Here is a 56,222-nt window from a genome sequence, read left to right as displayed (position 1 = left end):
TCGGCCCGTTGGGTGTGCCAGCGGGTTGTGCGGCAACTGCTGATAGTGCTCGCGCCAGGCGGCGCCTTCCGGTAACAGCCAGACGCGCTGGTGCAGACGAGCCAGCGTGACCGGATCGCTCAGCAGCTCCAGACGTTTGCCCTTCACCAGCTTCTCCGGCCCCAGCTCCAGCGCTTCGTTCACCCGCTCCTCGCGGTTGCGATCGAGGGTAGCGCGCAGATGGTGACGCGCCGTCGCCAACGCCGTCGCCAGCGCGTTGAAGGACGGGTTGACCACCGCATGCATAAAGCCGTTGGTCAGCGCGCGGTTGCGGTTGAGATGCAGGTACTCTTCCGTCGCCAGCAGCTCACGCGGCGGGTTGTACTCTTCCGGGATCAGGAACAGCTTGGCGCGTTTGCTCTTCATGCCCAGCGTCGCGCGGCTCGACAGCACCGACACGAACGGCGACAGGATCAGCGAGAACACGATCGGCGCCAACCACCACAGGAAGCGAAGATCCAGCCACGCCATGCCGCCGGCCCACACCAGGCCCAGCAACATCTGCGAGCCATGGCGGCGGAACGCTTCGCCCCAAGGCGTATCGTCATCGTCACGCTGCGGCGAATTCCACACCACTTCCCAACCGAGGAAGGCGCTCACCACGAACACGGTATGGAACAGCATGCGCACCGGCGCCAGCAGCACCGAGAACAGCATTTCCATCAGCATCGAAATGAACAGACGGAACGCCCCGCCGTACTCTTTCGCGCCCTTGGCCCAGATCAGCACGATGCTGAGCAGCTTCGGCAGGAACAACAGCACCAGCGTGGTGGAGAACAGCGCTATCGCCAGCTCGGGCCGCCACTGCGGCCAGACCGGGAACAGCTGCCGCGGCTGCAGGAAGTATTGCGGCTCCATCAGGGTGTGCACCACCTGCAATGCGGTGGAGAGCGCCAGGAACATGAACCACAGCGGCGCCGACAGGTAGGACATGACGCCGGTCAGGAACACCGCGCGGTGCACCGGGTGCATGCCTTTCACCAGGAACAGGCGGAAGTTCATCAGGTTGCCGTGGCACCAGCGACGGTCGCGTTTCAGCTCGTCCAGCAGGTTTGGCGGCAGCTCTTCGTAACTGCCCGGCAGATCGTAAGCGATCCACACGCCCCAGCCGGCGCGGCGCATCAGCGCCGCTTCAACGAAGTCGTGCGACAAGATTGAACCGGCGAAGGAACCCTCGCCCGGCAGCGGCGCCAGCGCACAGTGCTCGATAAACGGCTTCACGCGGATGATGGCGTTATGGCCCCAGTAGTGCGACTCGCCCAGCTGCCAGAAATGCAGGCCGGCGGTAAACAGCGGCCCGTAAACGCGGGTAGCGAACTGCTGCACGCGCGCATACAGGGTATCCATACCGGACGCCTTCGGCGCGGACTGGATGATGCCGGCGTTCGGGTTGGCTTCCATCAAACGCACCAGCCCGGTGAGGCATTCGCCGCTCATCACGCTGTCGGCGTCCAGGATCACCATGTAGCTGTACTCACCGCCCCAACGACGGCAGAAGTCGTCGATGTTGCCGCTCTTGCGTTTTACGCGACGACGGCGGCGGCGATAGAAGATGCGGCCGTGGCCGTCGACATCGCGGCACAGCTCCATCCACGCCTTTTGCTCCGCCACGCAGATGTCCGGATCGTAGCTGTCGCTCAGCACGTAGATATCGAAGTGTTCCAGCTGACCGGTGGCGGCAACGGACTCATAGGTCGCACGCAGGCCGGCGAACACGCGTTCGACGTCTTCGTTACAGATCGGCATGATCAGCGCGGTGCGGTGTGCCGGGTTGATCGGCTCATCGCCCTTGATGGTGGAGGAAATACTGTATTTGTCTTTACCGATCAGCAGCTGCAGGAAGCCCATCAGCGCGGTCCAGAAACCGGCCGAGACCCAGCAGAACAGTACGGCGAACAGGATCAGAATGCCGGTTTGCAGCACATAAGGCAGCAGCTGCAGCACCGACTGCATCAGATCCTGATCCAGCATGGCGATAGGATCGATCAGCGCCCAGCCCTGATAAGGCAAGATGGTTTTCATATACCAGGTGGCGATGCCGGTCTGCACCAGCATCAGCACCAGCAGCACATAGCGGCGCATGGAACCGACAACGCGCCAGCGGTTCTCGGCCTCGGCCTCGTCTTTGGTGGCGTGCCGATTGTGCGGCGAACGCCCCAGCAGAGAATCCCAGAAGCGCGCCACCGGGTTGGTACGCCAGGCTTCCGGGAACATGGTGGTTCGTTTGATCGGCGGCGTCGCCTTCAGAATGGCGCGCCCTTCGGCGTCGGTGTCGAAATCGTCATCGCTGACCGCATCCGGCCAGGCGCTTTCGATGCGCGGTTTGACCGAGGCCAACGCCACGTCATCCGCCGACAGGCTGTTGACGTTGGCGTCGGCGGCGCCCATCTGCCGATGGAGCGCCTCCAGTGCCTGAGCGTCATCCGCCGTGTGAGGGTTGAGCGCCTCCGACCGCTCGGCGGTCAGAGGCAGCGCCGCAAGATAATCCTGGGCGGGTTGAGTAGGCTTATTCATTGGCAGGTAGCTGATAGCTCCAGGTTTCCGACAGAGTCTTATCGCCATTGACCAGCGCTGCGCGCATTTCTACCGGCTTCTTGTCGTCTTTTACTTTCAGACGTACCGTCAGGCGCCAGCCTTTGGTCACTGGGTTATAGCGGACGTTGTTTTCTACCATTTCACCGTTGTCGCCGATGCTGATCTGAGAAGCGACCGGGGTGTTGGCGTCCAGCCCTTTCAGCACCGGGCCGACGAAGTCGACCAGGAAGGCCACGCTGCCGTCAGGCTCGCGAATCAGGTTGGACTGCTTCACGTCACCGGTCGAACGCATGGTCCGCGCCACATAGGCGATGTCTTGCGAATGCAGTTTATCTTCGTCGCGGGTGAAGTTCAGACGGTAGCTCAGCGTCAGCGGCTTTTTGGCTTCCGGCAGCGTATCCGGCGTCCAGAACGCCACGATATTGTCGTTGGTTTCATCCGCCGTCGGGATCTCCACCAGTTCGACCTTGCCTTTACCCCAGTCGCCCTTCGGTTCGATCCAGGCGCTCGGGCGCAGATCGTAACGATCGTCCAGATCTTCGTAATCCTTGAAGTTGCGGCCGCGCTGCAGCAGACCGAAGCCTTTCGGGTTCTCGACGGTATAGGTGCTGACGGACAGGTGTTTAGGATTGTTCAGCGGGCGCCAGATCCACTCGCCGTTGCCGGCATGGATAGACAGACCGTTGGAGTCGTGCAACGCCGGGCGATAGTTCAGCGTCGGCGACGGCTGGTTCGGCCCGAACAGGTACATGCTGGTCAGCGGCGCCAGGCCAAGTTTGCCCACCTTGTCGCGCAGGAACACTTTAGACTCGACGTCCACGGTGGTGTCGCGGCCCGGGATCACCGTGAAACGGTAAGCGCCGGTGGCGCGCGGGGAATCCAGCAACGCGTAGATCACCAGGTGTTTGTCGCCCTGCTTCGGACGCTCAACCCAGAATTCGCGGAAACGCGGGAACTCTTCGCCAGATGGCAAAGCGGTATCGATAGCCAGGCCGCGAGCGGAAAGCCCGTAAACCTGCCCTTTACCCACCACGCGGAAATAGCTCGCGCCCAGCAGGCTCATGATCTCATCGTTTTTGTCGGCGCTGTTGATCGGGTAGATCACCTTGAAGCCGGCAAAGCCGAGGTTTTTCACCGATTCAGGGTCGTGTTTGACCGAACCGAAGTTGAAGTAATCCGGGCTGTACTTGATCTGTTTTACGCTGGTGGAAGTGACTTCATTGATTTTCACCGGCGTGTCGAAGTACATCCCCTGATGATAAAACTCAAGCTTGAAAGGGGTTTTCAGCTTGCTCCAATAGGCTTTATCGTGATTGAACTGAATCTGCTGATAGTCTGCGAACTTCATCTCGCGGAACTGAGAAGGAAGGTTGCTCTTCGGGGCTTCGAAACCTTTCGCGGCCAGATCCTGCGCCTGCTTGGCCACATCATCAATAGAAAAGGCCCATGCCGGCGAACTGAACAGCGTGAACAATACGGTAGCACCTAACCAACGAACGCTCGCGGCGCGTGGTTGTCCGGATAATATATTAACTAGCACATCCCCCCCTATTCGTGTGCTCAAATCATTTAAATCCATATTAATGGATTACTCAGCTTTCCGACAACATGATAAATGGATGGTTCATGTTTACGGCTCATTGTTTAAGCAGCTGATGGAACACCAGCGTAGCAAGCCGCGCAACAAGACGCTATGGAAAAATGCGGGGGGCTATAGTAGGGTTTCGGATAACAATTTAACGTTTGACGACTTATTAAGCGTGTTAATGAGCACCCGATTAAATCACCAGCGGTAATCTATGACTAAAGGCAGCAAACAGCGCGAGTTTTTCCTCGATTCGATCCGAGCCTATTTGATGTTGCTTGGGATTCCGTTTCACCTCTCCCTGATTTATTCCAGCCATGCCTGGGCGGTGAACAGCGCGTCCCCCTCCTTCTCGCTCACGGTGCTGAACGACTTCATCCACGCTTTCCGCATGCAGGTGTTCTTCGTGATATCCGGCTACTTCTCCTACATGCTTTACGAGCGCTACGAGCGCCACCAGTGGCTGAAGGTCAGGCTGGAGCGGGTGGCGATCCCGCTGTTAAGCTCCATCCCGCTAATTACGGTGCCGCAGTTTTTCATGCTGAAATATTTCACCGATAAATTAAACGGCTGGGATGAATTTTCTCTCTATCAGAAAATAAATGTAACAGTTTGGGAATTGGTTTCTCATCTGTGGTTCTTATTGACGCTGTCGTTGTTAACCTGTGCCTGCTTTTATCTGTTCCGTAAAATCAAGCGTCAAACTCGTGAGCATATTCCGGCGTTAATAAACAGACTGCGTGGATTAGGAAACATCTCACTGTTTTTCTTTATTTATGCGGTATGCTATTCGGCCGCGCACCGTATTATTTTAATTGTCGCGCCGCAGCTATTATCCAACGGCCTGTTCAATTTCGTGGTGATGGAGACGATGTTCTACCTGCCGTTCTTCATCCTCGGCGCTTATGCGTTTAAGTACGTGTGGCTTAAGGAGATTTTTCTGCGTCGCTCGCCGCTGGCGCTGCTCGGCTCGCTGCTGCTGTTTATCGCATATATGCTGAATCAAAAGCTGTTGGCGCACAGCAGCTATATGTTCGAGCTGGAAGTGGTGATCAAAACCCTAATGGGGATCCTGATGACCAACGTGGTGTTCTCTTTCGGACATAACCTGCTGAATTATCACTCGCCGCGCATCACCTATCTGGTCAATGCCTCACTGTTTATATATCTGGTGCACCACCCGTTGACCCTGATATATGGCGCTTTCGTGACGCCTTATATCGGCAACAACCTGTTGGGATTCTTGCTGGGCCTGCTGTTTGTGCTCTCGCTGGCCTTCGCTTTATATGAACTGCACAAGCGTATTCCGGTGCTGCGCTTCTTGTTCTCCGGTAAGCCGCAATAACCTTGCGCCCCTGCAAACCCGATCGTTTGCAGGGGTTTCCTGTCATCTTGCCGTCGTGCAAAAAGCCTATACTGGTGGTTTGCATGCAAAGCACACATTGCTCAGCCTGGCGCCGTCCGTTAGGGCAAAGTGATACGGCTGAATACATACCCTAATCGTTATAACTGCGATGCATAAGTAGAAATCCGGATCCCTGCCTTACGGTAGTGATTGGGCTCAACACCCCCGAAGGGCTGCGCGATCGTTTAATTCATTCGATGGCGTTAGCTGCATCTCCCTTCCGTCACGACAGAGAGGATTTTGAATGACTGATAAGAAGACCCCGGCTCAGGAAGCCGAAGTGGAAAACGCCACCCTGCTGAAGATCCTCGGCAGGCTGCTGTCCGCGCTGGACGCCTCAATCAGCGGCAAAGAACGCAGCATTTTGGTCACTGAACTCTCCAACTTCAATCTCGACGGCATTTCCGAAACGGAAAGCAAGTTGGCCAGCGAGCTGATCAAACGGGCGCTGGAATCGCTCGACCACTAACCCTACCGCGCCTGCAAACCATTAAGCCTGCCTGCGCGGGCTTAATGGTTTTTCCCTCAGCCACGATCGGCCATTGTTGCCAAAGCCGAAATACAGCAGCCTGATAATGTTGGATAAAAGGCAGGATTCTCTCTCTTCTCCTCACTTTCTTCGGTTAATCACACCAAAGGGCAATAATTGATCGGTTGTTTTCGCAATCAGCCTTGGCGTTTTACCCACTAAACACGCTATCATCGACACACGCGCAGTGCCCCCTATCCCCCAGCCTCAGGAGAACGATATTTTGGATGCCAGCACCATTAACAGTTTGTTCGTCATCGGTGCCGTGCTGGTGGGGGCAAGCATTCTGCTCAGCTCATTTTCTTCCCGGCTCGGCATTCCGATCCTGGTGATCTTCCTGGCGATCGGCATGTTGGCCGGCGTCGACGGCCCCGGCGGCATCGTCTTCAGCAATTATCCGGTCGCTTACCTGGTCAGTAACCTCGCGTTGGCGGTGATCCTGCTCGACGGCGGCATGCGCACCCGGGTCAGCTCTTTCCGCGTCGCCCTGTGGCCGGCGCTGTCTCTTGCCACCATTGGCGTGGTGATCACCGCCGGCCTGACCGGCATGGCCGCCGCCTGGCTGTTCAATCTCGATCTGCTGCAGGGGCTGTTGATCGGCGCCATTATCGGTTCCACCGACGCCGCCGCGGTCTTCTCGCTGCTGGGCGGCAAAGGCCTGAACGAGCGCGTCAGCGCCACGCTGGAGATCGAGTCCGGCAGCAACGATCCGATGGCGGTGTTTCTCACCATCACGCTGATTGCGATGATCGCCGCCGGGGAAACCGCGCTGAGCTGGACCTTCCCGCTGCATCTGATGCAGCAGTTCGGCATGGGCATCGTCTTCGGTCTGGGCGGCGGCTGGCTGCTGCTGACGCTGATCAACCACATCAAACTGGCGGACGGCCTCTATCCGCTGCTGGCGGTGAGCGGCGGCATTCTTATTTTCGCGCTGACCACCGCGCTGGACGGCAGCGGCATTCTGGCGGTGTACCTGTGCGGCCTGCTGCTGGGCAATCGGCCGATCCGCAACCGTCACGGCATCGTACAAACCTTCGACGGCTTGGCCTGGCTCAGCCAGATCGGCATGTTCCTGGTGCTCGGTCTGCTGCTCAACCCGCACGAGCTGCTGCCGATCGCCATCCCTGCCCTGCTGCTATCGCTGTGGATGATCCTGTTCGCCCGCCCGCTGTCGGTGTTCATCGGCCTGCTGCCGTTCCGCAGCTTTACCCTGCGCGAACGCGGCTTTATTTCCTGGGTCGGCCTGCGCGGCGCGGTGCCGGTGATCCTGGCGGTGTTCCCGATGATGGCCGGCCTGCCCAACGCCCAGCTGTTCTTCAACGTGGCGTTCTTCGTGGTGCTGGTCTCCCTGCTGCTGCAAGGCACCACGCTGTCGTTTGCCGCCAAAAAAGCCAAGGTGATCGTGCCGCCGGCACTGACGCCTATCTCCCGCGTTGGGTTGGATGTGCACCCGGAGAACCAGTGGGAACAGTTCGTTTATCAGCTTTCGGCGGAAAACTGGTGCGTCGGCGCGGCGCTGCGTGAGCTGAGAATGCCGCCCAACACCCGCATTGCCGCCCTGTTCCGCGGCAAAGAGCTGCTGCACCCTAGCGGCAGTACCCGCCTGCGGGAGAACGATATTCTGTGCGTCATCGGTCATGAGCACGACCTGCCGATCCTCGGCAAGCTGTTCAGCCAGGCGCCGGCCGTGACGCTCGACGAGCGCTTCTTCGGTGACTTTATCCTGCAATCCGACGCCCGTTTAAGCGACATCTCGCAGCTTTATGGCCTCAATCTGCAGGACGACGTGGACGAGCAGCAGACGCTTGGCCAGTTCGTCATTCAGCTGATTGGCGGCGAACCGGTGATCGGCGACCAGGTGGAATGGGACGGCCTGACCTGGACCATCGCCGAAATGGACGGCAATCAAGTCAGCAAGATAGGCGTGCGGATTGTAACCGACTGACGCTGCCGCACCGGCTGCGTTACCAGACGAGGGAACTTCTGGCCTTAAGAACGTTCTTAATCACTATCATGATGCATGAAGTACGGCGTCGCTGAATTATATCCGGTTGATATAAAAACAATTTAACAGCGGCGCCAACAGGGATTAGGGATGTGAACGGCAAGACTCGATTTCTTTCGGTGATGATGATCATGGCACTGGGCGTAGCGGCGCTCGATCTCAGCATCGCCGGTTTGGTCCATAGACTTTTAATTGGATAATTTCAACGTGACGCAGCGGGAACAAGAAAAAGACATTCTGGGGAAAATACTGGTGACGGTGTCCGCGCTTTGCCTGATTCTGGTGGCGGCGTTCCTCATCTGGGGATTCGTGCTGGATTGATACCGCCCGACGCTCAGAGATAAAAAAAACCGCCGCGGCGGTTTTTTTTATGGGTCAGGCGATCAGATCTTGCAACCTTCGCAGTCCGCTTCGTCTTCGAGGAACTCAGGGACCTCTTTTACCTTCTGCGCCGCTTTTTCTTCGGCTTTCGCCAGTTCGGCATCGATATCAAAATCGAAAATATCATCACTCATCGCTTGGTCCTCACTCTGCTTCACGTTCAAACGCTGAGTATAATCGACAAGCCGCCGGCCGGAAACCTTTCAGTTTGCCGCCGCCAGCTGCGGTGGCTCATCCTGCGGCTTTTTTCCGTAGGCCATGTCATACACGTCGTAGAAGTCGATTTCGCCCTTGTTGCCGATGATCACCCGCATCTTCTGTTTCAGCGCGGCGCCGATAGACGGCTCATCCAGCAGCTGCTGCACCGCATAAGGCGACAGCGCGCGGGTAAAGTACCATTCGCCGTTGTAGCAAACCCGCAGATCCAGCACCCCGATGTCCTCGAAGCGGTATACCGGCCGGATCTCTATCAGCAGCATGGCGAACATGAACAGCACGAAAGCGGTGAAGCCCAGGAAGGCATATATCCCCATGTACGGCACCTGGTACATCACGGCGATCACCGCGAAATAACCGGCGAACATGGCAAGGCACAGATAGCGGTGAGTGCGGGCAAATTCGCTGTTGAAGCGCGGCTTGCCGTCACGCCCTTCGCGCCGATTGATCTGTTCAATCTCTTTAACCAAGATGCTTTTAATCGCGTCCATCGTTACAACCTTATGCTGGAAACAGCATTGCCATCAAATCTCACCGCTAAAAGTAACACAAGTACAGTTTCGCCGGGTAGATCAGTTAGCCAACTTAATGGCGGCAACTGTTATAGTTCGGATTCAGCGCGGCTGGGCGGCCTTGCCTTGCGCAAACATGAACATGCGCTGGGCCACATCGTCGGCCTGTTTGATTTTCTGCTTTTGCGGTTCGTTGCTGCGTTGAATGGCGCGGGCGTAAGCGATTTCATGAGCCTGATCGATCATCGCGATGATCCGGTCACGTTCGGTCTTCTCCATATTGCCCAACATGGTGGTGATAATCGCCTGATAAGCGTTGGACGCGGCGCTCAGCGCTTTCTCTCTCGCCTCGAGGGCGGCGACGCGTTGCAAGAGTTCCTGCAGTTGCTCGGAGTGAGACATATCGACCTCCTGTTGCCGGGCAGCAAGCCTGCCTGATTACAGTTTAGCAAAGGATCGAAAGAGAAAGAGGAAGGAAAGCCAGCGGTTACGGTAAAGCACACCCGAAAATCCCAACGAGGAGCCGATAGTGCAAATCAACCCGGGTGCGCTTTACGGTAAGCGCGGTGAGATGAAGGGAAGAAAGCTGGCGCGCTATGCAGGACTCGAACCCGCGTCTATCAATTTTCAAGCCAAAACAAGCCATTATAAAACCAATCACTCTGCCAACTGAGTTAATAGCGCGTTCCTTCGCTTCGGGGCGCCATTATCCATAACAACATTATGGACACAAGCTTTTTTAGCATAATGCCCTGAATTTACAGATAAGTCTTAGGTTATCGATAGCATTATGGCATTACGGCAGCTCAATAATCCGATAATCGCCGGCGATGAGCGGCTTGCACAAAATCTTGTAGCCATCGCTGTCAAAGTGGCTGGCCGCGCTCTGCAACCGCTGCGCCTGCGCCAGGCTGCTGACCGAGCCCAGATAAAACCAATTGTGAATCACATGGTACTGCCGCAGCGTCTCACCCTGCTCTTCCAACGCCACGCGCCCGGCGAACGGCCAACAGGCGATGCGTAGCTGTTCCAGCGCCGCGCCGAGCCGCCGCGCATGTTCCTGCGCCGGCTCCACGCCGCAGCAGGCGCCGGCGCACTTGCGCAGGCTGTAGCGGAAGCAGGCTCGCCCGGCGGGCAGCTTGTCGATCCCCAGCTTGCCGTAACATAAACGATGCTCGTCGGCGATGGCGCGCAGCTTTTCCAGCGCGGCATGGCGATTGGCAAACAGCCCATAAAGGTGGGGCGTGACGGCGAAATCGATCTCTTTGGCGTGGGCAATCGTCACCGTGTCCGCCTGCAGACGCAGCGCGCACAGCTGTTTCGAGCGCCGCAGGCGCTTGTTGAACAGCGGCTGCTGTTGCTTGATCAACTGCGCCTCCAGCAGCAGTGCCCCCAACTCGCCGGCGGTCTCGATAAAGCTGATATGCCGGGTTTGCCGCAGCATTTTTGCCTCGTCCTGCGCACGGAAATGCGCCATTACGCGGCTGCGTACGTTGACGCTTTTACCGATGTAAAGCGGCAGGCTTTCGCTCTGGCCGTGAAACACATAGACGCCCGGCCCTTTGGGCAACGGCGCCAGGCAGGCGCGCAGGTGCTCCGGGTATTGGTAAATGTCGAGTTCCGGCTCGAGGCGGTTTGGCATCATGGCGGCGGCGTTATCCTGCTGATGAATGAATACTGGTTTTTTAGCCAGTATAGCGTGCCGCGCAGCCGGTTGCACACCCGGCGGATAATAACTCACCGTGATCTTTAGCGGGAAAGCCTTTACTATCCCCTTTCCAGCGGGAAAGCGCCTCACGTTTAGCGCCAGTTCAGGCTGGCGCTGCCATGATGGCAGACTGGAACCGCCGCTTTTATCGTTATGGAAAACCTGGGCATGCCATCACTGAAACTCACACCCCGTCGTCTGGCGTTGATCGCCGTCATCGTTTTCATCGCCGTCGCCATCGCGCTGGCCCTCTATTGGCAACGCCCGCCGCAGCAGGATTACGTTACCGCACCGGCCCGCCTGGGCGATATCGAGAATGCCGTGCTGGCCACCGGGCGGCTGGATGCCGTCGAACGCGTTAATGTCGGCGCGCGGGTCTCCGGTGAAGTCAAATCGCTGAAGGTCAAACTGGGGGATCGCGTCACCAAAGGGCAGCCGATCGCCGACATCGACGATCTGCAACAGCGCAACGATCTGCGCAACGCCGAGGCGGCGCTGAACGTCATCAAAGCCGAACTGCAGGCCAAGCAGGCACAGCTTAAGCAGGCCGAGTCGCGTTTCAAACGCCAGCGGCGCATGCTGAACGACGAGGCCAGCTCGCGTGAAGACTTCGAAACCGCCGAGGCTACGCTCGCCACCACCCGCGCCGAACTGCTTTCGCTCAATGCGCGCCTGGTGCAGGCGCAGATTGAAGTCGACAAGAAAAAGATCGACCTGGGGTATACCCGCGTCGTCGCGCCGATGGACGGTATCGTCATCGCCGTGGTCACGCAGCAGGGGCAAACGGTCAACTCCACCCAAAGTGCGCCGACCATCGTCAAGCTGGCGCGGCTGGATATGATGACCATCAAAGCGCAGATCTCCGAAGCCGACATCACCCGCATTTCGCCGGGGCAAAAGGCTTACTTCACCATTTTCTCCGATCCGGATAAACGCTACGACGCCACGCTGCGCACCATCGAGCTGGCGCCGGAATCGGTGATGAAAGACGACTCGCTCGCCGGCACCAGCTCCGCTTCGGGCTCCGGTACCTCGAACGCCTCGGTCTATTACAACGCGCTGCTGGACGTGCCCAACCCGGAAAACCGCCTGCGCATCGCCATGACCGCGCAGGTTTCCTTACTGCTCGGCGAAGCGAAGAATACCCTGCTGGTGCCGATCCAAGCGGTGCATAAAACCGAAGGAAAAGGGCAACAGGTGCAGGTGCTAACCCAAGATCAGCGGCTGGAAACGCGCGAAGTGACCACCGGCATCACCAACAACGTCGACATTCAGATCCTCAACGGCCTGAAAGCCGGTGAAACCGTGGTGCTGTCGCAGCCCGCCGCCAAGTCGGCTGAGGATGGCATTTTCCTGTGAACGCGATCATCGAGCTAAAAGGCATCAGCCGGACCTACACCAACGGCGGTCAGGCGCTGACGGTGTTGAAAGACATCGATTTGACCATCGCCGCCGGCGAGCTGGTGGCGATCATCGGCGCCTCCGGCTCCGGCAAATCGACGCTGATGAACATCATGGGCTGTCTCGACGTGCCGGATCGCGGCGACTACTACATCAGCGGCCAGAACGCCGCCCACCTGTCGCCGGACGAACTGGCCCGCCTGCGCCGCGAGCATATCGGCTTTATCTTCCAGCGTTATCATCTGATGCCCGATCTCAGCGCGCTGGGCAACGTTGAAATTCCGGCCATCTACGCCAACGCCCGGCGCGATCAGCGGCGGCAGCGGGCAGCGCTGCTGCTCGCGCGGTTGGGTCTGGAAGGACGCGAAGACCACAAGCCCGGCCAGCTTTCCGGCGGCCAGCAGCAGCGCGTCAGCATCGCGCGCTCGCTGATCAACGGCGGCGAAATTATCTTGGCGGATGAACCGACCGGCGCGCTGGACACCCAATCCGGCCAGGAAGTGCTGGCGATCCTCAGCGAGCTGAATCAGCGCGGCCACACCGTGGTGATCGTCACCCACGATATGAACGTGGCGCAACATGCGCAGCGCGTCATCGAGCTGCGGGATGGCGAGATCATCGCTGACAGCGGCCGCCAATCGGCACCCGCCGTCGCGCTGCCGCCGCCGAACCGCAGCCGGCAAAGCGGCTGGCAAAGCCTGATCGACCGCACCCGCGAATCGCTGCACATGGCGCTGAAAGCGATGAACGCCCATCGCCTGCGCACCGCGCTGACCATGACCGGCATTATCTTCGGCATCGCCGCCGTCGTTACGGTCGTGGCGCTGGGTGAAGGTGCCAAGCAGCGCACGCTGGAGAATATCAAGGGACTCGGCACCAACGTGGTGAGCATCTATCCGGGGCGTGATTTCTTCGACGACGCCATCGACAGCATCCGCACCCTGGTGCCGGCCGATGCCGACGCGCTGGCGCAGCAAAGCTTCGTCGACAGCGTCAGCCCGGAGGTCAGCGCGTCCGACAGCATTCGTTTTCGCAGTAAATCTGCCACTGCGTCAATCACCGGCGTCGGGCGCGACTATTTCCGCGTCAACGGCATCACGCTGGTGCAAGGCGCCACCTTCCGCGACGATCGCAACGCGCTGCAGGAAGTGATCATCGACGACAACGCGCGCCAGGCGCTGTTCGGCGATTTCGGCGTCGAGCCGCTCGGCCAGATCGTGTTTCTCGGCTCGGTGCCGGCGCGGGTGGTCGGCGTCGCCAAAAGCGAACGCAACTATGCGCCCAACCGCATCAGCGTCTGGATGCCCTACAGCACGGTGATGTACCGCATGGTCGGCAAAACCACGCTCAGCGGCATTACCGTGCGGCTGAAGGATGACGTCGCCAGCGAAGCCGCCGTCAGCGCCATTACGCAGTTGCTGACCCAGCGCCATGGCGTCAAGGATTTCATGACGTTCAACCGCGATCAGTTCCGTAAATCGATCGAGCGCACCTCGATGACGCTCAGTTTGCTGATCCTGATGGTGGCCTCGATCTCGCTGGTGATCGGCAGCCTGGGCGTGATGAACATCATGCTGGTCTCGGTGACCGAGCGCACCCACGAGATCGGCGTGCGCATGGCGGTCGGCGCAAGGCGCGGCGATATCATGCAACAGTTCATGATCGAGGCGGTGCTGGTCTGCCTGATCGGCGGCGCATTGGGTATCGCACTGTCGTTCGCCGCCGGGTCGCTGTTCACCTCGCTAGCGGGCGGCATGTTCACCGCCATCTATTCCTGGCAAGCCGCCGCGACGGCGTTTTTCTGTTCAACCTTAATCGGCATGATCTTCGGTTATCTCCCCGCCCGCAAAGCGGCAAGGATGGATCCGGTCGTTTCATTGGCCAGCGAGTAACCCATGAAAATTTTCTCTCCCTTGGCATTAAGCCTCGCCGCCCTGCTCACCGCCGGCTGCGGCAACACCCTGAAAAGCGACTACCGGGCGCCGCAGGTCAACTATCCGACGAGCTGGCAGCACGCCGCCGAAAACGCCGCGCCGACGCCGTTTGACTGGCGCGATTTCCACGATCCCGAGCTCGATCGCTGGCTGCGACAGGTGATGGCGAGCAACAACGATCTGGCCGTCGCCGTGTTGCGCGTCTACCGCGCACGCCTCGAGGCTGAACGCGTTGGCATCAGCACCGCGCCCGACGTCAACGCCTCGTTGAACAGCGGCATCAATCGCCCGCTGTCGGAGTCCTCCGCCTGGAGTAAAACCAGCGGCGCGACGCTCTCTACGAGCTATGAAGTCGACCTGTGGGGCAAATTGGCGCGCCAGCGCGACGCCGCCGAGTGGGCCAGCCAGGCTTCCGAGCAGGATCTGCAGACGGCGCGCCTGACGCTGCTGGCCAACGCCGCCACGAATTACTGGCGCATCGGCTTCCTCAATCAGCAGATCGGCGTCAGCCAGGCGAGCATCGCCTACGCCAAACAGACGCTGCGGCTGGCCAACGCCCGCTACCGGGCCGGCAGCATCTCGGCGCTGGACGTGGTGAACGCGGAACAAAACGTGCTAACGCAGGAAAGCCGGCTGCTGACGTTGCAACACGAACGTCAACAGGCGTTGAACGAACAGGCGGTGCTGCTGGGCGTACCTTCAGGCCAGACCACCATCGCGCCCGCACGTCTGCCGACGGCGGCAATGCCGCAGATCAGCACCGGCATTCCCGCCAACGTCTTGAGCCGTCGCCCGGATCTCAGCGCCAAAGAGCTGCGGTTGCGCGCCGCTCTGGCCAACGTCGACGAGAAACGTCTGCAATACTACCCCGCTTTCAGCCTGACCGGCTCGCTGGGCGCCAGCAGCAGCGCGCTGCTGGAGTTTCTGCGCAACCCGACGGGCAGCCTCAGCGCCGGCCTGACGTTGCCGTTCCTGCAATGGCGGCAAATGGGCGTGGATATCAAGATCGCCCGTAACGACTACGAACAGCAGGTGCTGGAATTCAGGCAGGCGCTGTACAAGGCGATGGGCGATGTAAATAACGCCCTGTCGCTGCGCGCACAGCTGCTGGCGCAAGAGGCGCAGTTGCAGGCCTCGCTGGCGCTGGCGCGCAAATCGGAGCGGCTGAACGAGGTGCGTTACCGGCAGGGCGCCGTCACCATTACCGATTGGCTGAATGCTCAGGAGCAGCGTCGTCAGGCGGAGCTGGCGGTGGACGAAAACCGCTTCGCGCAGTACCAGAACCTGGCGAAAATCTATCTGGAATTCGGCGGTTCATCGGCCCTCTGATCCAAACTGCCTGGCCATCCGGCCAGGTGGTTTTTTAGCGGCAAACACATCAATTTTTCCTGTTTTATCTCCCGCACTCTCTATACTTCAAACATGGCCAATCAGACGAAAAACCGTCGAATCGCACAATTATTAGACCATTCTCGCACCAAATCGGTGCAAACACTTAAGTTAAACTGCTAAATTTGATCGCCACAAGATATAACGTTAAGCTATAGATGCAAAATAATTAGTCACCTAAATGACATAACCTTGGCATAAACGACGATATTTTGTGATCCACATCCCAACTTAAATGTGGATAATGAATCGTCTTGAACCGCGATTCGATTAGCCGATTTGATAACTCGAAAACAACAGTGAACGGAGATTACGCTTTCACGAACAACGAATAATTCATTAAGGGATGATTATATGAAGTTAAGAAAAAAACGACATAAACCGATGCACATCAGCGACATCACCATCATCGATGACAGCAAACTCAAGAAGGCGATCACCGCGGCGGCCCTGGGCAACGCGATGGAGTGGTTTGACTTCGGCGTATACGGCTTTGTCGCCTACGCACTTGGCCAGGTCTTCTTCCCCGGCGCCTCGCCCGGCGTACAAATGATCGCCGCGCTGGCAACCTTCTCCGTGCCCTTCCTGGTACGTCCGCTCGGCGGTCTGTTCTTTGGCGCCATGGGTGACAAATTCGGTCGCCAAAAGGTGCTCTCGGTCACCATTATCATCATGGCGGTCAGCACCTTCTGTATCGGCCTGATCCCGTCCTATGCGTCGATCGGTATCTGGGCACCGATCCTGCTGCTGCTGGCCAAGCTGGCGCAGGGCTTCTCCGTCGGCGGTGAATATTCCGGTGCGGCAATTTTCGTCGCCGAATACTCGCCGGACCGCAAACGCGGCTTTATGGGCAGCTGGCTGGACTTCGGCTCCATCGCCGGCTTTGTGATGGGCGCAGGCGTGGTGGTGCTGATCTCCAGCATCGTCGGCGAAGCCAACTTCCTCGACTGGGGCTGGCGTATCCCGTTCTTCATCGCCGCGCCGTTGGGTTTGATCGGCCTCTATCTGCGCCATGCGCTGGAAGAAACCCCGGCGTTCCAGCAGCACGTGGACAAGATGGAGAAAGAGGATCGCAACGCCATCGAAAATCCGCCAAAAACCTCGTTCAAAGAGATCGCGGCCAAACACTGGAAAAGTCTGCTGGTGTGCGTCGGCATCGTGATTTCCACCAACGTGACCTATTACATGCTGCTGACCTACATGCCGAGCTACCTGTCGCATAACCTGCACTACTCGGAAGATCACGGCGTTCTGATCATCATCGCCATCATGATCGGCATGCTGTTCGTACAGCCGGTAATCGGCCTGACCAGTGACCGCATCGGCCGCAAGCCGTTCATTATCGGCGGCAGCATCGGCCTGTTGGCGCTGGCGATCCCGTGCTTCATTCTGATCAACAGCAACGTGATTGGCCTGATCTTCGTCGGTCTGCTGGTGCTGGCGGTGCTGCTCAACTCCTTCACCGGGGTGATGGCCTCGATTCTGCCGGCGATGTTCCCGACGCACATCCGCTACAGCGCGCTGGCGATTTCGTTCAACATTTCGGTGCTGATCGCCGGTGCGACGCCGACCGCCGCCGCCTGGCTGGTCGAAGCGACCGGCAACCTGTACATGCCGGCCTACTACCTGATGGTCGTGGCGGTGATCGGTCTTATCACCGGTCTGTACATGAAAGAAACCGCCAACAAACCGCTGCGCGGCGCGACGCCGGCTGCGTCTGACCGTTCAGAGGCGAAAGAGCTGCTGCAGGAGACCTACGACAACATCGAACAGAAAGTCGAGGACATCAACGCGCAGATCGCCGAATTGGAAAAGAAAAAGCAGATCCTGATCGACCAGCATCCCAAGCTGGACTGATCGGCGCTGAAAGACAAAAGCCACCCGATTGGGTGGCTTTTTTGCTTTGAATTCAACCGAAATAATACGCAGCGCATTTTATGACAATCGGGTTTGATGGTAGGCTTTACAGCACATTCTTAATTGATGAAGCACGCAATCATGAGCAAAATGGACCTTCCCGTCATCATCGGCATCCTTGTTATGCTCACCCTGTGGCTCGGCGCACTCTTCAACATCGGCGATATCACCTTCACCATTTCACGCCTGTTCCACTGGATTGAAAGCCAACGCGGCTAACCCGCACAGGCGGTGGAAAACATCGGCTATGATTGAAAGACCTTACCGTCATTTTCCGCGATTATCGCTCGCGATAAAGGGGACTGCATCATGACCGATTATGCGTTCTACAATCAGATCCTGACCCGGCTGGCCGCCAATCACCCCGGCACGCTGGATGAAAAAACCTACGAACTGTGGAAACAAGACGCCACCAGCCCGCATGCGTTCGCCGATCCCTTCGCCTATCTCAAAACCAAGGGCCTGATACAGGCCTATGTGATGAGCGACATCGACGAGAACAACTATGATATCGACCCGCATCAAACGCGGATCACCGCCGCCGGTCTCGAATTCATTCGCAACGGCGGGTTCAAATAAGGGCGACACGCGCCAATAAAAAACCGCCAGGCGGCGGTTTTTTACTCTACAAGCATGCGGACCGGCTCAGGCGGGGAAAGGCCGATAAAATATGCGCAGCACTTCGTTGTCGCCCTGGCGTAAAAAGCCGCCTTCAGGCTGCCAGCGCAGATCGCGCGCCAGATTGAGATTTTCCCAGCCGACCGCGCCCCCCACGCCGATGCAAAGATTTTTATTGCCTGCGGCAAATCCCGCACCGGTACCGATCATGGCATGCAGCAAACGGGGCGCCGCCGCGTCACGCAGGGAGAATATGCCGATAAAACATCCCTGCGGCGCGCGCAGCATATCGGCCATCGTGCGGATCTCGGTATCGTCCGGGCTAACGAAATGTTTGTATTGCTTATCGAACACCGTCTGCCACAGCTGCTTGTATTTCGCCTTGCTGAGCGCGCCTGAACGGTGGGCACAAAGCACCACCGCATCCCAGCACATCTCCCCGCTCAACGAAAGATACTCTTCCGTATCGGTTTGCGGCTTATCGGCGTAATGCCGTGCAAATTCAGCCACATTCAAATGCGGCGGCACGGCCTGTCTGGCAACGTCACTCTTGTAGCGCTTGAAATTCAACCAATGCACGGGAAGCCTCCTCTTCACCCGGTAGATTAACAAACCGGCAGCCGTGGATGAGACGCGCCATCAAATCCAGGGCATCGTCGGCAGCGGCGATTTCGTCGTCATTCAGCCCCTGTTCCACCGACCGCTCAATCGCGTTCATCACTCCTGGAGCGCTGGTTTCATCCCCCTGCGCCACCACGTCCAACACGGCTTTGCCAATCGCCAAACAAAGCTCATGATCAAACTCAACCTCTTTATACGGATACGGTTGCATAATCACTCCGATAAATTTTTACCCCAGAATACTAGACCACAATGGCGTATCGCGCCTGCCGCCGTAGCGCAGCGCTGTATGCAACCGAAGAGAAATGCATCAGGCCCCGGGTTGATAGCCCGAAGCCCGATAAAAGGCAGGTTATTGCGGTGCTTGTTCGCTAGGGCGAATGATAAAACAAGTGGCGGTTGCCGAAGCCAGCAGCTTCCCTTGCGCCGTTTTGAGCGTGCCTTCCGCGAAGGCCACGTTTTTGGCCGCATAGACCAGACGCCCTTCGGCGATCAGGTCAGTTTCCTTCGGCACAGGGCGCAACATTTTAACCTGCAGATCGACGGTGCCATACCCAATCCCCGCGCCCAGCGTACTGTGCACCGCGCAACCGGTCACCGAGTCCAAGACCGTGGCGGCAAAGCCGCCATGAACGCCCCCCAGCGGATTCAGGTGGCGCCCGTCAGCCCGCGCCACGATGCGGATATACCCCTCTTCAACCGCCACCGGTTTCATGGGCACGGTTTCAGCGATCGAAGCCGGTGGGATTTTACCGGCCATCGCAGCCTGTAACAGCGCCAGTCCGGTCATTTTTGTCGGGTCCATGGGTTTCTCCTCGGGTCAGTAAACCTCTCATATAGTAGAGGTCAGACCTGTCCGCTTGCTTTTTCGTGCGGATGCCACCTCCGCCCTGACTCCTTTGAGTGTGACCAGCATCACTCTTTAGGGTTAATGACCACAAATTTATTAGTGCCTTTAGATTTAAAACAACTTTCTGCAGCCAACACGGCCGGAAACTGAGCGCAGTTAAGTTCAAAATTATTAAGGCGTATTTATCATGGATTTCTTTCTGCAATTAGCGGTGATATTGGCATGCCTGCTGTATGGGGCGCGTAAGGGCGGCATTGCGCTGGGGTTACTGGGTGGGATCGGGTTGATGATCCTGGTGTTCGGCTTTCACCTGCAGCCCGGCAAACCGCCGGTAGACGTGATGCTGGTGATCATCGCGGTGGTAGCGGCCTCCGCCACCCTGCAGGCCTCAGGCGGTTTGGACGTCATGCTGCAGATCGCCGAACGGATGCTGCGACGTAACCCGCGCTATGTCTCGATCATCGCGCCGTTTGTGACCTGCATTCTCACTATCCTGTGCGGCACCGGGCACGTGGTGTACACCATCTTGCCGATCATTTATGACGTGGCGATCAAAAATAACATCCGCCCGGAGCGGCCGATGGCGGCCAGCTCGATCGGCGCGCAGATGGGCATTATCGCCAGCCCGGTTTCGGTGGCGGTGGTCTCACTGGTGGCGATGCTCAGCAGTTACACCTTCAATGGTCGCCATCTGGAATTCCTCGACCTGCTCTCTATCACCATACCTTCTACCCTGTGCGGCATTCTGGCGATCGGCATCTTCAGCTGGTTCCGCGGCAAAGACCTGGACAAAGACCCAGAGTTCCAGAAATTCATCTCGGTGCCGGAAAACCATCGCTACGTCTATGGCGATGCCGCCACCTTACTGGATCGGGTGCTCCCACGCAGCAACTGGATCGCCATGTGGATTTTCCTCGCCACCATCGCACTGGTGGCGGTGCTGGGGGCATTTTCCGATCTGCGGCCCAGCTTCGGCGGCAAGCCGCTCTCCATGGTCCTGGTGATCCAGATGTGCATGCTGATGGCCGGGGCGTTGATCGTCATCATTACCCGCACCAACCCGGCGTCTATCTCTAAAAACGAAGTGTTCCGCTCCGGCATGATCGCCATCGTGGCGGTGTATGGCGTCGCCTGGATGGCGGAAACCATGTTCGGCGCGCACCTGGCGCAGATCGAAGCCACGCTGGGCGTGCTGGTGAAAGAATATCCCTGGGCCTATGCGCTGATCCTGCTGCTGGTGTCGAAATTCGTCAACTCGCAGGCCGCCGCGCTGGCGGCACTGGTGCCGGTGGCGCTGGCGATCGGCGTCAACCCGGCCTATATCGTCGCTTCGGCGCCGGCCTGTTACGGTTATTATATTCTGCCGACCTACCCCAGCGATCTGGCGGCGATCCAGTTCGACCGTTCCGGCACCACCCGCATCGGCCGCTTCGTGATCAACCACAGCTTTATTCTGCCCGGCCTGATCGGCGTCAGCGTCTCCTGCGTCTTCGGCTGGATCCTCGCCGCAGCGTTCGGTTTCTTATGAGTTGTATTTCGGAGCCCTGCGGGGCTCCTCCGTGCAGGCAGGCTGACAATCAAAGGGTATGAGCATGATAAGAAAGGAAAAAGTGCAGGTGCAATACGAATTTCAGGCACAAAAAAACCGCCTCTCGGCGGTTTACGACATTACTACTTATTGCTTTGATTATTCGGTATTTTCGTTCCCTGGTACCCGGGGCGGGACTTGAACCCGCACAGCCATAAGCCGAGGGATTTTAAATCCCTTGTGTCTACCGATTTCACCACCCGGGCTCGGGAAAGTTGGAGGCGCGTTCCGGAGTCGAACCGGACTGGACGGATTTGCAATCCGCTACATAACCGCTTTGTTAACGCGCCTTTATTCTGTTTGCCTTTTCAGGCCAAAGCCGGTGACTCACCCACTTCGTTTTGTTCTTTTGGTTGGCGATGTTGAAATCGCTTATCCTAATCATCTGATTCTTAAGTAATTTATTTCGTTACCGCCGAATCGATGGACTGCATTATGGACTAAACCCCCCACCTTGGCAACCCCCCGAAATAGCAAAAAGTTCTCTAACGCTTTCAACTGCTTATTTTGTGGGCGCACTGTTCACAATGCCGACGCAAAGGCAAGCGGAATGTTGATTTTATATGCATCGGCTCAGGAATTCACGGGCAAATCGGTTCTTTTTTCTCGGCAGGAACCGCTTACCCGCGCCCTCTCCGGCTTTTCATTTGCTTATGGTGATGGGGTACCGTGCATAACATCCTCATGGGGGGCATCGCGCAACCTCCGGCGCCACCATAAAAACCCAGCGATCGTGCCCGGCAAAACCGCGATCGTACCAAAAATACGCTGATCGGCATTCAGCAAACCAGGAGCAACGGCGGATAGCACCGCGCATAACAGCAGAAACCACCGCAATCGGCGAATGCCGGGATGAGCGATTCCGACGATAGCCCCCACCAAACATGCCGGCAGAAAACCGAGCGCATAGGAAAAAGCCCCAATGAACACCAGCATTCCCAGCACATCGCCGACGTTAAAGTACCCGGGATCCACATAGCCACTGATACCAAACGTCATCAGCAGCAGCATCAGCATGCCCCCCAACGGCGGGGCGACCAGCCCGAAGAACAATATGCATCCTGCCAGTCTCCTGACCAGATGCCGTATAGCGCCAGACTTCATACTCCCTCCCGTTCCCGCTTCCTTAATGATACCGGCAGGATTGCAATAATGAGGCCCCTACCCGGCGGGCGCCCCAATCCATAGGCTTAAGTGGGTTTCTTCGAGACCTTTTTCTTCGCCGCAGGCAGCTGAGCATAAGTCAGCGCGATTAATTGGGAAAGCCAGGCGCTATCGCCCCACTTCTCTTCCGGAATCACAAAACAAGGCTTTGCACCCGGATAAGGCGGCGCTTCTGAATATTCGTTCAGAAACGCTTTGCCGCCCTGCGTCGGTTTAACAAACAACCGATCATCGCAGACCAGCGCCACCATTTTCTCAGCGCAATAAATACCCTACTCACCGAACATCCTCTTCGCCGAAAGCTTACCCGGTGCAGAAATATTGTCGATGATAAACTCTACCGTACTCAGTTTTGAAACCATCGGGCTCCCTTCTTCGTATTCGCAGTCCATCCGTATCAGGCTGGGCCTATTTCAGCTCCTCACCATAAACGCTCTTTCATCATGCAGACAGACCACTTCACTTTGCCGATATCCCAGCAATTAGCCGCGGCCAAAGCGCAGCGCGGCTGCGCCTGAACATGTTGATATGCCCGATCGCCTGACCATCAACCTCCGCCGGCTGCAGCAAGTGGACGGCATGTCGCGCGTTAGGCAACAGCCGCAGCCAGTCAGCGATACTGCGCGGCGTTACCAGCACGTCATCGGCGGCGGCAACCACAGCGATCGGTGCCTGGAACGCGGCATAGTAATGACGTTGAATTTCCGTACCAAAGGCATTTTCCACGTAGCCCGGCCGCCGGCACCAAGCGGCCCATTGCCGGGCGACGCCGGCGGGTAAATCCTCTCCCCACCCCAGCCACTTTGCCGGCCCATAGCCGAGCAGCCGTACCGAGAGCGGAATATAGCCCCACATCAAGCCGATCGCCATCGCCCTGAACGGCCAACGGATATTGCCGATATAGCCAGAAGAAGCGGAAACCGCCGTCAGGCTGCGCACGGCATGGTGGTTCGGCATCAACCCCGCCAGCTGAGCGCCAGCGCTGTGCCCGATCACATGCGCCTGTTGCGCAGCCGTTTTCGCCAGCAGCCAGTTCAGTGCCGCCGGCATATCACACTCTCCCCAGTCCTGTTTACGGGCTTTGGAGTACCGGACATGCGCTTCCGCCAGTGAAACGCCGACGCCCCGATAATCGAACACCATCACCGGATGCCCCTGCTCGCTCAGCCACTGTGCAAAGGCATAGTAGAACCCTTGTTTAACGCCTGTGGCGGGGCAAATCAGCACCGGCGTATTGCTACCGCCCAATGCAGGAAAATAGCTGCCGCCCAACACATAGCCGTCCGCAGCGGTAAAGCGGATGGCGTCGTGCGCCGTCTTATTTTCTTCCTGCATGGCGATCCTCCCGGCCTAGCCAAAATTCCGCCGCTCATTCTTGCATCGTTCAACGGCGGCATCCAGCAGGCGAGCGCTAGCGGGAGACCACGATCGAGTTTCTGCCTCATCGGAACGGCTTTGGCCACAGAAAGAAAACGAGCGTCCAACGGCGCCTTGTTACTCGTTATGCCACAGGTAGCTATTCTCCACCTCAGGCCGCCAGGTTGCGCAGCTCTCCCCCGTTCCATGATTGGCCGAAGTCCAGGGGTTTTCGATAAACGGCCATGGCCTATTTGTGCGTGACGCCTGCTGAACGAGGACCCTCATCGAAAGCACCCCGGAGTGGCTCCAGCTCAACGGGTTCGGGATCTCCGCACAATAGTTCAGCGTGGGCCCAAATTCCCCCGGCGTTTTCGGCAGCGCGAGATTGACAGACACCGAAGCCCCTATGCTCAAAGCATGCCGGTTTTTTGCATACTCAGGTAAGGCAACCTCTGCGCGCTGCAACGCCTGTTGCACACTGGGCTGGCGCCACACAGGTTTCAGAGGCAGCACCAAAGTGACCCCATCCAGCAACGCACCACGGTGGCTGACAGGGAGATTGAAAGTAAGGCGCGTCGGCTGCTGTTCCGACGGGCCAGGTATAATCTGCGGCCGCACGGTCACCGTATGGTCTATTATGTCATCCGCAAAATGCGGTGAGGGGTAACACGTCACGCCGGTCATGCAGCGCGTAAGCTTTAAGCGCCTGCTCTGCTTCCAATAATGCCCGGTCACTCCCGAGCCCTGAATCATCGCGGCCAGCGCGGCTTGATTATCTGTCGGGCTCGCATACGGATAATGCAGCGCGTAAGTTTCAACGGTGAACGCGACGGTGTCGCCGGCTGTCGATTCCGCTGACCAAGACCACCCTATCGTTACCATGACGATCCACAAAATGCGGTGCATACCCACAGCCACCTCCTTGTTATCAGACTCACGGAAATATCCCTTCCTGCAGTCGCTTGTTCATCATCGCCGGGTGGTGACAATGCCTGATCGGTCGCTTAGATATCCAGACTATTTGTCAGGAGAGAAAAAGTACATCATTAGGAAGAGAAATGCGCGATTCTGTTGCTTCGGTATATCGAATCGACGGCCAGAAACATAGCCGCTGATTAAAGAGGGGTGAGGTACAGAAAGCGAGAGGGAATAGAAAACGAAAAAGGGGCCTAAGCCCCTTTCGCTTACCTGCTGAATCACCGGGATTCAACAGGTTAATGTTTGGAGCGGGAAACGAGGCTCGAACTCGCGACCTCAACCTTGGCAAGGTTGCGCTCTACCAACTGAGCTATTCCCGCATTACCAGAACTGACTGATTTCCTTGCTATCTTTCGGCAATTCATCGTTGTCGTCTGATGCGATGCATTCTACTTACCTGACGTGATGAGTCAATAAAATTGTTGGCTCATCACGATCGTTTGCCGATTTTTGCAGCGCATCGATCACGGTTCCAGCAGATCGTTGCGCGCGGCATTCAAATATTGGAACATCGACCAGAAAGTCAGCACCGCCGCGATATACAGCAAACCGATCGCCACATACTCTACGGAGCGGTCCGGCCGCCACAGCAAGCCCACCAGCGACATCATCTGCGCCATGGTTTTCACTTTGCCGATCCAGGACACCGCCACGCTGCTGCGTTTGCCAATTTCCGCCATCCACTCTCGCAGCGACGAAATGATGATTTCACGGGCGATCATAGTGGCCGCCGGCAGCGTGATCCACCAACTGTGGTAGTGCTCCGCCACCAGCACCAGCGCCACCGCCACCATCACTTTGTCCGCAACCGGATCCAAAAACGCCCCGAAGCGCGTCGTTTGTTTCCAGCGGCGTGCCAGGAAGCCGTCAAACCAGTCGGTGACGGCGGCAAACACAAAGATAACGGCGCAAACCATCGGAGCCCAGCTGAACGGCAGATAAAACGCCAGCACAAAGAATGGGATCAGAACTACGCGAAACAGGGTAAGCCAAGTCGGTATATTCAATTGCATAATGCTACGGTAACTATCTGGCTAGAGTGGAAATTAAGAGTATGTTGCTACATTGCCCTCAGTGTTTCAATGCATTGTAGATCTTTTCTGCCAATGCTTGTGAAATACCCGGCACTTTTGCAATTTCCTCCACGCTGGCGTTCAACAAAGGTTGCAGTCCGCCCATATACTTCAACAGCACCTGGCGCCGTTTCGGCCCTACGCCTTCAATCAGCTCCAGTGCGCTGGTATTTCTGACTTTCGCCCTTCTCTGCCGGTGGCCGGTAATCGCATGATTGTGCGAATCATCGCGGATGTGTTGGATCACATGCAGCGCCGGCGAATCCGGCGGCAGCGAAATCCCCTCGCCTTCCGGCACGAAGAACAGCGTTTCTAACCCGGCCTTGCGATCGGCGCCTTTGGCGATGCCAATCAGCAGCGGCTTGTTCTTGTCCCAGGTAACGTTCAGCGATTTGAACACGTCGATCGCCATGCCGAGCTGCCCTTTGCCGCCGTCGATGAAGATGACATCCGGGATCTTTTTCTCTTCCAGCGCCTTGCCGTAACGGCGCTTCAGCACCTGCGTCATCGCCGCGTAGTCATCGCCGGGGGTGATGCCGCTGATATTGTAGCGCCGATACTCCGCGCGCACCGGGCCGTTACCGTCGAACACCACGCACGAAGCCACGGTTTGTTCGCCCATGGTGTGGCTGATATCGAAGCACTCCATACGGTTGATTTCCGTCAGGTTCAGCACCTTGGCCAGCTCCGCCAGCCGCTGATGGATCGTCGACTGTTGCGAAAGCTTGGTGGTCAACGCCGTTGCCGCGTTGGTACGCGCCAGCTTCAGATAACGGGCGCGGTCACCGCGCGGTTTGCTTTGAATTTGAATCTTGCGTCCCGCCAGCTCGGAGAGCGACTCCGCAAGCAGGTCTTTTTCCGGCAGGCTGAAATCCAACAGGATCTCGCCGGGCAACGTACGCGCCTGGCTGCCTTGCAGGTAGAACTGGCCGACAAAGGTCTGCACCACTTCGCTCATATCCGTGCCGCCCGGCACTTTAGGGAAATAGCTGCGGCTCCCCAGCACCTTGCCCTGACGGATGAACAGCACATGCAGGCACGCCATACCGGCGTCGAACGCCACGCCGATCACGTCCAGATCGTCGCTGTCGCCCGACACGAACTGCCGTTCGGTAACGCGGCGCACGGCCTGAATTTGATCGCGAATGCGCGCCGCCTCTTCGAAATTGAGCAGTTTGCTGGCTTCTTCCATGCGCGCAATCAGCTGATGCAGCACCTGCTGATCTTTGCCCGAAAGGAACAGCCGCACGTAGTCCACCTGCTGCCGGTACTCTTCCTCACTCACCAGGCCGGCGACGCAAGGGCCCAGGCAGCGGCCGATCTGATACTGCAGGCACGGGCGCGAGCGATTACGATACACGCTGTTTTCGCACTGGCGGATCGGGAACAGCTTCTGCAGCAGCGCCAGCGTTTCACGCACGGCGTAAGAGTTGGGAAAAGGCCCGAAATATTCGCCCTTGGCGTGTTTGGCGCCGCGGTGCACCGCCAAACGGGGATGGGTATCCGCGCTGAGAAAAATCAGCGGATAAGATTTATCGTCGCGCAAAAGAACATTATATCGCGGTTGGTACAATTTAATGTAGTTATGTTCCAACAACAGCGCTTCCGTTTCGGTGTGGGTAACCGTTACGTCTATTTGCGCGATATTTTTAACCAGCGTCTCGGTTTTACGGCTGCTGACCTGCTGCCGAAAATAGCTGGCGAGACGTTTTTTCAGGTCTTTGGCTTTACCGACGTAGATCACCGTGCCCGTGGCGTCGTACATACGGTAGACGCCGGGCTGGCTGGTGACGGTACTCAGGAAGGCTTTGGCATCAAAACGGTCATTCACTGCTTAACAACGTCTCCGCATTGAACAATCCATGTCGGATGGCCAGGTGGGTCAGTTCGACGTCGCCGCTGATATTCAGTTTGCTGAACATGCGGTAACGGTAACTGTTCACCGTTTTCGGGCTGAGACTCAACTGCTCCGAGATCTCATTCACTTTTTTGCCTTTGGTGATCATCAGCATGATCTGCAACTCGCGTTCAGACAGGCAGCTGAACGGCGTTTCGGCCTGGGGCTCCAGCTGACTCAGGGCCATCTGCTGGGCGATATCAGACGCGATATAGCGCTGCCCCGCATGCACGGAGCGCAAGGCGTTAATCACTTCCTGCGGTGCGGCGCCCTTGCTCAGGTAACCGGCGGCCCCCGCCTGCATCACCTTCGCGGGCAACGGGTTTTCAGTATGGATAGTCAACATGATGACTTTGACGTCGGGTGCATAACGCACAATCTTGCGCGTGGCTTCCAGCCCGCCAATGCCCGGCATATTCATGTCCATCAGCACGATATCGACAGCGTTGCCACGGCACCATTTTACGGCGTCTTCACCGCATTGAGCCTCACCGACAACTTTTATACCTTTGATATCTTCAAGAATGCGTCGTATCCCTGCGCGCACCAGTTCGTGGTCATCAACAAGAAGAACGCTAATCAAGGAAAAATCTCCAAAAAAAGGGAGTAACGCAATCAGCCTCTGTTTTCGCCAGAGATATTACTTGTTTTTCAGACAAGAATGAACACAGATTAATACATACTTCCGAATAACTTTGCGGAGCAGAGCTGATTTTTCAATTTTAGCCATCTATGCCGCCAATAAATCGTCACGTCGGAAAAGATCGGGCGACGAAAATAATTTCGTTGCGCCGCGTCAGACACAGGATAGCGCGATAATCATGCAGCGAGGGGGAAATCTGTGTAAGCAATCACGACATGAATAATATTAGCACGGCGGTTGGCCGTTTGTAATCATTTGATATTTAAAGACGTAGCAAAAACCACCGCCATCGTTGGCTGAACACCCGGCGTGCAGAACTATTATTCCCGGCGAACATCGGCAAAATCGGTGCCAGCCGCCTCAAATAATTATAATAACCCCAATGGTTCAACAATAACGTGCCGGACAAATACTTGTTAACCGCCCCGAAATAACTTACCGATAATGGATGATTCAGGCTGGCGGTGAACGGGCGCTGCCCACCGGCGTGAGCGGAGCAAGCCCGGTGCAGATGATGGACGCATGCTATGCTATACTCCGCGCCCAGTTAAATTCGCCGCCGCGCATGGGGCAACGTTTAGCCCGCGCGCGGTGCGCCAAAGCAGCTTGTATCAGGCTACGGCCTCAAAAAATCAGGAGAGAAAATGAGCAACGTTGATTTCACTACGTCTGCAAACCCGGAGATCTTGGCGACCGAGGTTGCCTGCCTCAAAGCCACGCTGACGCTGATCCTGAAGTCGATCGGCCAGGCCGACGCCGGGAAAGTTATCATCAACATGGAACGTTTTATCGCCCAGATTGAAGATCCCACCCAGGCGGAAATCTTCAAGAACAGCATTCAGCAAATCAAGCACGCTTACCGTCAGTAAGCGTTGCGTCTCAGACCCGCGCTTCATGCGGGTCTGCTTTTCCCCGCGTTACGCCACACCCCATTGATCTTGCACGTGCTTTCGGGCAGTGTGTTGGCTTTCCCCCACACCCGAGACCATTATGGGCATCCTTGTCAAAGCGCTGATCGGCGCACTGGTCGTGGTTCTGATCGGCCTGCTGGCCAAAACGCGCAACTATTATATCGCCGGTTTAGTTCCGCTTTTCCCCACTTTCGCCCTGATTGCGCACTACATTGTCGGCAACGAGCGTTCCATTGCGGCGCTGAAAACGACGCTAATTTTCGGCATGTGGGCAGTGCTGCCCTATCTGGTGTATTTGATTTCTTTGTATTTCCTGATTAACAGCCTGCGGCTGTCGTTGGCCCTGGGGGCGGCGGTGCTGTGCTGGGTTGCGGCGGCGTGGCTATTAATTACCCTATGGGGATGGTGGCAAGGACGTTAACGCCCTTGCCCGGCCGGGGTTACGGTCGCCCCGCCTGCAAAACGAAACCGCGCTGCCGGTCACCGGCGATGCGCAGATAGCGGCTTTCACCGGCGCGCAGCGTCATCGGTATACTGCCTCCGGTATCACGCCAAATGCACAGGTGATTCTCGATCATATCTTGCCCGATACTGACCGAGATATTGCCTGGCGGCACGCGAAACTCTGCTTTTTCTTTCGCCTCCAGCGAAGCGGCAAACTCCCCATTCACATAGACGCCGGTGCGGCAGCTGCCTGCCAGCATTCCGCTGTCGCGAACCACCACCACCGTGGCGTAAGGCGTATCCGGGATATTCTGATAGAGCATCAGACGGCTCGGGGGCGGTAACTGAGCCTGTTGCGGCGGTATGGCTTGAGTCGCACATCCCGTTAACAGTGCAGAGGCAAATAACAACGCGGCGTAATGCTTCATCCTTGGCTCCTGAAGAAAATAATGCTTATCGTAACAAGAGAATAGCTGCCTCCAGTAGCATTCATGTCGCAGAGGCGAAAAAATCGGACAACTTCCCACGCCCCCACCACCCCGCAGGAATAAGAAGATTCTGCATTAAAGCTATTGAAATAAAGGCGATTCTTGCAAATTTAAAACTTGACCATGCCACGTTGGATATCTGCCGCAAACGCACCGCTGACGTAACTGAAACCATCCGGCGTGACGTAAACCCGGGTATGGCCGGTCTCTGATAACACCGCCACCATATATCCCAGGCTGATCATTTCATGTGAAGGCACATTCATCGGGGTTAGAAATCCACGCCCGCGGCACCACTGATAAAAGCGAGTTCGCCCATATCCCAACACGGCGCCAACATCAGAGAGGTGTTTAAACGTATCATAATCCTCTGATGATGAAGGTAAACCGTCATGACTTTCAGGCGTTTTCTTTATCCCAGACAAAATAAACTCCTTTTTTGACTCTGTCGCGAACGGTTATCCTTCATCTGAGCTGAATTTAAAAAATCCAAATTTAAAATGCAAATGAATTCCCTGTAACTAAAAAGCCTTTCATGGATGAAATCTGAAAATAAAACCACAATAAAAAAACAGAAATAAAAAAATAAAGTATTAATACCGGTAATTAAATCTTAGGCATGGGTAAATATCCTAAATAAAAATGACATTAAAATAGGATAAGAAAATACTTAGCCTGCATATTGTTTCCCTTCTCAAAATGATGCAATGGTGCTCGGTATATTGCGGCAAAAAAGAGAATGGATAAAACCAGCGTCACGTCGCCCCCTCGTCGTAAGATCGCGATCCCTGCCGGCCTCCCTCAATTCGCCACATCCTCTCTCGACGCGGCGCTACCTCAATCACACCTAAACAATAACCATTATCATTTCCAATTGTTCCGTCAGTTTATTACACTTTCTCACCTCGCCAATTAGGAACATTCCTAGGCGGCGAGCCCCAGGATAGAGAAAGAATTAGGGACACCATGAAGAATTGCCGTTGTTTGATTGTTTTGCCGTTATTGATGTTGACCGCCTGCACACAATGGGAAAGGCCCGGCGCGGTTGAGAGTACCCGGAATGCCGAATATGCCGAATGCCGTAGCCGCGGCTATGATCGCTTCCCCCCGGACGTGGTGCGGGACGTGGAGTTCAGCTACGAAAACAAATACATTCCTTGCGAGAAGAACAAGAAAGACTGCCCATCGGGATACCGCTATGACAAGGAACCGTCGATTAAAACAGTGCAGACCGATCGCAATCAGTCCGCCCGAGACGCCACCATCGAAGCCTGTATGTACGGCAAAGGCTGGCGTGAGAAAACCTACTATTGGCCGCAATGGTGATGCAGCGACGTGGGATTGGACTGAAACGTCACCGCAGCGATGCGCCATCAATTGGCATCGTCGCTGCAATGCCCTCCCAGAGCAACCAGCGTTTCCGCTCTGACCGGCGTTAAAGGCACACGCGGTGGCGGTAAAGGCCAGCCCAAAAGCTGCCTCGCCGCCGTCGCACAGACTTTGCCCTGGCAAGCCCCCATGCCACAACGGCTGCTCAACTTGGCCGTGTTCCAATCTGGCTGATGGCTAATCTGTTCCAGCGTGACGTCTTCGCAGCGACACAGTATCGTTTGCGGTTTGGCCAGCGAATTCAAGCGATCATCAAGTGCAAAGGTGCTTGCCACCGCCATGGCGAAACGTCGCCACTGCCGCCGCTGCGCCGCCAGGCGCTCTGCCTTTTCCCGCTGCCCAGTGGCAGCATAACCGGCGATAGCGCCTTCAGTGAGTGCCAATTCACTGCCGCCGATGCCGGTACACTCCCCGGCAGCAAAAATGTGCGCCAGGCTGGTTTGCTGCCAATGATCCACCGCTACGGCGTCGTGTTCTATCCGACACCCCAGCAGCATCGCCAACTCAATATTCGCCACCAGGCCAAAACCGCAGGCCAACCTGTCGCAGGCGATCGTTCTCTCCCGCCCGCCGTTATTGACGTGCACCGAGGTTAAACGTTCCTGCCCCAACGCCGCCAGTACCCGGCTGCCGGCAAGATAACGACGCGGCATCAGGGAAAACGCCTGACGCAGTTTGGCCGGCCAGCGCCACAGCCCGCCGGCGAACGCCGCCAACCGCCAAAGCGGCGCCTGTTCCGCCACCAGCACTACCTCGCCGCCGGCCTGTTTCACGCTGTTCGCCACCGCCAGCAACAGCGGACCACTGCCAGCGATCGCCACTCGCTCACCACGGATCGCCAGCCCCTGCTTGATTTGCGCCTGTAGACCACCGGCGCCGGTCACCCCCGGCAGCGTCCAGCCGGGAAACGGCAACAACAGTTCACGCGCGCCATTGCATAAAATCAGCTTCTGATAGCGAATCACGCCGCAGCCTTCGGCATCTTCATAGGCCAATCGGTTAGCGCCACACTGCGCCACCAGCTTGCAGCCGGACTGCAGCGCAATATTTTCCATCGTCGCCACCGCCTGCCGATAGCGGTTCGCCGTTTCAGGCAAAGCCACCTGCGGCCCATCGCGCCAGATTTGCCCGCCGGGATGCGGATTATCATCAATCATTCGCACCTGGCCACCACTTTCCGCTGCGGCCAGCGCCGCCGCCATGCCGGCCGGCCCGGCACCGACGATCAGCACCTCACAGTCGAAGTTACTCATCATCGCTCCTCTCAATGCGCATACCGGCTTGGCACAGCGTCTGGCACGCCAGACGACGCAGACCATTAATGGTCACCCGGCACTCCTGGCAAACGCCCATGCCGCAAAAGGGGGGGCGCGGTTGGTGAGAAATAGACAACCGACAACGATCGTCGCCACACAGGCTGAGTGCCGCAGCAACGCTAATGCCAACCGGCACCCGGCAGGGATCGCCATCGATGCTCAACGTAAGCGTGTTTTGTCCTTCATTCATACCGGCAGCTCCTCGGCAGCAAACGCCCGTGCCGCCAAATACGGGGTATCGTCAATCTCCGGCGTTTGCCGGCCGATCTGAGCAGTAATCAGCGCGGCGCTGCCGAGGGCAGTCGTGACGCCCAATCCCTCGTGCCCCAACGCCAGCCACAGCCAGGAATGCCGCGGATGCACGCCCAGCAGCGGCAGCCCGTCGACAGAGGCGGCGCGCAGCCCGGTCCAGCAGCGAATGATGTTCATCTGCGCCAGCGCGGGCAAGAAATGCTGCGCACGCGTGAGCATCGCCGCCAGCACTGGCATGTCCAACGCCGAATCGACGGCATCGAACTGGCGGGAAGAACCGATCAGCCATTGCCCGGTGGGTCGTGCCTGCACATTGAATGCCACCGATGTGCCGCCGCTGGCATGCGCGCTGGCACCGTATCCCAACTCCACTAACTGATGCCGCACCCGCGGCGGATAGCGATCGGTGATCGCCAGATGGCCCTTCTTGGCGTGCAGCAAAGTCTGCGGCAATAGGCTATTGGCCCTAAGGCCGCAGGCCAGGACCACCGTCGGCGCAGCCAGGCGCCTGCCGTCCGCCAGCCGCACAACCCCCTCTTCCAGCGCTGCTGCTTCGCCATGCACCACGTCGATCGCCGCGCCACCGTCGGCCAACAGCCAGCGAGCCGCGAGCGGCGCATACAGAATGCCGTCGCCCGGCACCCGCAGCCCACCGGCCAGGCCGTGCCGCAGCATCGGCTCCATGGCGGCGATCTGCTCCGCCGTCAGCAATTCAGCGGCTACGCCCTGCTCCGCCAGCCGCGCCCGCTTTTGCTCGGCGATGGCCATTTCATCCGCTTTATCCGCCAGCCATAGCGTTCCGCAGCCGCGCCAGGCACACGCTTGCGGCATGCGCCCCGTCACTTCACGCCATAACCGCAGCGAATAAGCGCTCAACGCCAGCTCGGCCGGGTTGTCGTCCATGCACACCAGATGCCCCATGCCGGCGGCCGTAGCGCCGGCGCGGCGATCGTCCACCACCGAGACGCGATACCCTTCCCGCGCCAGCCACCAGGCGCAGGCGGCACCGATGATGCCGGCGCCGATCACGATGACATCGGCTTTCCGCCCGACGCCCATCAGCGTATTCCCCAGACAAAGGGATCGCGTTCGTCGAGCAGCAGTTGGCTATCGGCGCACACATAGGCCTGCCCACGAATAAAGGGGGTAATGCGATCGCCATTCCGGCGATAGTAGGCCTGAAATTCGCTGCCGATCACGCTGGCCTGCCGCCACTGCGTGTCCGGCGGCAGCTTGCCGTCTGCCGCCAGACACGCCAGTTTGGCACTGGTGCCGGTGCCGCATGGGGAGCGATCGTAGGCTTTTCCGGGGCACAGCACGAAGCTGCGGCTGTCGGCCTGCGGATCGTCACCGAACAGTTCGATATGGTCTATCGCTCCGCCGTCTTCACCGCAGATACCCGCCTGCTCCAACGTCTGCCGCACCGCCCAGGTGAACGCGGTCAACGCCTCCAGATTTTGTTTATCGATGGGCAACGGCGACTCGCCGATCAGGAAGAACCAGTTGCCGCCCCAGGCGATGTCACCCGTCACCGGCCCGTAACCCGCCACCTCAAGCCGCACCTGGCGGCGGTAACGATAAGCCGCCACGTTCTCCACCGTGACGCTGCCGTCCTCGTGCAGCGTGGCGTTTACCGGGCCGACCGGGGTCTCTATCAGGTGACGCCCGGCGTGGATGCGCCCCAGGTGCGCCAGCGAAGCGATCAGCCCGATGGTGCCGTGCCCGCACATGCCCAGGTAGCCGCTGTTGTTAAAGAAGATCACGCCGGCGGTGGCCTGTGGCGAACAGGGGCGGCACAGCAACGCCCCCACCAACACGTCGTTACCGCGCGGCTCGAGCATCACCGCACAGCGCCAATCGTCATAATGTTGCGCGAAACGCGCCCGCCGTTCCGCCATGCTGCCCTCGCCAAGATCGGGAAAGCCTTCCACGATCAGGCGGGTCGGCTCTCCGCCGGTATGAGAATCGATCGCCCGCAAAGCGGTGATATGCGCAGAAAGTGCCATCGGCGTCTCCTGGGTTAATGAGATGTTACCAATGGCGTTAGCCTGAACGAATGTGGCCATTACGGCTTGATGCGTTTCGGCGCGGCAAATGAAGAAATCAGCACAGTGACAAAAGTCAGGCCTGACGCGTCACGGGCGCGCCCTTAACGAAAACCATAACAATAACTTATTTATCATAGCCTTAATTTCATGCTAAACCTCCCCGTGGCGAGAAGCGCCGCAGTTTTCAAGCAACCGCCACGCACCGCGCGGCAAAAGTATGCGGCAATCCGCATATTTGGCAGGCGGCCGGAAATAGCGCTTGATTCGTTAAAGAAAAGTTAATATTGATGCGAAGACATCAACCCGAGCCGCCTGTTTTTCCGGCTAACGACCGAAAAGGGACAGCTATGCGATTCACTTCAGACTATCAGCCTCCGGTTTCTCTCTCTCCGCCTTCGCTCGTGGGGCTGCCGGAGCAAGAGGACGTTTTCGCCGTTGAACATCTGTCGCGCCTGTGCGACGGCCTGGCGCAGCAGCGCCCGAACAACCTGCGCGATCTGCTGAATACGCTGGCGCTGATCGCGCCGCTGCTGAACGCGATCCCTAACGTGGTGTTCTTTATCAAAGACGCCCAGGCCCGCTACCTGCTGGCCAACCTGACGCTGGCCAGGCGCTGCGGTTTCAAAACTGTTACGCCGTTGCTGGGCAAGACCTCCGCCGACGTTTTTCCCGCCCAGCTCGGATCCGGCTACACCGAGCAGGATCTGCGGGTATTGCGCCACGGCGTGCTGATCCAGGATCAGTTGGAAATGCACCTGTACAACGGCCGCGAAACCGGCTGGTGCCTGACGCAAAAGCTGGCACTGTACGACGCGCAGGGAAAAATCATCGGTATGGCGGGTATTTCTCACGATCTGCAGGAGGCCAGGGCCCATCACCCGGCCTACCAACGGCTGGCGGCGATCGACGTGCACATCCGCCGCCACTACGCACGGCCGATCGCGCTTGAGGAGCTAACGGCGCTGACCGGCTTGTCGGTGGCTCAGATCGAACGCTACTGCAAACGTATCTTCCACCTCACCCCGCGCCAGATGATCCACAAAGTGCGGTTAGAAAAGGCCACGGAACTGCTGGCCGGCGATCTGCCGATCACCGACATCGCGCTGCTGTGCGGCTACACCGATCACAGCGCCTTCAGCCGTCAATTCAAAGCGATGACCGGCTCTACGCCGCGCGATTTCCGCCTGACGATTTCCGCTTAATGCGCTGATTTATCTGGTTAACCCCCCTCTTTTCACGGTGCACCGGCGCCCGGTTTTTTCACGCCCGCTATTCGGCGCCATTGTGCCAATTTCGTCGCGGCAATCGGCGAAAAGCGTCAAGCCTCTCCGCGCAATACCGGTCAATCTGTCGGTGAGCCTTACCAAAGATTCACTTTTCATTAACACTTTCGGACGACAGGACAAACACGATGAGCCATAAAGCCATAAGCTGGAGCGGCGTATTCCCGGCGGTGACGACCCAGTTCCGCAACGATTTCTCTCTGGACCTCGATGCCACTCATACGGTGATTAAAAACCTGGTGCGCGACGGCGTCTCCGGCCTGGTGGTGTGCGGCACCGTCGGTGAAAACACCTCGATGACGGTGCAAGAGAAGCTGGCGGTGATCGAAGTGGCAAGAGACGCCGCCGACGGTAAAGTTCCGGTGATCGCCGGCATCGCCGAGTTCACCACCGCCTTCGCGCAGAACATGGCGCGTGAAGCGCAAAAGGCCGGCGTCGACGGGATTATGGTGATGCCGGCGCTGGTCTACTCCGCCAAGCCGCACGAAACTGCCGCGCACTTCCGCAGCGTCGCCGGCGCGACCGATCTGCCGATCATGGTCTACAACAATCCTCCCATTTACAAAAATGACGTCACGCCCGACATCCTGACCTCGCTGGTCGACTGCGAAAATATCGTGTGCTTCAAAGACTCTTCGGGCGACACCCGCCGCTTTATCGATCTGCGCAACGAAGTCGGCGATCGCTTCGTGCTGTTTGCCGGGTTGGACGATGTGGTGCTGGAAAGCCTCGCCGTTGGTGCGCAAGGTTGGATCTCCGGCATGTCCAATGCCTTCCCGCGCGAAGGAGAAACGCTGTTCCGGCTGGCGAAGGAAAAACGCTATGAGGAAGCCTTGGCGCTGTACAGCTGGTTTATGCCACTGCTGCACCTCGATGCCCGCCCCGATCTGGTGCAGTGCATCAAACTCTGCGAACAGCGGGTCGGCCGCGGCAGCGCCGTCACTCGTCCGCCGCGCCTGCCGCTGCAGGGCGAGACGCTCACCGAGATCAACGCCGTGATCGAGAAAGCGCTGGCCACTCGCCCTGCGCTGCCGAACGTCGGCCTGTAACACCTTCATCGCCCGGCCATGCCGGGCGTCATGCTTTCTCTACCGGGGGGAACCGATGCCCAACGATCGCTATGCCGCCATCAGCGGCCAACAATTTATCAGCGGCCAGCGCTGCGCCGCAGGGGAAGCGACGCTGCTCAGCCTGCGCGCCGACGACGGTGAGCCGACCGGCTACCGCTTCCACCAGGCCACGGCGGCAGAAACCGCCGCCGCCGCAGAAGCTGCCGCCGCGGCCTTTGCACCCTATTCGCAGCTCAGCGCGGAACAACGCGCGAACTTTCTCGACGCCATTGCCGAGGAGTTAGACGCGTTGGATGAGGCTTTCTTCGCCTTCGCCATGCAGGAAACCGCCTTGCCGCCGGCGCGGTTGAGCGGCGAACGAGCCAGAACCAGCGGCCAGATGCGGCTGTTCGCTACGCTGCTGCGGCGCGGCGACGTCGAGGGCGTGCGCATCGACTGCGCGCTGCCGCAGCGCTCCCCCCTGCCGCGCCCCGATCTACGTCAATACCGCACGGCGCTCGGCCCGGTGGCGGTATTCGGCGCCAGCAACTTCCCGCTGGCGTTCTCCACCGCGGGTGGCGATACCGCCGCCGCGCTCGCCGCCGGCTGCCCGGTCGTGTTCAAGGCGCACAGCGGCCATATGATCACCGCCGAGCTGACCGCTCAGGCGATCGAGCGCGCCCGGAAACACACGGGGATGCCTGCCGGCGTCTTCAACATGATCTTCGGCAACCGCGTGGGAGCCGACCTGGTACAACATCCGGCGATTCAGGCCGTGGGATTCACCGGCTCACTGCAAGGCGGTCGAGCGCTCTTCGATCTGGCGACGCAACGCCCTCAACCCATCCCGGTCTTCGCCGAAATGTCGAGCATCAACCCGGTCGTGATCCTGCCACAGGCGCTGGCGCGGCGCGGGCAGCACATCGCGCAGGAACTGGTCTCTTCCTTTACGCTCGGTTGCGGTCAGTTCTGCACCAAGCCCGGCGTGATCGTCGCGCTGCGTGGCGCCGCCTTCGATCGGCTGGCCGAAACGATGAGCGCCTTGGTCAACGCCGCCGAGCCGCAACCGATGCTGAATACCGGCACGCTGGAACACTACCGTCACGGGCTGGCGGCCCTCGATGCGCACCCGGGTATGCGCCGTCTGGCGGGCCGCGGCGAAATGCCCCCTCATCGGGCGACGGCACAGCTGTATCAAGCGGAGGAGGCGCTGCTGCTGCAGGCCGATCCGCTGCTGCAACAGGAGGTCTTCGGCCCGGCTAGCATCCTGGTCGCTGTAGATAGCGAAGCACAGCTGTACGCGGCGCTGGCGGCATTGCAAGGTCAGTTGACCGCCACGCTGCTGGCGGATGACGGCGATCTCGATATGGCCGCCGGGCTGACGACGTTGTTGGCGCGCAAAGCCGGCCGGGTGCTGTTCAACGGGTATCCGACCGGGGTAGAAGTGTGCGACGCCATGGTGCACGGCGGTCCCTATCCGGCGACCAGCGACGCACGCGGCACCTCGGTAGGCACGTTGGCCATCGAACGTTTCCTGCGGCCGGTCTGTTTGCAAAACACGCCAGCGGCGCTGTTGCCGCCACCGCTGCAGGACGCCAACCCGCTCAACCTTCTGCGGCTGATGAACGGCGTATTCACCCGAGATCCCCTGGTTTCACCTGCCCAAAATTAGCCCGGCCGCATCTGCCTGCCACTCAATAACAAAAGGGTAATACCATGACAACCCAAGGCAAATTCAAGAAGCAGCTTACGCTCACCGATCTGACGTTCATCGGTCTGGGCGCCATCTTCGGCTCCGGTTGGCTGTTCGCCGCCAGCCATGTCTCCTCCATCGCCGGCCCGGCCGGCATCTATTCCTGGCTGATCGGCGGCCTGGCGGTGCTGCTGCTCGGCATCGTCTACTGCGAACTGGGCGCCGCCCTGCCGCGCGCCGGCGGCATCATTCGCTATCCGGTGTTCTCGCACGGCGAGCTGATGGGTTATCTGCTGGGATTTATCACGCTGATCGCCTTCTCCAGCCTGATCGCCATCGAAGTCGTCGCCGCCCGGCAATACGCCGCCGCTTGGTTCCCGTTCCTCAGCCAGCCGGGTTCCGGCGACCCTACGCCGATCGGCTGGCTGGTGCAGCTGGCGCTGCTGTGCTTTTTCTTCGCGCTCAACTACTACAGCGTCAAAACCTTCGCCAAATCCAATAACCTGATCAGCGTGCTGAAATTTCTGGTGCCGCTGCTGGTGATCGTGGTGTTGTTCAGCTTTTTCAAACCGGAAAACCTGCACAGCCAGGGCTTTGCTCCCTTCGGTTCCGCCGGGGTTGAGGCCGCCATTTCCGCCGGCGGCATCATCTTCGCCTACCTCGGCCTGACGCCGATCATTTCGGTCGCCAGCGAGGTGCAAAGGCCGCAGCGCACCATTCCCATCGCGCTGATCCTGTCGGTGGTGCTGTCCACCATCATCTATGTGCTGCTGCAGATAGCGTTTCTCGGCAGTATCCCCAGCGAGATGCTGAGCGGCGGCTGGGCCGGTATCAGCCAACAGTTCTCCCTGCCGTTCCGCGATATCGCCATCACGCTGGGCATGGGATGGTTGGCATTTCTGGTGGTCAGCGACGCGATCGTTTCACCGAGCGGCACCGGCAATATCTATATGAACGCCACGCCTCGCGTAATCTACGGTTGGGCGCGCGCCGGCACCTTCTTCAAACTGTTCACCCGGGTAGATGGCGAGTCCGGCATTCCCCGCCCGGCGCTGTGGCTGACCTTCGCTCTCTCGGTATTCTGGACGCTGCCGTTCCCGTCGTGGGAAAAGCTGATCGGCGTGGTGTCCGCCGCGCTGGTGCTGAGCTACGCCATCGCCCCGGTCACCGCCGCCGGGCTGCGGCGCAATGCACCCGATATGCCGCGTCCGTTCCGGGTGCGCGCTTTCTGCGTGCTCGGCCCGTTGTCGTTTATCATTTCGGCGTTGATCGTCTTCTGGTCCGGCTGGGATACCGTCTCCTGGCTGCTCGGTTTGCAGATCCTGATGTTCTTCATCTACATCCTGTTCAAAAATCAGGTGCCGACCCACGCCGTTAGCCTCCGGCAGCAAATTTGGTCCTCGCTGTGGCTGATCGTCTTCTATGCGCTGGTGATCGCACTCTCCTACCTCAGCAGCTTCGGCGGCATCGGCGCCATTGCCCACCCGTGGGACACCCTTACCATGGCGGTGATTGCGCTGGCGGTTTACTACTGGGGCGCCTATACCTGTTTACCCCAGGCCAATTTTATCGGCGATGAAGAAGAATGAACCCAGGGAGGACATCAAAATGACATCCATGCACGTTCTGTCGCTGGAACAGGCTTATCAACTGGCGTTGCGCGCACTGCGCAGCAACGGTTTCAATCAGGCGCATGCCGAGGCGGTAGCGCAAAATGTCACCCAGGGTGAACGCGACGGCTGCGCTTCGCACGGGTTGTACCGGCTCTTGGGCTGCGTGCGATCGCTGCAGGCAGGCAAGGTTTCTGCCGATGCGATACCCAGGCTGTTCGACCAGGCACCGGCTATCTTGCGCGCCGATGCCGGCGGCGCGTTTTCTCTGCTGGCCTACCGCACCGCTCTGCCGGCCTTTATCGATAAGGTGCGCACCAACGGTATCGCCGCGTTGACGATCAACCGCTGCGTGCACTTCTCCGCGCTGTGGGCCGACATCGAACCGCTGACCGAGCAGGGGTTGGTGGCCTTGGCCTGCACGCCCAGCCACGCCTGGGTGACGCCGGCCGGCGGTTCGCGCCCGCTGTTCGGCACCAACCCCATTGCCTTCGGCTGGCCGCGCCCGGATCGGCCGCCGTTTTTGTTCGACATGGCCACCAGCGCGACGGCACGCGGCGAAATCGAATTGCATCGCCGCGCAGGCACCCCGCTGCCTGAAGGCTGGGGCATTGATAAGGCAGGCAATCCGTCCACCGATGCCGCCAGCGTGTTGGAGGGCGCAATGCTGACCTTCGGCGGACATAAGGGCTCGGCGCTGGCGGCGATGGTTGAATTGTTGGCCGGGCCGCTGATCGGCGATATGACCAGCAAGGAATCGCTGGCCTACGACGACGGCACCGGTTCGTCGCCTTACGGCGGTGAGCTGATCATCGCGTTGGATCCTGAACGTTTTCTCGGTGCGGATAAGGCGAAATATTTCGCCAGCGCAGAGGCGATGTTTGCTGATATGCAGGCGCAAGGCGCACGCATCCCCGGCGAACGCCGTTATCGGCAGCGGAGGCTGAGCGAACAAGACGGCGTGGAGATCCCCAGAACGCTGTTCGACGAAATCGTGGCGCTGTGCGATTAGCGCCGGATTGATTCCCTCGCGCCGGCAATTCGGCGCGAGGCGAGTTTTACCCTGCCTGAGCCAAGTCGCTGTGCAGACGCTTGCGCCATACCGGTTTGGTATCCCAGCGGGCGAAGTGTTTCGCCTCTTTACCCGACTGCACCTGATGCCACATGTCTTCTTGCCACCGGATCGGTTCCTTTCCTCGCAACGTTGGGCGGGTCTGTTTAATCGTCCGTTGCAAAATGCCCGCTTCCTTAGCGGTAATGGGCGGCGCCTGTCTGGCGGCGTCCAGCGCCCGGCGGCCCAACGGCTCCATCACCCGGTACAACACGTTGACCTGCTGCTGCGTCGCCTGCTGGTTAGTGCTCATCCCCTTACCCGACCAACCGTCGAAATTTTCACCGGGATCGTCTCCCTGCGCACGATATTCATTACCCGGCCCCTCGACGATATTCCATCCTTGCCAGGTCACCAAAGTGTGTAATCCATCGCGATCCTGCAGGTTTTTATTCTTGATCTGTTTGAGCACCTCGGCGCGGTTTGGCACACCGATCAGGTTCATAAACTCGTCCAGCGCGTCCCAATGCTGCCCCGCGACCAGACCATTCCAGACATTACGCAAACAGTTCCAGGGAATGGTGTGATGCCAGGTCAGCGTGATAAGCGGTTTGGTTGACGCGTGTTGCCAACGGCTCGGTTCACTGCCCCGATCGCCTCTGATGATCCCATCGACTTCTAATGGCATAGCTGCCCCTCTTCTGGCTGAGATGAAGAATATGCGCAAGGCCGGTGGCCCGGTTGGCATAAAAACGTCAGCTAAAATCGTAGCAGCTCAGGCTGAGATGGCAATAAAACGCCAGGCACGCTCTGCAGCCGACTGGCAAACGCAGAACGCGCCCGAAAACGGTGGGCTTAAGACGGATTATCTGACGACCATCACCGAAATATTGGCGTGGCGAACGATAGCGGCAGCGTTAGACCCCAGCAGATAGGTTTTCACGCTCGGGCGGCGCGAACCGATGATGATCAGATCGGCGTCGATCTCTTCCGCCAGCTCCAGCGCCTGATCGCGCGCAGAGCCGAAGCTGACGGTGTAATTGAGGCGATCCAACGGCAGATCGATTTCCGACATGATTTTCTTCAGCTTCTCTACCGCCTTCACTTCCGCCTGATTCTCAAATTCCTTGAGACCGAACGAATAGGCAGTCACAAAAGCCGAGGCATCCGGCAGCGCATGGAAGAAATGCACTTTAGCGCCAGACATCTTCGCCAAGTATTCCACATGCTTCAGTGCATGTTCGGTCAACAGGTCCTCTTCAATGTCGATCGGCACCAAAATAGTCTTGTACATATCACGTCCTTTCAATGTAAACCGGGTGCCTACAGAATACTGCCGCGCACGGGCGCGGTGAATCGCTTTATCACGCTTTTGTGATCGGGGGTAAATACTGATAAGGATAATTCTTAATTTAACAAAATATAAACATCACACCGATAACGGATAGGCACTTAACTATTTAGTACTCGAGATTAAATCAGCTGCAAATAAACCGCCTTGGCGGTAGCGGCGGTCTTATTGGAGACAGAAAGTTTTTTAATCGAGTTGCCGATATGGAAATTGACCGTGCGCTCGCTCAACCCCATCAACAGCGCGATCTCTTCCGCCGTTTTCCCTTCGCTGCACCAGCGTAAAATGTCTTTTTCACGCAGCGTCAGCACATCTTTTATCGCGTCGTCGTTCACCGAGATCAAGGCTTCACGCAGCGTTTTATGGGCGGTTTGCGCCAGCCAAAGGAAAAAAGTTTCATTTACTGCGCGCGCTTGCGGCGCTTGCTCGGGTAGTGCTTTACCGGCAAACGTCAGGATCCCCAGCCGGCCATAGCAATCCTTAACCGACTGCGACCAGCCGGCGCACAGGCCGAATTGCGCCATATGCCGCCAAAGCGTCGGACGCTCGTGATAAAAGCTTTCGTCCCACTGGAACTGCAGCGTGGAATGGTGAGCGCGCTCAATAACCGGATCCTGCAAATACACCCGCTGCCGCCGATAATCCTCGAGATAGTTCGCTGAAAAATTCCCTTCGATCAGCATCTTGGGGCGGCTGGCCGGATAACAGGAAAACACGATATAGGAGAAGTAATCAAACCCTAACGCCTCGGCGCAGGGCTCCAGCTGCGTCAGAAAGCATTCGCGATCGGCCAGGCTGCCAATTACCTCCGCCATGAGCCGTTGAGTGCGGGTATCCATAACGCAGGTTCTCCAGATAGCGATGCCGATTTATCGATAGGTCAGACTCACTATAGAATATCGTCGCCCGGCGCCAGTAGCCGTTTCATATAATAAAAAACACCAACGCTATAACGAAAACAGCTATTCCCTTTAAAATAAGCCTTTTTATTGCACCGAACAGGAAAACTGCGCGAATAGCATAATCTCCTCGGCACGTAAACCTGTTATTTCTGTCATAGACAACGCCACCTGTCCGCCATTACTTTTCCTGTGAGCCTAAGTTTGATGAATAGACGCCGTCATGCAGAAAATAATGGAGGCGTGCCGCGATAAAAACGAACATGCCAGGAATACAGAATGAGATTAACGGGCTATAACGGTCAGCTTTCCCCGCTTTATCTGATGGCGACCGGCACGTTCGCCATTGGCACCGACGCCTTTATCGTCGCCGGCGTGCTCAGCGACATTTCCGATACCTTTGCCGTCAGCCCCGCGCAAGCGGGGCAGTTGATATCGGTATTCGCGCTGGCTTATATGTTGTTCGCGCCACTGACCGCCTGGCTGCTCGGCAACGTCAACCGCAAGCATATCCTGCAGTTGGCGCTGGTGCTGTTCATCGCCGGCAACCTGGCCTGCGCCTGGGCCACCAGCTACCTGCAGATCGCGTTCGGCAGAGTGCTGGCCGCATTGGGAGCGGCCTGTTACACACCGCAGGCCGCCGCCGCCGCGGTGGGGCTGGTGGCGGAAAAACGCCGCGGTCTGGCCATTTCCATCGTCTATGGGGGCATGACGTTGGCTATTGCGCTCGGTATTCCATTCGGTACCTTTCTCGCCAAACTGCTCGGCTGGCGTGAAATATTCCTGTTCATCGCCCTGTTGGGGGCAATTGCGCTGCTGGGCCTTTCGCTGGCGCTGCGCGCCATTGCGCCACCGGGCAAGCATTCGCTGAAAGAGCGGCTCGCCCCGCTGCGGCAAAAGGCGGTGCTGACTACGCTGCTGATCACCTTTTTTGCCGTTTGCTCGGAACACATCGTCTACAGCTACGTCAGCGTCTTGCTGAAAAACACCCAGTTCGGCCCGCAGGCGATTCTTCCCCTCGCGCTGCTGCTGTTCGGCATTGGCGCGGTGATCGGCAATTTTGCCTCCGGTGCGTTAACCGATGCCCTCGGCAGCAAGTTTGTGCTGCTGTTTTCCGTGGCGCTCCAGACGCTGTCCCTGTTTCTGTTAGCCTTTTATGTCACCTCACCCTGGTGGGTACTGGCCATCTTTCTGGTCTGGGGTATCACCGGCTGGATGTATCTGGTGCCGATCCAGCATCACCTGTTGTCGCTGTCGAAACGCTTTGGCGCGCTGACCGTGTCGCTCAACAGCTCGGTGCTGTACGCCGGCATCGCGGCGGGTGGCATGCTGGGCGGCCTGGCGCTCTACGCGCTGCCGGCTCATTACTTGCCGCTGTTTTCGCTGCCGCTCGGCGCCATCGCCCTGCTGCTGACGCTGATCTTTTTTCAGAGAAACACTCCCGACGAGTGAACGATGACCGACTTTCCTCACCTTTTTCCACAGCTCATTTTACGCAGCCCACCTCTCGGCGCTGGGCTACACTGCCGGTAGCCCTAATGCGCTGATAAGGAAAAACAATGCGCCCTTTGCCTCTGCTGACCCCCAGGCTGATCCTGCGCCCGTTCACGGCCGACGATCTGCCCCACTTTACCGCCTACCGCAGCCACCCGGACGTGGCGCGCTATCAAAGCTGGAGCGACTACGGCGCCGCCGATGCGCAGGCCTTTTTCGAACGGCAGCGGCGGCTCGAGTTCAACCGTGACGACAGCTGGTTTCAACTGGCAGTCGAGCGCCGTGAGGACGGCGCGTTGCTCGGCGATGTCGCGGTGCATTTCTTCGATGCGGGGCGCCAGGCTGAACTGGGCGTGACCTTCGCGCCCAGCTATCAGCGGCAAGGGATGGCACACGAGGCGCTGAACGCCGTCATCGCCCTGCTGTTCGGGCCGCTGGCGAAGCACCGCATTACCGCAGTGGTGGACGCCCGTAATCTTGGCGCCGCCGCGCTGTTCGGCAAGCTGGGTTTTCGGCGCGAGGCCCATTGGCGGCAAAACGTGTTTTTTAAAGGCGCGTGGGGCGACGAATTCGGTTTCGCTCTGCTGCAAAGCGAATGGCGGGAGAATGCAAAGCATGGCGCTGCTTAATAAATACCTTGGGCAATACCAGTTCTCGGAGCGGCATGCCATCACCATCGCCGCACCGCCGGCCCGGATACTGGCGGCCGTGGCCGCTTACGATCCCAAGCACGATCGCTTCTTCCGCAGCATGATAGCGCTGCGCGAATTGCCCGCGCGACTGATGCCACGCGATAAGCCCGGCCAGCCGCCGTTTGGCCTGCATAACTTTTGCCTGCTTGAGCAAGATGACAACGCGTTGGTCTATGGCCTGATCGGCCGATTTTGGCAGGCTGAATACGGTCTGGAGCATGTCGCTGACGGGGCGGGCTTTCTGGCCTTCGCTCAGCCCGGCGTCGCCAAACTGGCGTTGGGTTACGTCGTGACCCCTTTGCCGAGCGGCCACTGCCGCCTGGTAACGGAAACGCGCATCTTCTGCCCCGACGACGCCAGCCGACGGCGGTTCACCCCCTACTGGTATACTATTCGCCTGGTGAGCGGGTTGATACGGCGCCGTATGTTGCACGCCATCAAAACCGCCAGCGAAGCCCCCACCTAATACATTCATTTAGTGAATGCGTTTAGGAGCATTCTCAGAGCATGCCTCAAGTAATAAGGTTATTTTTTAACCACTACAAAATGCATTGAGAAGCCATTAGCCCCGCCCCCCTGCGGGGCTTTTTTCATCTAGTCATCGTTCACCTCGGGAAATGCCTGCATAAACAGGAAGGTGCAAGGCTTGCGCTGATAGTGGTTGATCTGCGGTACCAGCCGGGTGAAATGCTCAGTCTGGCAATGCACATCCAGGGCGGCGCGATCCGGCCAGCTTTCGATAAAAATAAAATGCCCGGGGTCCTGCTGGTCGATGCACAGTTCATAACTGATGCACAGCGGTTCTTGACGGGTTTTCTCCACCAGCTCGCGATACCATGGCATAACGGTTTCAATGTGTTCCGGCTGGATAAAATCTTCAGCGATGACCTTCAGCATGTTGCGCTCCTGCATTCTGTTTTGCCGTGCCTCACCTTATCGTCCTCACTCCCGAGATGAAAGCACCCTACTCCAGGCCTACCGCCGGGTTGCCAATTCGGTGATAGCGCACACAGATCTCGATCAAAGCGCTTGAACCTACCCTGGCCCTGTGTGAACTTCCGGTTAACAAAAAAGCAACACACCATTTACCATGGTGATGTCTGCACCACCCTGCCGACCCGATACGCGGCGTTTTTTTCGCCCTCAAAGGCCTGACCATTAGTCCTTTAGACCTTTAAGGATCGCGAAGAAAAACCGGGGTTACCGTCGTGTTGAGGGCAACGGCATCAGGACGGTCCTGTGACCGACGTTTGTCATTCTCAGAAGAGAGGTTAACGCCAGTGAATCACACCACCTATGCCGCTCCTGCGCTCAACGTCGCCATTCGTAAAACCTGGCGCAGGCTGGTGCCATTGATGTTCGCCATGTACTTTATCGCCTTTATCGACAGGGTTAACGTCGGCTTTGCCAAGGACGCGATGGCCATCGATATCGCGCTGTCGCAATCCGCCTTCGCATTGGGTGCCGGGATATTTTTTGCCGCCTATGCGCTGTTCGGCATCCCGGCCAACCTGCTGATGAATCGCTGGGGCGCCAAACGCTGGCTCAGCGCCACCACTGCGCTGTGGGGGGCGCTGTCGGCCTGCACCGGGCTGGTGACCAACGAACAACAGTTTATCGTCCTGCGGTTTCTACTGGGGATCGCCGAGGCCGGGTTTTACCCCGGCATCCTGCTGCTCGCGTCGATCTATTTTCCCAATAAGGTGCGCGCCTCGGTCATTGGCATTTTCGTGCTCGGCGTGCCGGCGGCCCTGACGCTCGGCTCCCCGCTGTCGGGGGCATTGCTGGAGATGCACGGCGTGCTGGGTAAGCCCGGCTGGTTCTGGATGTTCGTGCTGGAAGGGTTGCCGGCCGTCGCCCTCGGCGTCTTCGCCTTTTTCTATCTCGACGATAGCCCGCAGCAGGCCCGCTTTCTGACTGAGGAAGAACGCACGGCGCTGGTCGCACAGTTGGCCGCCGAACAGCAGCAGACCGAAACCAGCAGCGTCAAAGCAGCGATGAGAAGCGGCAAAGTTTGGCATCTGGCGTTGATCTACGGCACCCTGCAGATCGGCGTGTACGGCCTGATGTTTTTCCTGCCTTCGCAGGTCGCCTCGCTGATGGGCACCCATCTCGGCTTCAAGGCCTCGCTGGTGGCCGCCATTCCCTGGGCGTTCTCTGCGCTGGGCGTCTATTTCCTGCCGCGCTTTGCCGACAGAAACACCGCCAGAAGACTACCGATCGCCGTCGCCTGCATGGTCGCGGCGGCGTTAGGGCTGGTGGTCTCTTCCTATGCCGGTCCTTTGCTCGCTATCGCCGCCCTGAGCTGTTGTGCAGTCAGTTTCCTGGCGGTACAGCCGATTTTCTGGACGTTTCCCGCTCAGGTGCTTACCGGCCCGGCGCTGGCGGCCGGCATCGGCTTTTGCACCACGCTCGGCGCGGCGTTCAGCTTTTTAGCCCCGCTTATCCGCACCGAGGCGGAACAGCGTTTTCACAGCCCGCATGCCGGGCCGCTGGTGCTGGCCGCCTTTGCACTGCTGTGCGCCGCGCTGTTGTGGGCGCTCAAAAACCGGCGCGCCGACGTGAGCAAGCAAGACGCAAAGATTGCCGGATAGCGGCGCGTTATTTAGCCATTATTGAACCTGCGGATGGGACACTGGCATTCAGCCCCCTCGCCCACAGGTGTTAAATGGATGAATTGACGCACATTATCGCCAAATACACCCCGGAGCCGGAGATGTTGCTGCTGCTGATTTTCCTGTTTGCGCTGGGTAAATCCGTGATCTTCGTTTCCTCCGTCCTGCCGCCCGCCTCGGTCACGCTGCTGATGGGCATCGTTGCGGGCAAGCACGCGCTGCCTGTCAGCGCCGTTTGGGCGGCCATCACCCTCGGGGCCGCGCTGGGATCGATCTTGTCGTTCCACTGCGGCGCGCTGCTATGCCGCCGCGATCTTGGCAGCCGGCTACCGGCGCGTTTTCATGCGCCGCTGCACAAAGCCCAGCGTGCCCTGCAAAAGCGCGGGTTGCCATTGCTGTTCGCCTCGCGTTTTCTGGCGGTAATGCGCTATACCGTACCGCTGATGGCCGGCATGCTGAAGCTGCCGCTGGGGCGCGTCTATGCCACCGCCGCACTCTCGGCCGCCGCCTGGGCGCTGATCTTGATGTCGGCTGCGCATTTATTCCCCGCATCTTGACCTGAAAGATTCTTGGGCAAATGACCGCCCCATGCGCCGACGTTGCGCCAGCGCACAGCCTCTCTTGCCGTATAAACTGCCGTGCAACACCTCAGTTTGCGCCAGATCACCTTTCTGAACATCAGTCGAAAAATGCGAATTTTTTTGCAGAATGCGCGCTTAAAACGGCGCAATGCGGGAAGAAACGGAGAAAAGCCTGGGCGTAACACGCTGATTTGGTTGGTGGGTCGTACAGGGTTCGAACCTGTGACCCATTGATTAAGAGTCAACTGCTCTACCGACGGAGCTAACGACCCAACGAGATAAATTGTCCTCCTCGCCAATGCCGCTGTCAAACGCTTACACTCATTACTTTTTCTCATGCGAATTTTACAACCCTTTGTTTAATCAACGAGATAAGCCGCATAAGGTCTATTAATCCCACCTTTTGAAGAGTAATCTTCCGCTCCCTGAACGTCCGATTTGCCTCCTCCGTGTAAAGATTGATCGACTTTTATCCCGCGTATAAATGTTGTAAACATGTTGCACAAAGGTGGCGTTATTGCACTACCTTACTAAAGCCGGGCCAACCGGATAAATGTATAAAAAAGAGCCACTTCAGAGCTCGCGACTTCACTAATGACAGGTAAAACAGGACATCATCAGATGGTAGATCACTCTAAAATAGCGACTGACGCGACGCCCGCTTCAGAAGATCATCTACGGCGAAACCTCACTAACCGACATATTCAACTGATCGCCATCGGCGGCGCCATCGGCACCGGTCTGTTTATGGGCTCAGGTAAAACCATCAGCCTGGCCGGCCCTTCGATCATCTTCGTGTACATGATCATCGGCTTTATGCTGTTCTTCGTGATGCGCGCCATGGGCGAGCTGCTGCTGTCCAATCTGGAATACAAATCGTTCAGCGATTTCGCTGCGGATCTGCTCGGCCCGTGGGCCGGTTTCTTCACCGGCTGGACCTACTGGTTCTGCTGGGTGGTCACCGGCATCGCCGACGTCGTAGCGATTACCGCCTACGCCCAGTTCTGGTTCCCCGGGCTGTCGCAATGGATCGCTTCGCTGCTGTGCGTGCTGTTGCTGCTCGGCCTTAACCTGGCGACGGTGAAGATGTTCGGCGAAATGGAATTCTGGTTTGCGATGATCAAAATCGTCGCCATCGTCGGGCTGATCGTCGCCGGGCTGGTGATGATCGCCATGCAGTTCCAGTCGCCGACCGGCACCGTGGCCTCATTCACCCATCTGTGGAATGATGGCGGCATGTTCCCGAAAGGCATCAGCGGCTTCTTCGCCGGCTTCCAGATTGCGGTATTCGCCTTCGTCGGCATTGAGCTGGTGGGCACCACCGCCGCAGAAACCAAGGATCCGGAGAAATCGCTGCCGCGCGCCATCAACTCGATTCCGATCCGCATCATCATGTTCTACGTGTTCTCCCTGATCGTCATCATGTCGGTGACGCCGTGGAGCTCCGTGGTGCCGGACAAGAGCCCGTTCGTTGAACTGTTCGTGCTGATCGGCCTGCCTGCCGCGGCCAGCGTGATCAACTTCGTGGTGCTGACCTCCGCCGCCTCCTCCGCCAACAGCGGCGTGTTCTCCACCAGCCGCATGCTGTTCGGATTGGCGCAGGAGGGCGACGCGCCAAAATCGTTCGCCACTCTGTCCAAGCGCGCGGTGCCGGCCAACGGCCTCACCTTCTCCTGCATCTGCCTGCTGGGTGGCGTGGTGCTGATTTACCTGATCCCGAACGTGATGACGGTCTTCACCCTGGTGACCACCGTATCGGCGATTCTGTTCATGTTCGTCTGGACCATCATCCTGTGCTCGTATCTGGTCTACCGTAAACAGCGCCCGGCGCTGCACCAGAAATCGATCTACAAGATGCCGGCCGGCAAACTGATGTGCTGGGTATGCATGGCGTTCTTCGTGTTCGTGCTGGTGCTGCTGTCGCTGCGCGAAGACACCCGCCAGGCGTTGATCGTCACCCCGCTGTGGTTCATCGTGCTCGGTCTGTCTTACGTGTTCCTGCGCAAGAAGAAAACCGCGTGATGCAAAAAGGGGCGGATATCTCCGCCCCTTTCTTCTTTCTAAGCCTCCGCGCTAATCCGCTTCCGTCGCCACCGCCGCTTTATCCTTGCGCCGCACGCGCAGCTCGCTGACCACCACCCCAATCACGATCAACGCCCCCCCCAATAACGCCACGCCCGGCAAACGCTCGCCGGCCAACCGCCCGACGATGCCGGCCCAGACCGGTTCGCCGGCGTAAATCACCGTGGCCCGCGTCGGCGAAACGCTGCGCTGTGCCCAGTTCATGGTCAACTGAATCAAGGCGCTGGCCAGCCCCAGCCCAATGGCGCTGTACAGCAGATAATCCGAATACGGCGGCGGCGACTCGCCGGTCGGCGCCATCATTAAAAATGAGGTCAGCGAGGCGGTCGCCAGCTGCACGATGGTCACCCGGCGGATATTCACCTTACCGGCGAAGGCGCCGATCAGAATGATCTCTGCCGCCATCCCCAGGGTACCGGCCAGCGTCAGAATTTCGCCGAGGCTCAGCGTCATGTCGGTGCTGCTCGGCGCCGCCAGCAGCATCAGGCCGGTAAAGGCCAACAGAATGCCGATCCACGACATGATGCCGGGGAACCGCCCCAGCACCAGCCATTGCAACAGTGGCACGATCGGCACGTACATAGCGGTGATAAACGCCGATTGGCTGCTGGTGATAGTCTGCAGGCCGACGGTTTGCATACTGTAACCAAACATAATCGCCAGCCCAATCAGCCCGCCCGCCTTCAGTTCATACAGGGTCAGGCCGCGCAACACGCGCAGCGAAAACAGGGTCAGCGCCAGCGTAGCGGTGGCGAAACGCAGGCCGACGAAAAAGAACGGCCCGCTGACCTGCATCGCGTGATGCACCGCCAAAAAGGTGCCGCCCCAGATCATGGTGATGAAAATCAATACCGCTTCCGGCAGCCTGATTTGCGGAACCATGGTGGAAATAAAGGATTTTTTTGCTGCTGACACCGGCTTGCCCTTCCTGCTGAGTGCAATATAATGCACAGATCCTGCCAGTATGAGATAAAGTCCGGCGATGAGCAATACGGCGCATAACGCAAAAACCGATCCCCCCAAGGTGCTGCAGTACCTGAGCAGCAATCTGCGCGGCTACCGCCAACAGGCGGGCCTGAGCCAAATGGCGCTGGCCGAGCTTTCCGGCGTCAGCCGTCGCATGTTGGCGGGCATCGAGGCCGGCGATCGCAACGTCAGCCTGGCCGTGCTCGACAAGATCGCCGCCGCCCTGGCGATTTCCTTTACCGATCTGATCCAGGCGCCGGAGGCGCGCGGCAGCCATATGGTCGGGGAATTGGCCTGGCAAGGCGCGCAGCCGGGCAGCCAGGCGCTGTTCGCCGCCAGCGTACCGGCGCGGCAGCGGGCCGAGCTGTGGGAATGGACGCTGATGCCGGGCGAGCGCTATGACTCTGCGCCGGACGCCGAAGGCTGGAGCGAAATGATCTACGTGATTGCCGGTACCCTGACGCTGGAGCTGGAACAAGATACGCTGACGCTCACCGCCGGCGCCGCGCAAACCTTCAACAGCGATCAACGCTACGCTTACGCCAACCACGGCGACCTGCCCCTGCGTTTTATCCGCAACGTCGCCTTCTGACCGCCCACCGGCCCGCACCGGCGGCGGATGTCGTGTCGCTGTCGTGCCGCTGTCGTGGCGCCGCCACCGCGCTCGCCCTACACTGAATGACAGTGACAGCGAACTCAGGAGTGCACCATGCAAAAGTACCGCATCAGGCCATTACGTCTGGAAAAAGGCTGGTCGCAGGAGCAGCTGGCGACGATCGCCGGCCTCAGCACCCGCACCGTCCAGCGGATTGAAAACGGTGAACAGGCCAGCCTGGAAACCTTGACCGCGATCGCTGCCGCGCTGGGCGTGCAGGTCAGCGATCTCAATGCGCAGCCGCAACAGGCAATGGAGGAGGAGACGCCTGACGAACAGCGCATTCGTCGCCAGGTCGCGGCAGAAGGCAAACTGCTGAGCATGGCGGTGCGTTTCGCCGTGATTGGCGTGATGTTGTTCGCCATCAACTGGTTTACCCATCCGCAATATCTCTGGTCGCTGTGGGCTATCGGCGGCATGAGCCTCGCGCTGGTCATGCGGGCGGTTCGTACCCTGCTGCTGCGCAATGTCTTCAGCCGCTGGCAGGAACAGCGGCTGGCGCACAAGCTGCGGCGCTTGCCCTGAATCCGCCATTCGACAAAACCAAATTCGTCATTCGCTTCTATGCTTATCAAGGGTTTTTGTTAATCATCTGAGCGGGAGTTCGGAACATGACGAAAGTGTTGGTGCTTTATTACTCAATGTACGGCCATATCGAACACCTGGCGCAGGCGGTGGCCGAAGGCGCGAATCGGGTTAACGGCGTGGACGTGACGATTAAACGCGTGCCGGAAACCATGACGCCGGAGGCCTTTGCCAAAGCAGGGGGCAAACAACATCAGCAGGCGCCGGTCGCCAGCCCGCAGGAGCTGGCGGACTATGACGGCATTATCTTCGGCACGCCGACCCGCTTCGGCAATATGGCCGGGCAGATGCGCACCTTCCTCGATCAGACCGGCGGCCTGTGGGCTTCCGGCGCGTTGTACGGCAAGGTAGGCAGCGTCTTCTCTTCCACCGGCACCGGCGGCGGCCAGGAACACACCATCAGTTCCACCTGGACCACGCTGGCGCACCACGGTTTCATCATCGTGCCGATCGGCTATGCCACGCCAGAGCTGTTTGACGTTTCGCAGGTACGCGGCGGCACCCCGTATGGCGCCACCACCATCGCCGGCGCCGACGGTTCGCGGCAACCGAGCAACGAAGAGTTGACCATTGCCCGCTATCAGGGCGAGCACGTGGCAAAAATCACCGCCAAGCTGAAAAGTTAAGCACCCTCCTGCGCCTGTGATTCAAAGGGCCGCGCATTCGCACGGCCCCATCTTGTTGCCGACCCGCCGCAAGGTTAGAATGCCCCTCCCCCGGCCATTCAGCGTCTGAAGGCCAGGCCCGAATTCGTTCTGCCCGTCGCTTGTCAGCCTTAGGCGCGAGGACGGGCGTTCTGTTTTTTGCGCACAGCGAAGGGAATAAGTCAGTGTCTAAAGATTTTGATGAACTAATAAGAGACATGGATCTTATTATTGAAAATGTAGACAGCTTCAAGGCTCTGGCTCCGCGCGCGCCCGAGCCGGCTCCGGCCCCGCCGCCGCCGGTTCATCACTACGATTCGTTCTGCGAGAACATCGCGCTGAAAGTGGTCTTGAAGGTGCTGCTGTCTTCGGTGGACAAGATAGTCAAGGTGCAAATCGCCAACAAGGTCGAGCAAGAGATCGCCCAGATTGAACAGCAGGTGGTGCGCGCCGGCGGCGGCCCGGTGTCGCCGGACGATCTGGCGCAAATGACGCACTATGTGCGCCGCACGGTCAACGACCTGCTGGAATAACGTCTTCCCCGGCAGGCTCACCGGCCATATTTATTCGGCGATATGAATTTTTACGCTATTTTTATATCGCCTGCTTTATGCTTGATACACTTCAATAAATTGACACATTGTCGGCAGGCATTCCGAGCAACAGCATGGTCAGAACCAAACAAATCCTGGTCGTCATTCATCTTTGCAGCTTTTTGGTCCTTCTTTACAGCCTTTCGATGATCCCGCCCCTGCTGATGGGCCTGTTGTATAAAGAAAAAAGCGCCTTCTCATTCTTCTATACCCTGGTCGTGGCCGCCACGCTCGGCGGATTGGGCTGGTTCAGCACCCGCCAGTCGAAAGTGCAGTTGCGCACTCAGGACGGCTTTCTGATCATCGTGATGTTTTGGCTGCTGTTTTCCGCGATCAGCGCCCTGCCGCTGTGGCTGGATGATACGCTGAACGTCCGGCTGGTCGACGCGATGTTTGAGGGGGTCTCCGGCATCACCACCACCGGCGCCTCGGTACTGAATGACGTCTCGAACGTACCCAAATCGGTCCTCTACTACCGTTCCCAGCTCAATTTTATCGGCGGCCTCGGGGTTATCGTGTTGGCGGTCGCCGTGCTGCCGCTGCTGGGCATCGGCGGCGCCAAACTTTACCAGTCGGAAATGCCCGGCCCGTTCAAGGAGGAACGCCTGACGCCACGCCTGGCCGATACCTCGAAAAACCTGTGGTTGATCTACCTTGGGCTGGGGTTGGCCTGTACCGTCGCCTTTCGTCTGGCGGGCATGCCGTGGTTCGATGCGTTATGCCACGGCATTTCCACCGTTTCGCTCGGCGGATTTTCCACCCGCAACGAAAGCCTGGGGTACTACGACAGTTCAGCAGTGGAAATGGTCGGCGGCATTTTCTCTATTCTGGCGGCGGTGAACTTCACGCTCTATTTCGTGGCCGTCGGCCGCCGCAGCCTGAAACCGCTGTACCGCAGCCCCGAGCTGCGCTTTTTCCTGTTGATTCTGGCCATCGTCGTGGCGATCGTGTGTATCGAGCTGTACCGTTCAGGCATGTACGGCGCCAAAGACGCCTTCGTGCACGGCTTTTTCCTCACCAGCTCGATGATGACCGACAACGGCCTGGCGATTGCCGATTACACCCGGATCCCGTCCCATACCATCATGCTGCTGCTGGCGGCGAGTTTCTTCGGCGGCTGCGTCGGCTCCACCTGCGGCGGCATTAAAGCACTGCGTTTTCTGATCATGTACAAGCAAAGCCGG

General features: G+C 58.4%; 57 protein-coding genes and 5 tRNA genes (2 of these 62 only partly in view). 30 read left to right on the top strand and 32 right to left on the bottom strand.

Going from position 1 to position 56,222, the window contains the following annotated elements:
* Positions 1-2,553, bottom strand: the 5' portion of a protein-coding gene (gene mdoH / locus EKL15_RS03465) for a glucans biosynthesis glucosyltransferase MdoH (RefSeq protein WP_203088782.1). Its footprint begins 6 nt before the window's first position; the window shows 2,553 of its 2,559 coding nt (coding positions 1-2,553); its start codon is at positions 2,551-2,553; its stop codon lies off the left edge, out of view.
* Positions 2,546-4,114 (bottom strand): glucan biosynthesis protein G, encoded by a 1,569-nt coding sequence (locus tag EKL15_RS03460; protein WP_170310507.1) that lies wholly within the window; start codon positions 4,112-4,114, stop codon positions 2,546-2,548. The genes mdoH and EKL15_RS03460 overlap by 8 nt, the downstream gene beginning before the upstream one ends.
* Positions 4,115-4,373: 259 nt before the next feature.
* Here EKL15_RS03460 and mdoC point away from each other — a divergent pair, with 259 nt between their 5' ends.
* From mdoC to EKL15_RS24755, 4 genes are all read left to right on the top strand, one after another.
* The gene (mdoC, locus tag EKL15_RS03455; RefSeq protein WP_203088780.1) at positions 4,374-5,504 is read left to right on the top strand and encodes a glucans biosynthesis protein MdoC; all 1,131 of its coding nucleotides are present in this window, start codon (positions 4,374-4,376) and stop codon (positions 5,502-5,504) included.
* Positions 5,505-5,808: 304 nt separating this feature from the next.
* A complete protein-coding gene (locus EKL15_RS03450; protein WP_060440221.1) occupies positions 5,809-6,033 on the top strand; it encodes a hypothetical protein in 225 nt (74 codons plus the stop codon).
* A 283-nt stretch (positions 6,034-6,316) separates the two neighbouring features.
* Entirely contained in the window at positions 6,317-8,038 is a 1,722-nt protein-coding gene (locus EKL15_RS03445) for a potassium/proton antiporter (RefSeq protein WP_060440222.1), read from the top strand.
* Between the two features lie 252 nt (positions 8,039-8,290).
* Positions 8,291-8,419, top strand: coding sequence for a hypothetical protein (locus EKL15_RS24755; protein WP_019455877.1), 129 nt, complete (start codon positions 8,291-8,293; stop codon positions 8,417-8,419).
* 62 nt (positions 8,420-8,481) lie between these two features.
* On the opposite strand, the gene EKL15_RS24750 is transcribed toward EKL15_RS24755, so the two are convergent.
* From EKL15_RS24750 to cho, 5 genes are all read right to left on the bottom strand, one after another.
* Positions 8,482-8,613, bottom strand: coding sequence for a hypothetical protein (locus EKL15_RS24750; protein ID WP_015377413.1), 132 nt, complete (start codon positions 8,611-8,613; stop codon positions 8,482-8,484).
* A gap of 69 nt (positions 8,614-8,682) precedes the next feature.
* The gene (locus EKL15_RS03440; RefSeq protein WP_038875410.1) at positions 8,683-9,186 is read right to left on the bottom strand and encodes a YlaC family protein; all 504 of its coding nucleotides are present in this window, start codon (positions 9,184-9,186) and stop codon (positions 8,683-8,685) included.
* Between the two features lie 123 nt (positions 9,187-9,309).
* Entirely contained in the window at positions 9,310-9,609 is a 300-nt protein-coding gene (locus EKL15_RS03435) for a sigma-S stabilization anti-adapter protein IraP (protein ID WP_016928230.1), read from the bottom strand.
* A gap of 185 nt (positions 9,610-9,794) precedes the next feature.
* A tRNA-OTHER gene (locus tag EKL15_RS03430) sits at positions 9,795-9,891 on the bottom strand.
* Between the two features lie 112 nt (positions 9,892-10,003).
* The gene (cho, locus tag EKL15_RS03425; protein WP_060440223.1) at positions 10,004-10,852 is read right to left on the bottom strand and encodes an excinuclease Cho; all 849 of its coding nucleotides are present in this window, start codon (positions 10,850-10,852) and stop codon (positions 10,004-10,006) included.
* Between the two features lie 240 nt (positions 10,853-11,092).
* On the opposite strand from cho, the gene EKL15_RS03420 reads away from it, so the two are divergent.
* The 6 genes from EKL15_RS03420 to EKL15_RS03395 all read left to right on the top strand — a co-directional run bounded on the left by EKL15_RS03420 (position 11,093) and on the right by EKL15_RS03395 (position 18,135).
* Positions 11,093-12,274 carry an efflux RND transporter periplasmic adaptor subunit gene (locus tag EKL15_RS03420; protein ID WP_238423610.1) on the top strand — a complete coding sequence of 394 codons (1,182 nt, stop codon included), beginning with the start codon at positions 11,093-11,095 and terminating at the stop codon, positions 12,272-12,274.
* Positions 12,271-14,208 (top strand): MacB family efflux pump subunit, encoded by a 1,938-nt coding sequence (locus EKL15_RS03415; protein WP_084826422.1) that lies wholly within the window; start codon positions 12,271-12,273, stop codon positions 14,206-14,208. The genes EKL15_RS03420 and EKL15_RS03415 overlap by 4 nt, the downstream gene beginning before the upstream one ends.
* Before the next feature lie 3 nt (positions 14,209-14,211).
* Entirely contained in the window at positions 14,212-15,579 is a 1,368-nt protein-coding gene (locus EKL15_RS03410; protein ID WP_203088776.1) for a TolC family protein, read from the top strand.
* A 414-nt stretch (positions 15,580-15,993) separates the two neighbouring features.
* Positions 15,994-17,496, top strand: a complete 1,503-nt coding sequence (gene proP, locus EKL15_RS03405; protein ID WP_060419579.1) for a glycine betaine/L-proline transporter ProP — start codon at positions 15,994-15,996, stop codon at positions 17,494-17,496.
* A gap of 141 nt (positions 17,497-17,637) precedes the next feature.
* Positions 17,638-17,775: a hypothetical protein gene (locus tag EKL15_RS03400; protein WP_162215441.1), complete on the top strand. Its 138-nt coding sequence runs from the start codon at positions 17,638-17,640 to the stop codon at positions 17,773-17,775.
* 90 nt (positions 17,776-17,865) lie between these two features.
* Positions 17,866-18,135 (top strand): hypothetical protein, encoded by a 270-nt coding sequence (locus EKL15_RS03395; protein ID WP_033646469.1) that lies wholly within the window; start codon positions 17,866-17,868, stop codon positions 18,133-18,135.
* A 66-nt stretch (positions 18,136-18,201) separates the two neighbouring features.
* Here the strand turns inward: EKL15_RS03395 and EKL15_RS03390 are convergent, their stop codons facing one another.
* The 3 genes from EKL15_RS03390 to EKL15_RS03380 form a co-directional block, all read right to left on the bottom strand.
* On the bottom strand, positions 18,202-18,786 hold the full coding sequence (locus EKL15_RS03390; protein WP_238423599.1) for a hypothetical protein: 585 nt from the start codon (positions 18,784-18,786) through the stop codon (positions 18,202-18,204).
* Entirely contained in the window at positions 18,719-19,006 is a 288-nt protein-coding gene (locus EKL15_RS03385; RefSeq protein ID WP_060419583.1) for a hypothetical protein, read from the bottom strand. The genes EKL15_RS03390 and EKL15_RS03385 overlap by 68 nt, the downstream gene beginning before the upstream one ends.
* A gap of 141 nt (positions 19,007-19,147) precedes the next feature.
* Positions 19,148-19,600 (bottom strand): PaaI family thioesterase, encoded by a 453-nt coding sequence (locus tag EKL15_RS03380; protein ID WP_060419585.1) that lies wholly within the window; start codon positions 19,598-19,600, stop codon positions 19,148-19,150.
* A gap of 232 nt (positions 19,601-19,832) precedes the next feature.
* Here EKL15_RS03380 and EKL15_RS03375 point away from each other — a divergent pair, with 232 nt between their 5' ends.
* The gene (locus EKL15_RS03375; RefSeq protein WP_025302367.1) at positions 19,833-21,173 is read left to right on the top strand and encodes an anaerobic C4-dicarboxylate transporter; all 1,341 of its coding nucleotides are present in this window, start codon (positions 19,833-19,835) and stop codon (positions 21,171-21,173) included.
* A 180-nt stretch (positions 21,174-21,353) separates the two neighbouring features.
* Here the strand turns inward: EKL15_RS03375 and EKL15_RS03370 are convergent.
* The 10 genes from EKL15_RS03370 to uvrY all read right to left on the bottom strand — a co-directional run bounded on the left by EKL15_RS03370 (position 21,354) and on the right by uvrY (position 28,287).
* Positions 21,354-21,439 (bottom strand) — tRNA-Leu (locus EKL15_RS03370).
* Positions 21,440-21,449: 10 nt separating this feature from the next.
* Positions 21,450-21,523, bottom strand: a tRNA-Cys gene (locus tag EKL15_RS03365).
* 361 nt (positions 21,524-21,884) lie between these two features.
* Positions 21,885-22,337: a hypothetical protein gene (locus EKL15_RS03360; RefSeq protein WP_102984888.1), complete on the bottom strand. Its 453-nt coding sequence runs from the start codon at positions 22,335-22,337 to the stop codon at positions 21,885-21,887.
* Between the two features lie 86 nt (positions 22,338-22,423).
* Positions 22,424-22,666, bottom strand: coding sequence for a competence protein TfoX (locus EKL15_RS03355; RefSeq protein WP_304529120.1), 243 nt, complete (start codon positions 22,664-22,666; stop codon positions 22,424-22,426).
* A gap of 190 nt (positions 22,667-22,856) precedes the next feature.
* A complete protein-coding gene (locus EKL15_RS03350) occupies positions 22,857-23,732 on the bottom strand; it encodes an alpha/beta fold hydrolase (protein WP_102984889.1) in 876 nt (291 codons plus the stop codon).
* A gap of 159 nt (positions 23,733-23,891) precedes the next feature.
* On the bottom strand, positions 23,892-24,662 hold the full coding sequence (locus tag EKL15_RS03345) for a hypothetical protein (protein WP_060440231.1): 771 nt from the start codon (positions 24,660-24,662) through the stop codon (positions 23,892-23,894).
* Positions 24,663-24,978: 316 nt separating this feature from the next.
* Positions 24,979-25,054: transfer RNA gene (locus EKL15_RS03340), tRNA-Gly, on the bottom strand.
* 144 nt (positions 25,055-25,198) lie between these two features.
* Positions 25,199-25,747, bottom strand: coding sequence for a CDP-diacylglycerol--glycerol-3-phosphate 3-phosphatidyltransferase (gene pgsA, locus EKL15_RS03335; RefSeq protein WP_033642639.1), 549 nt, complete (start codon positions 25,745-25,747; stop codon positions 25,199-25,201).
* 58 nt (positions 25,748-25,805) lie between these two features.
* Positions 25,806-27,638 (bottom strand): excinuclease ABC subunit UvrC, encoded by a 1,833-nt coding sequence (gene uvrC, locus EKL15_RS03330; protein WP_048233314.1) that lies wholly within the window; start codon positions 27,636-27,638, stop codon positions 25,806-25,808.
* Complete coding sequence (gene uvrY / locus EKL15_RS03325; RefSeq protein ID WP_004927947.1) at positions 27,631-28,287, bottom strand: UvrY/SirA/GacA family response regulator transcription factor; 657 nt, start codon at positions 28,285-28,287, stop codon at positions 27,631-27,633. The genes uvrC and uvrY overlap by 8 nt, the downstream gene beginning before the upstream one ends.
* A 704-nt stretch (positions 28,288-28,991) precedes the next feature.
* Between uvrY and EKL15_RS03320 the strand changes: the two genes are divergently transcribed.
* Positions 28,992-29,216: a DUF2594 family protein gene (locus tag EKL15_RS03320; protein WP_004927950.1), complete on the top strand. Its 225-nt coding sequence runs from the start codon at positions 28,992-28,994 to the stop codon at positions 29,214-29,216.
* A gap of 121 nt (positions 29,217-29,337) precedes the next feature.
* The gene (locus EKL15_RS03315; protein WP_049201590.1) at positions 29,338-29,679 is read left to right on the top strand and encodes a GlpM family protein; all 342 of its coding nucleotides are present in this window, start codon (positions 29,338-29,340) and stop codon (positions 29,677-29,679) included.
* A gap of 19 nt (positions 29,680-29,698) precedes the next feature.
* Here EKL15_RS03315 and EKL15_RS03310 read toward each other — a convergent pair whose 3' ends face one another.
* Together EKL15_RS03310 and EKL15_RS03305 are read right to left on the bottom strand one after the other, a co-directional pair.
* Entirely contained in the window at positions 29,699-30,130 is a 432-nt protein-coding gene (locus EKL15_RS03310; RefSeq protein WP_038875373.1) for a hypothetical protein, read from the bottom strand.
* Positions 30,131-30,300: 170 nt separating this feature from the next.
* Positions 30,301-30,615: a hypothetical protein gene (locus EKL15_RS03305; RefSeq protein WP_157800484.1), complete on the bottom strand. Its 315-nt coding sequence runs from the start codon at positions 30,613-30,615 to the stop codon at positions 30,301-30,303.
* A 541-nt stretch (positions 30,616-31,156) separates the two neighbouring features.
* Between EKL15_RS03305 and EKL15_RS24810 the strand changes: the two genes are divergently transcribed.
* Entirely contained in the window at positions 31,157-31,516 is a 360-nt protein-coding gene (locus EKL15_RS24810) for a hypothetical protein (protein ID WP_004927961.1), read from the top strand.
* 47 nt (positions 31,517-31,563) lie between these two features.
* On the opposite strand, the gene EKL15_RS03295 is transcribed toward EKL15_RS24810, so the two are convergent.
* Genes EKL15_RS03295 through EKL15_RS03280 form a run of 4 tightly spaced genes read right to left on the bottom strand, consistent with a single transcriptional unit; the run spans position 31,564 to position 35,153 of the window.
* Entirely contained in the window at positions 31,564-32,832 is a 1,269-nt protein-coding gene (locus EKL15_RS03295) for an FAD/NAD(P)-binding oxidoreductase (RefSeq protein ID WP_100396527.1), read from the bottom strand.
* Positions 32,825-33,085: a (2Fe-2S)-binding protein gene (locus EKL15_RS03290; RefSeq protein ID WP_084826452.1), complete on the bottom strand. Its 261-nt coding sequence runs from the start codon at positions 33,083-33,085 to the stop codon at positions 32,825-32,827. The genes EKL15_RS03295 and EKL15_RS03290 overlap by 8 nt, the downstream gene beginning before the upstream one ends.
* Positions 33,082-34,206, bottom strand: a complete 1,125-nt coding sequence (locus EKL15_RS03285; protein ID WP_100396526.1) for an FAD-binding oxidoreductase — start codon at positions 34,204-34,206, stop codon at positions 33,082-33,084. Before EKL15_RS03285 ends, EKL15_RS03290 begins: the two co-directional genes overlap by 4 nt.
* Positions 34,206-35,153: a 4-hydroxyproline epimerase gene (locus EKL15_RS03280; protein ID WP_060419601.1), complete on the bottom strand. Its 948-nt coding sequence runs from the start codon at positions 35,151-35,153 to the stop codon at positions 34,206-34,208. Before EKL15_RS03280 ends, EKL15_RS03285 begins: the two co-directional genes overlap by 1 nt.
* A 389-nt stretch (positions 35,154-35,542) precedes the next feature.
* Between EKL15_RS03280 and EKL15_RS03275 the strand changes: the two genes are divergently transcribed.
* The 5 genes from EKL15_RS03275 (at position 35,543) to EKL15_RS03255 (ending at position 41,842) form a co-directional block, all read left to right on the top strand.
* A complete protein-coding gene (locus tag EKL15_RS03275; RefSeq protein ID WP_100396525.1) occupies positions 35,543-36,397 on the top strand; it encodes an AraC family transcriptional regulator in 855 nt (284 codons plus the stop codon).
* A 209-nt stretch (positions 36,398-36,606) separates the two neighbouring features.
* Positions 36,607-37,527 (top strand): dihydrodipicolinate synthase family protein, encoded by a 921-nt coding sequence (locus EKL15_RS03270; RefSeq protein ID WP_060440235.1) that lies wholly within the window; start codon positions 36,607-36,609, stop codon positions 37,525-37,527.
* A 55-nt stretch (positions 37,528-37,582) separates the two neighbouring features.
* Positions 37,583-39,199, top strand: a complete 1,617-nt coding sequence (locus EKL15_RS03265; protein WP_203088774.1) for an aldehyde dehydrogenase (NADP(+)) — start codon at positions 37,583-37,585, stop codon at positions 39,197-39,199.
* Between the two features lie 44 nt (positions 39,200-39,243).
* Positions 39,244-40,809, top strand: a complete 1,566-nt coding sequence (locus EKL15_RS03260; protein ID WP_063989483.1) for an APC family permease — start codon at positions 39,244-39,246, stop codon at positions 40,807-40,809.
* A 19-nt stretch (positions 40,810-40,828) separates the two neighbouring features.
* A complete protein-coding gene (locus EKL15_RS03255; RefSeq protein WP_060440238.1) occupies positions 40,829-41,842 on the top strand; it encodes an Ldh family oxidoreductase in 1,014 nt (337 codons plus the stop codon).
* A gap of 46 nt (positions 41,843-41,888) precedes the next feature.
* Here the strand turns inward: EKL15_RS03255 and EKL15_RS03250 are convergent, their stop codons facing one another.
* The 3 genes from EKL15_RS03250 to EKL15_RS03240 form a co-directional block, all read right to left on the bottom strand.
* Positions 41,889-42,569 carry a hypothetical protein gene (locus EKL15_RS03250; RefSeq protein WP_060419615.1) on the bottom strand — a complete coding sequence of 227 codons (681 nt, stop codon included), beginning with the start codon at positions 42,567-42,569 and terminating at the stop codon, positions 41,889-41,891.
* A gap of 177 nt (positions 42,570-42,746) precedes the next feature.
* Positions 42,747-43,175: a universal stress protein gene (locus tag EKL15_RS03245; protein ID WP_033642623.1), complete on the bottom strand. Its 429-nt coding sequence runs from the start codon at positions 43,173-43,175 to the stop codon at positions 42,747-42,749.
* A 179-nt stretch (positions 43,176-43,354) separates the two neighbouring features.
* Positions 43,355-44,071 (bottom strand): autoinducer binding domain-containing protein, encoded by a 717-nt coding sequence (locus EKL15_RS03240; RefSeq protein ID WP_100396523.1) that lies wholly within the window; start codon positions 44,069-44,071, stop codon positions 43,355-43,357.
* A 339-nt stretch (positions 44,072-44,410) separates the two neighbouring features.
* On the opposite strand from EKL15_RS03240, the gene EKL15_RS03235 reads away from it, so the two are divergent.
* The 3 genes from EKL15_RS03235 to EKL15_RS03225 all read left to right on the top strand — a co-directional run bounded on the left by EKL15_RS03235 (position 44,411) and on the right by EKL15_RS03225 (position 46,783).
* Positions 44,411-45,583, top strand: a complete 1,173-nt coding sequence (locus EKL15_RS03235) for an MFS transporter (RefSeq protein ID WP_100396522.1) — start codon at positions 44,411-44,413, stop codon at positions 45,581-45,583.
* 107 nt (positions 45,584-45,690) lie between these two features.
* On the top strand, positions 45,691-46,254 hold the full coding sequence (locus EKL15_RS03230) for a GNAT family N-acetyltransferase (protein ID WP_100396521.1): 564 nt from the start codon (positions 45,691-45,693) through the stop codon (positions 46,252-46,254).
* Positions 46,241-46,783, top strand: coding sequence for a hypothetical protein (locus tag EKL15_RS03225; protein ID WP_100396560.1), 543 nt, complete (start codon positions 46,241-46,243; stop codon positions 46,781-46,783). Before EKL15_RS03230 ends, EKL15_RS03225 begins: the two co-directional genes overlap by 14 nt.
* Before the next feature lie 128 nt (positions 46,784-46,911).
* Here the strand turns inward: EKL15_RS03225 and EKL15_RS03220 are convergent, their stop codons facing one another.
* Positions 46,912-47,214 (bottom strand): putative quinol monooxygenase, encoded by a 303-nt coding sequence (locus EKL15_RS03220; RefSeq protein ID WP_087762370.1) that lies wholly within the window; start codon positions 47,212-47,214, stop codon positions 46,912-46,914.
* A 383-nt stretch (positions 47,215-47,597) separates the two neighbouring features.
* Here EKL15_RS03220 and EKL15_RS03215 point away from each other — a divergent pair, with 383 nt between their 5' ends.
* On the top strand, positions 47,598-48,911 hold the full coding sequence (locus EKL15_RS03215) for an MFS transporter (RefSeq protein ID WP_087762294.1): 1,314 nt from the start codon (positions 47,598-47,600) through the stop codon (positions 48,909-48,911).
* A 74-nt stretch (positions 48,912-48,985) separates the two neighbouring features.
* The gene (locus EKL15_RS03210; protein ID WP_100396520.1) at positions 48,986-49,489 is read left to right on the top strand and encodes a DedA family protein; all 504 of its coding nucleotides are present in this window, start codon (positions 48,986-48,988) and stop codon (positions 49,487-49,489) included.
* Between the two features lie 220 nt (positions 49,490-49,709).
* Here the strand turns inward: EKL15_RS03210 and EKL15_RS03205 are convergent.
* Positions 49,710-49,785: transfer RNA gene (locus EKL15_RS03205), tRNA-Lys, on the bottom strand.
* Positions 49,786-50,134: 349 nt separating this feature from the next.
* On the opposite strand from EKL15_RS03205, the gene cycA reads away from it, so the two are divergent.
* Complete coding sequence (cycA, locus tag EKL15_RS03200; protein ID WP_070913933.1) at positions 50,135-51,535, top strand: D-serine/D-alanine/glycine transporter; 1,401 nt, start codon at positions 50,135-50,137, stop codon at positions 51,533-51,535.
* A gap of 51 nt (positions 51,536-51,586) precedes the next feature.
* Here the strand turns inward: cycA and EKL15_RS03195 are convergent, their stop codons facing one another.
* On the bottom strand, positions 51,587-52,510 hold the full coding sequence (locus EKL15_RS03195) for a DMT family transporter (RefSeq protein WP_203088772.1): 924 nt from the start codon (positions 52,508-52,510) through the stop codon (positions 51,587-51,589).
* 67 nt (positions 52,511-52,577) lie between these two features.
* Between EKL15_RS03195 and EKL15_RS03190 the strand changes: the two genes are divergently transcribed.
* The 5 genes from EKL15_RS03190 to EKL15_RS03170 form a co-directional block, all read left to right on the top strand.
* Complete coding sequence (locus EKL15_RS03190) at positions 52,578-53,153, top strand: helix-turn-helix domain-containing protein (protein WP_060440248.1); 576 nt, start codon at positions 52,578-52,580, stop codon at positions 53,151-53,153.
* Positions 53,154-53,270: 117 nt separating this feature from the next.
* The gene (locus tag EKL15_RS03185) at positions 53,271-53,741 is read left to right on the top strand and encodes a helix-turn-helix domain-containing protein (protein WP_049272896.1); all 471 of its coding nucleotides are present in this window, start codon (positions 53,271-53,273) and stop codon (positions 53,739-53,741) included.
* Positions 53,742-53,827: 86 nt separating this feature from the next.
* Positions 53,828-54,427 carry an NAD(P)H:quinone oxidoreductase gene (gene wrbA, locus EKL15_RS03180; RefSeq protein ID WP_049201633.1) on the top strand — a complete coding sequence of 200 codons (600 nt, stop codon included), beginning with the start codon at positions 53,828-53,830 and terminating at the stop codon, positions 54,425-54,427.
* Positions 54,428-54,663: 236 nt separating this feature from the next.
* Positions 54,664-54,978: a hypothetical protein gene (locus EKL15_RS03175; protein WP_016928271.1), complete on the top strand. Its 315-nt coding sequence runs from the start codon at positions 54,664-54,666 to the stop codon at positions 54,976-54,978.
* 134 nt (positions 54,979-55,112) lie between these two features.
* On the top strand, positions 55,113-56,222 hold the 5' portion of the coding sequence (locus EKL15_RS03170) for a TrkH family potassium uptake protein (protein WP_060419630.1). The gene runs 351 nt beyond the window's last position; only the first 1,110 of its 1,461 coding nucleotides appear in the window; its start codon is at positions 55,113-55,115; its stop codon lies off the right edge, out of view.

This window comes from Serratia sp. 4542, assembly GCF_016805595.1.
GTDB lineage: Bacteria > Pseudomonadota > Gammaproteobacteria > Enterobacterales > Enterobacteriaceae > Serratia > Serratia nevei.
The sequence above is the reverse complement of the archived record's forward strand: the minus strand, read 5'-3'. Positions and strand labels throughout refer to the sequence as shown.

Coding starts and splice junctions, on each gene's coding strand:
- mdoC (WP_203088780.1), top strand. CDS start 4,374: ATGACTAAAGGCAGCAAACAGCGCGAGTTTTTCCTCGATTCGATCCGA.
- EKL15_RS03450 (WP_060440221.1), top strand. CDS start 5,809: ATGACTGATAAGAAGACCCCGGCTCAGGAAGCCGAAGTGGAAAACGCC.
- EKL15_RS24750 (WP_015377413.1), bottom strand. CDS start 8,613: ATGAGTGATGATATTTTCGATTTTGATATCGATGCCGAACTGGCGAAA.
- EKL15_RS03440 (WP_038875410.1), bottom strand. CDS start 9,186: ATGGACGCGATTAAAAGCATCTTGGTTAAAGAGATTGAACAGATCAAT.
- EKL15_RS03435 (WP_016928230.1), bottom strand. CDS start 9,609: ATGTCTCACTCCGAGCAACTGCAGGAACTCTTGCAACGCGTCGCCGCC.
- cho (WP_060440223.1), bottom strand. CDS start 10,852: ATGATGCCAAACCGCCTCGAGCCGGAACTCGACATTTACCAATACCCG.
- EKL15_RS03410 (WP_203088776.1), top strand. CDS start 14,212: ATGAAAATTTTCTCTCCCTTGGCATTAAGCCTCGCCGCCCTGCTCACC.
- proP (WP_060419579.1), top strand. CDS start 15,994: ATGAAGTTAAGAAAAAAACGACATAAACCGATGCACATCAGCGACATC.
- EKL15_RS03400 (WP_162215441.1), top strand. CDS start 17,638: ATGAGCAAAATGGACCTTCCCGTCATCATCGGCATCCTTGTTATGCTC.
- EKL15_RS03395 (WP_033646469.1), top strand. CDS start 17,866: ATGACCGATTATGCGTTCTACAATCAGATCCTGACCCGGCTGGCCGCC.
- EKL15_RS03385 (WP_060419583.1), bottom strand. CDS start 19,006: ATGCAACCGTATCCGTATAAAGAGGTTGAGTTTGATCATGAGCTTTGT.
- EKL15_RS03380 (WP_060419585.1), bottom strand. CDS start 19,600: ATGGACCCGACAAAAATGACCGGACTGGCGCTGTTACAGGCTGCGATG.
- EKL15_RS03375 (WP_025302367.1), top strand. CDS start 19,833: ATGGATTTCTTTCTGCAATTAGCGGTGATATTGGCATGCCTGCTGTAT.
- EKL15_RS03360 (WP_102984888.1), bottom strand. CDS start 22,337: ATGAAGTCTGGCGCTATACGGCATCTGGTCAGGAGACTGGCAGGATGC.
- EKL15_RS03350 (WP_102984889.1), bottom strand. CDS start 23,732: ATGCAGGAAGAAAATAAGACGGCGCACGACGCCATCCGCTTTACCGCT.
- EKL15_RS03345 (WP_060440231.1), bottom strand. CDS start 24,662: ATGCACCGCATTTTGTGGATCGTCATGGTAACGATAGGGTGGTCTTGG.
- pgsA (WP_033642639.1), bottom strand. CDS start 25,747: ATGCAATTGAATATACCGACTTGGCTTACCCTGTTTCGCGTAGTTCTG.
- EKL15_RS03320 (WP_004927950.1), top strand. CDS start 28,992: ATGAGCAACGTTGATTTCACTACGTCTGCAAACCCGGAGATCTTGGCG.
- EKL15_RS03315 (WP_049201590.1), top strand. CDS start 29,338: ATGGGCATCCTTGTCAAAGCGCTGATCGGCGCACTGGTCGTGGTTCTG.
- EKL15_RS03310 (WP_038875373.1), bottom strand. CDS start 30,130: ATGAAGCATTACGCCGCGTTGTTATTTGCCTCTGCACTGTTAACGGGA.
- EKL15_RS24810 (WP_004927961.1), top strand. CDS start 31,157: ATGAAGAATTGCCGTTGTTTGATTGTTTTGCCGTTATTGATGTTGACC.
- EKL15_RS03295 (WP_100396527.1), bottom strand. CDS start 32,832: ATGAGTAACTTCGACTGTGAGGTGCTGATCGTCGGTGCCGGGCCGGCC.
- EKL15_RS03290 (WP_084826452.1), bottom strand. CDS start 33,085: ATGAATGAAGGACAAAACACGCTTACGTTGAGCATCGATGGCGATCCC.
- EKL15_RS03285 (WP_100396526.1), bottom strand. CDS start 34,206: ATGGGCGTCGGGCGGAAAGCCGATGTCATCGTGATCGGCGCCGGCATC.
- EKL15_RS03280 (WP_060419601.1), bottom strand. CDS start 35,153: ATGGCACTTTCTGCGCATATCACCGCTTTGCGGGCGATCGATTCTCAT.
- EKL15_RS03275 (WP_100396525.1), top strand. CDS start 35,543: ATGCGATTCACTTCAGACTATCAGCCTCCGGTTTCTCTCTCTCCGCCT.
- EKL15_RS03270 (WP_060440235.1), top strand. CDS start 36,607: ATGAGCCATAAAGCCATAAGCTGGAGCGGCGTATTCCCGGCGGTGACG.
- EKL15_RS03265 (WP_203088774.1), top strand. CDS start 37,583: ATGCCCAACGATCGCTATGCCGCCATCAGCGGCCAACAATTTATCAGC.
- EKL15_RS03260 (WP_063989483.1), top strand. CDS start 39,244: ATGACAACCCAAGGCAAATTCAAGAAGCAGCTTACGCTCACCGATCTG.
- EKL15_RS03255 (WP_060440238.1), top strand. CDS start 40,829: ATGACATCCATGCACGTTCTGTCGCTGGAACAGGCTTATCAACTGGCG.
- EKL15_RS03250 (WP_060419615.1), bottom strand. CDS start 42,569: ATGCCATTAGAAGTCGATGGGATCATCAGAGGCGATCGGGGCAGTGAA.
- EKL15_RS03245 (WP_033642623.1), bottom strand. CDS start 43,175: ATGTACAAGACTATTTTGGTGCCGATCGACATTGAAGAGGACCTGTTG.
- EKL15_RS03240 (WP_100396523.1), bottom strand. CDS start 44,071: ATGGATACCCGCACTCAACGGCTCATGGCGGAGGTAATTGGCAGCCTG.
- EKL15_RS03235 (WP_100396522.1), top strand. CDS start 44,411: ATGAGATTAACGGGCTATAACGGTCAGCTTTCCCCGCTTTATCTGATG.
- EKL15_RS03230 (WP_100396521.1), top strand. CDS start 45,691: ATGCGCCCTTTGCCTCTGCTGACCCCCAGGCTGATCCTGCGCCCGTTC.
- EKL15_RS03225 (WP_100396560.1), top strand. CDS start 46,241: ATGGCGCTGCTTAATAAATACCTTGGGCAATACCAGTTCTCGGAGCGG.
- EKL15_RS03220 (WP_087762370.1), bottom strand. CDS start 47,214: ATGCTGAAGGTCATCGCTGAAGATTTTATCCAGCCGGAACACATTGAA.
- EKL15_RS03210 (WP_100396520.1), top strand. CDS start 48,986: ATGGATGAATTGACGCACATTATCGCCAAATACACCCCGGAGCCGGAG.
- cycA (WP_070913933.1), top strand. CDS start 50,135: ATGGTAGATCACTCTAAAATAGCGACTGACGCGACGCCCGCTTCAGAA.
- EKL15_RS03190 (WP_060440248.1), top strand. CDS start 52,578: ATGAGCAATACGGCGCATAACGCAAAAACCGATCCCCCCAAGGTGCTG.
- EKL15_RS03185 (WP_049272896.1), top strand. CDS start 53,271: ATGCAAAAGTACCGCATCAGGCCATTACGTCTGGAAAAAGGCTGGTCG.
- wrbA (WP_049201633.1), top strand. CDS start 53,828: ATGACGAAAGTGTTGGTGCTTTATTACTCAATGTACGGCCATATCGAA.
- EKL15_RS03175 (WP_016928271.1), top strand. CDS start 54,664: ATGGATCTTATTATTGAAAATGTAGACAGCTTCAAGGCTCTGGCTCCG.